The following is a 56076-nucleotide window of genomic DNA, read 5'->3' on the forward strand; positions in this document are numbered from 1 at the left end:
CCAGCGTCCGCGCCAGCATGGTGACTTCTTGCGCCAGGCGTCCGGCACCGGCGTCAAGCGCGCGGGAAAACAGCTCAAGGTGCCAGCGCGTCGGTTCCGGTTCCTGACTCAACATCTCGGAATAGTGGCGCGCGCCAGATTGGATCAGCTGCTCTTTTTGCTCCACCGGCGTCATGTCGATTTCAACCGGCTTCAGCAGAAATTCGACGTCGCCGGCTCGGTACGATCCAGAGAAAGGCAAGTTATTCACCATCTGTTTGTTCTCCGAATATGGCCTGGTTGATGCGTTCGGCAAACTGGCTCTGACGCGGAATGCCGTACCAGCTGCACAGCTTCATAAAGCGGTGATCGCTGAGGCTGTCGCCAAGGCCAATCACCGGGAAAACGCCGCGCTCGTTACGCAGCTTTTCCAGCAGGTAGCTGACGGCTAAGCCTTTTTCCACCACGTTCGGCAGCCAGGCGACGTTGTTGCTGTTGCGATGGATGTAATAGCCGGCGGTGGGGAAGCGTTGCTCGATTTCATCGGCGATGGCGTAAAGCTCTTCGAGGCGCGTGCTGTCGCGGTGCTTCATCACCAGATAGATCGGCGTGACGCCATATTCATAGTTGATGCGCGCCCAGCCGTTGATGTCGCGCTCTGCCATCAGGTCGGTGATCGCCTGCTGCATCGAGAGCAGCGCCGGGCCGTACGGCGTCAGTTTTTCCAGCATCTGCGCGCGCCATTCGGCATCTTCCTCACCATGCGGGTTGAGGATCACCGCGCCGTGCGTGGTCACCGCCCACGATCGGAAAGGGATCTGCACGCGGGCGATCTCTTCGGTGCCGCGCGCGGTGACCGGGATCAAATCGGCCTGCTCGATCATCCAGTCAACCAGCATCGACTGCTCTTCGGTCATAAAGCTGCGCGGTTGCAGGTTGAGATCGAGCGCGCCGGAACGGAACGGCTCAAGATCGAGCTCGTCCACCATTTTGCGGCGCGTTTGAAATAGCGTGTCGTCAAGGTCGGAAAAAATCACCGGTTTATTCATAGCTAATTACTTCCACCTGTGGCGCAACCTGGGCCAGTGCCGTGGTTAACAGCGGATCCACGCTGTCGACCGGCGTTTCGATGCACAGCAAAATGCGGTCAAACTGCTGATGCGCCACGTTGTATACGAAGTTGGCGATGCCGAGACCGTAGTTGTCACCGAAGGCGATAGCTGATTCGATGGCAAATCCGGTAGCGATTGGCGAGCGCGTGGTGGAGCTGTATTTCACCTCTGCGCCTTGTGCCGCCAGACGTTCAGCCAGCAAGAAAGGTTCCCAGACAAATTCGCTGCTGCCGAGCACGAGGATTTTTTCTCCCGGCTGCGCCTGAATCGCGCAACCCAGATCGCCCGCTGGCGCTGCCATGCCGAGTCGGCCCCAGCGCTGTTTGCCGGTGATGGGCACGGTGGCGGCATCGTTAAGCACCATCGCTGGCATCGGCGGCAGTGCGGCGTCGGGATCCTGCTGCCAGTGCCAGTCGCCTTGCACCAGCGACACGCTGCGCACCGGCACCGGACAGCGCGCGGATAACGCATCGCCGCTCCAGTCGGTGAGCGTGACGGCGATAACCTGCTCGATCTGCGTTAAGCCGCCGTCGTTGCGCAGCGCGTCGAGCAGGTTAATAAAGGTGTTGCCGGTGGTGGCTTCGTCATCAATCATTACCAGCGTGCGCGCGTTGAGCACGCGCTGGCGCAGCTGCGCATCATCGGGCAGGTAGATCAGATGATCGGTGGCGTGGCTGTGATTTTCTTTAAACTCGCACAGCAAATCCGCCTGCTGCGGATGGCGCGTTGAGGTGAGATACACCGGCTCCCTGACGCGCTGGCGCACTTCATCAAACACGCCTGCGCCGAGGCCAACGGCGGTTTCCGCCATGCCGATAAACAGCACCGGGCCGTCAGAAAGCGGCGGAAACTGCTCCGCCAGCTGGCGATACACGGCGCGCATTTTCTCCGGCGCCACCGGAATGTGGCGGCCAAGCACTTTACTGACGAACAAAAAAGCGCGCTTGGGATTGCGGCGCTCGGCGATCTCGAACAGATCGTCGATGGCGCTGATGCCGCCGGTTGGCGTAACGCTCAGCGAGCCGCATGACAGCGTCCTGCTCCAAAGTGTGGTCATGGATTGTTCCTTATTGAACCTGGTTGGACAGGACGGGGTTGTACGCCACCACGTCGCTCAGCGCACGGACGGTGGCTGGCGTGAAGTCGCGGCGGGCGTCGTCGATCACCTGCTGCTGACTGATCAAGCCTAGCTGGCGCAGGGCAAACAAGCCGGGAAGATTGACGCCGCTGAAACGGGTGTAACCAATGCCGCCGGAAGGGCGCATATTGATCTCCAGTAATAACGATTTGCCGCTGGCGTCATTGCGCGTCTGCACGTTGATCAATCCATCCGCGCCCATCGCAGCGGCACAGGCTAGCGCCAGCTCAAAGGCTTCGCCGCGGTTTTCCAGATACTGCAGCGCCCCTTCTTTGCGGCGCGCCACGGCGGCCAGCACCTTGCCGTTTTCCGCCAGCATATCAACCGAATATTCCGGGCCCGGCAGATACGGCATCAGGACCAGCGGCTCCATGCTGTCGGCGGCCTCCAGCGCCTGTAAGTAATATTCGGCTTTCACCCGGCGTGCGTCGGGATGGGTAAACGGCGCCATCGGCGAGACACTTTCATCAAACTGCCAGAATCCCATGCCATAAATACCGGTAACCGGCTTTACGCACAGCGGCAGATCGCCAAAGGGTTTACCGGCGATCAGCTCACGCAACTGTACGGGTGAATCCACGCGCAGTGAAGGCACCACCGGCAAATTCAGGCTTTTCATATGGTGGGCAAACGCGACTTTGTCATCGGCCAGATCCAGCATTACAACATCGCGTGCGCCGGTGGTTAAGCGCGCACCGCTGGCTTCGATAGCGACGCGATGGGCTTCAAACCAATGAGCATGTCGACCGGTATGGATCGCCTGAATGGCATATTTTTCTACGGTAGAAAGAATAAATTCGAGGCGCTGATTAACATCACCAGGTTCAATTAATGCATGATCCGCCAGCGAAAGTATTTCATTACGCGATTGGCGATGTGATGCATAAATCGACACGTTGTAGTTATGTTTTTTAGCTGCAGATGTTATGCCATTAATTATATCGCGCTGGGAGGATAAACCTTCCATTAGCCAAATTTTGTGAGACATTTCTAATTATTTCCGCAAGAGGCTGGTGGCTGGATTATGGTTTGCGAGTTTATTTCTCACTTTGAAATGAGTCAATCATAATATGATTTTTTACCCTAACGTAACCTTATGAATTTTAATGTAAAGAATTGTCATGTTTAGTGCGTTGCTGGTTCGGGCTGGATTCTTTTAAGTTGTTCTTCTGCAAGGATTTATTGTGTTTCATAAAATTGCTGTGAAAATTAATACTGAACATGAATATCCTCATGTTATGATTTTGCCCTCATGGAATTTGTTGCAAATATAAAACCCTTTTCAAACCTGTTTGAAGGAATTATGACATGGTTTCATTAAGCAAGAATCAGACGGTTTCACTCAGCAAACAAACCGCTTCGCTGAATAAATTACATTTCGGCTTAGGCTGGGATCCCATTAAAAAGAAAGGCTTCATGGGCAAGCTTTTTGGTGGTGGCAGCGATTCCATCGATCTGGATGCCAGCTGCGTATTATTGGATCAATCCGGTCATGCCATTGATACCATCTGGTTCCGCGCATTAACCTCTAAATGTGGTGCGGTGAAACACAGCGGTGATAATCGTACTGGCGAAGGCGATGGCGACGATGAAGTGATCATCGTTGAGTTGTCACGTCTGCCAGCTAACGTTGAGTATCTGGCGTTCACCGTGAACAGCTTCCAGGGTCAAACCTTCAATGAAGTGGAAAATGCCTTCTGCCGCGTGGTGGATCAAAACGGCAAAGAGCTGGCGCGCTATGAGCTGACTGAGCAAGGCAGCCATACCGGCATTGTGATTGCTTCGCTGCACCGCAACGGCGGGCTGTGGGATTTCACGGCGCATGGCCGCGCGAGTGCCGGCCGTACCATTGACGCGATGCAAAACGACATCGTTGCCGCAGTGGTGCGCTAATGAATATGACGCCGGGGAGCAATGCTCCCGTTCCCGCTAATCTGCTGACGGTGCGCGTACTCGCTGGCGCCGCCGTTGATGCTTCGGCCTTTCGTCTGTTCGCCAGCGGCAAAGTCAATGGCGATGCCGATATGGTGTTCTACGGTCAGCCGGATAACGATGACCGCACCATCAGCCTGAAAAGCGAAGGGCACAACTCCGCCTTCTCTGTCGATCTCACCCGCCTGCGTCCTGACGTGCAGAAAGTGGCCTTTACCGTTACCTGTGACGGCGGCCGCAACGTGTCGGGTTTGCAACGTCTGGCGATTCAGGTGGAGCAGAGCGGTGAAGTGTTACTGAATGGCAGCGTGGAGCTGGTAGGACGTCAGGAAGCAGCGTTGATCCTCGGCGAACTTTACCGCCGCAATAATGAGTGGAAATTCCGCTTTATTGCGCAGGGTTTCAACGGCGGCTTAAAGCCGCTGGCGGAACATTTCGGTGTGGATGTGGCTGAACCCGCGCCTGCCCCAACGCCTGCGCCTGCGCCTGCGCCTGCACCGCAGACGGCACCGGCTCCAGCACCGACACCCGCGCCGGCAAAAATCAATCTGAGCAAAGTGTCTCTTACCAAAGAGAAGCCAGCTATCAGCCTGACCAAGCGCGATAACTTCGGTGAGATCCGCATCAATCTGAACTGGCACCGTGAAACCAGCAGCGGTGGAGGCGGATTGCGCGGATTGTTCGGCGGCAACAAAGGCGTGGATCTCGATCTCGGCGCCTTCGTTGAGCTGCAAGACGGCTCGCGCGGTGTGATCCAGGCGCTGGGCGGCAATTTTGGCGCTATGCATGCCAAACCTTTCGTACACTTGCAGGGCGACGATCGCACCGGCGAAGTGACCGACGGCGAATGGCTGCACATCAACGGTCGCGAATGGAGTCAGATTCGCGAGGTATTAATTTTCGCCTTCATCTATCAAGGTGCGGCGAGCTGGGACAAAACGGATGGCGTAGTCACGCTGCACATTCCAGACCAGCCTCCGATTGAAACGCGTATGACTGAAGGGGAGAACCGCCGCAACATGTGTGCGATTGCTCGCCTGGTCAATGAGAACGGCAGTATCCGCGTCGAGCGTATCAATCAGTTCTTTAACGGGCATTCCGATATGGACAAAGCTTTCGGTTGGGGATTCAACTGGCGAGCTGGCTCCAAATAATAACAGACAGAGGATTCACTATGAGCTTTTTCAACAAGGTCAAAGGGGCATTTAATTCCGGCCGCGATGAATTAACCAAACAGGTTAGCCGCTTTAAGAACAAGAAATTTATGCAAGGAACCGTCGCGGTTTGCGCACGCATTGCGGTGGCAGACGGCGGCGTGAGCGCGGAAGAGAAGCAGAAGATGATCGGTTTTCTGCGCGCCTCCGAAGAGTTGAAAGTCTTTGATACCAATGAAGTGATTGAGTTCTTCAACAAGCTGGTGAGCAGCTTTGATTTCGATCTGGAAATCGGCAAGGGCGAAACCATGAAGTACATCATGGCGTTGAAAGATCAGCCGGAAGCCGCACAGTTGGCGATCCGCGTAGGTATTGCTGTCGGTAAGAGTGATGGTGATTTTGATGCTGACGAGCAGAAAGCGGTGCGCGAAATCGCCGTCGCTTTGGGCTTTGATCCAGCAATATTTGGTCTGTAATTTTTTATCTTTTAAGGGTTCATCATGGTGTCTACGCACATTGGCTTCCCAACTGAAACAGTCGCGGTTTTCATCGCGCTGTCGGTGGGCGCTATTTTTATCGACCTGTTCATGCACCGCGGCGACAAGCCGATTTCGCTGAAAAGCGCGGCGCTGTGGTCAGTGTTCTGGGTGGCGGTGGCGATGGGTTTCGCCGGCTTCCTCTATATCCATCACGGCGCTGAAGTTGCCAGCCTGTTCGTGACCGGTTATGCGCTGGAGAAAGTACTCTCCGTCGATAACCTGTTCGTGATGATGGCGATCTTCTCGTGGTTTGCCGTTCCGGACCGCTATCGTCACCGCGTGCTTTACTGGGGCATCATCGGTGCCATCGTTTTCCGTGGCATCTTCGTGGCGATCGGTACCGGCTTGCTGAGCCTTGGTCCGTATGTCGAAATCGTGTTTGCGCTGATCGTCGCATGGACGGCGGTGATGATGCTGAAAAGCGGCGATGACAGCGACGAGATAGAAGATTACTCGCAGCATCTTGCTTATCGCATGGTGAAGCGCTTCTTCCCAATCTGGCCAAAAATGCGCGGTAACGCCTTCCTGCTGAATCAGAAGGAAGTTGATGAAGAGCTGCAGAAGCCAGAAAACAAAGACGTAGCGATTGGTCGCGGCAAGAAAGCGGCACTGTATGCCACGCCGTTGATGCTGTGTGTGGCGGTGGTTGAACTCTCTGACGTGATGTTCGCCTTTGACTCCGTGCCGGCGATTATCGCAGTAAGCCGTGAACCGCTGATCGTTTATAGCGCCATGATGTTCGCCATCCTCGGCTTGCGTACACTGTACTTCGTACTTGAAGCATTGAAGCAGTATCTGGTTCACCTCGAGAAAGCCGTTATCGTGCTGCTGTTCTTCATCGCGGTGAAACTGGGTCTGAATGCTACCGATCATATCTGGCATCACGGCTACAGCATCTCTGCTAGCGCCAGCCTGTTTGTGGTACTCGGCGTGTTAGCGGTCGGTATCGTACTCAGCGTGATGTTCCCCGGTAAACCCGAGGAAAAAGAAGAGAGCTGATCTTCTGCCAGCAATGAGTCTGAAAAATCATTAACCAAGAGGTAATTACAATGAGCGTTTCTCTTTCTAAAGGCGGTAACGTTTCGCTGAGCAAAGCGGCACCAACCATGAAAAACGTCCTCGTTGGCCTTGGCTGGGATGCACGTTCCACCGATGGTCAGGACTTTGACCTTGATGCGTCAGCGTTCTTGCTGTCCGCCAGCGGCAAAGTCCGCGGCGATGCTGACTTTATTTTCTACAACAATCTGGTCTCTTCCGACGGTTCCGTTTCTCACACCGGTGACAACCGTACTGGTGCAGGCGATGGCGATGATGAATCGCTGAAAATCAAACTGGATTTGATCCCGGCTGACGTCGACAAGATTGTGTTTGTGGTCACCATCCACGATGCGCAGACCCGTCGTCAGAGCTTTGGCCAGGTTTCCGGCGCGTTTATCCGCCTGGTGAACGATGACGATCGCAGTGAAGTGGCGCGTTACGATTTGACCGAAGATGCCTCAACTGAAACCGCGATGCTGTTTGGTGAGCTGTACCGTAACGGCGCCGAGTGGAAATTCCGCGCGGTAGGACAGGGTTATGCCGGCGGCCTCGCTTCGGTATGTGCTCAGTACGGTATCAACGCGTCTTAATTATCACGGGCAGCTTCGCGCTGCCCGCATCATCCAATTAAAAGCAGGAGCTTTAAAATGGCAGTTTCTCTGGTAAAAGGCGGTAACGTTTCCCTGACTAAAGAAGCACCCACCATGAATGTTGCCATGGCGGGTCTGGGTTGGGATGCACGTGTAACAGATGGTCAGGATTTCGACCTCGACGCGTCAGTATTTATGGTCGGTGACGACGGTAAAGTGCTGAGCGATGCCAGCTTCATCTTCTTCAACAACAAGCAGAGCGCTTGTGGTTCCGTTGAGCATCAGGGCGATAACCGCACCGGTGCCGGCGATGGCGATGACGAGCAGGTTAAAATTACCCTGTCTAAAGTACCGGCTGAGGTGAAGAAGCTGGTCTTCGCGGTGACCATTTATGATGCCGAAGCGCGTAAGCAGAACTTCGGCATGGTGAGCAACAGCTTCATGCGTATCTTCAATAATGACAGCGGTGCTGAAATCGCCCGTTTCGACCTGTCTGAAGATGCGTCTACCGAAACCGCGATGGTGTTTGGTGAGTTGTATCGCAATGGTGCCGAGTGGAAATTCAAAGCCGTTGGTCAGGGCTTCGCAGGCGGCCTGTCAGCGCTGGCTTCCCAGCACGGCGTGAGCGTCTGATTCAAAGCAAGGCTAACAAAGCCCCGGCTGGTCCGGGGCTTTTTACTATCCAAAGGACGCATCCTTAACAGGAGGTTAAAACTATGATGTTACAACCGGGCCAGAACCTGCCGCTGAACACCACCGAACTGACGTTGCGCCTGCACTATGCTGCTTCATCCACGTTGCGCGGCGATGTGGATACCAGTGTTTTTCTGCTCGATGCCGCTGGCAAAGTGAGTGGCGATGCAGACTTCATCTTCTTCAATCAGCCCACAACCGCCAATCGCAGTGTGGTCATGCAGAGCACGCCGCAAGGCTGCACCATTAATCTGGATCTGATGAAGATTGCCGCCAGCGTCAGTAAAATCGCCGTCACCTTAGTGATTGACGGCGACGAGGCGATCAATGCGCTCAACAGCCTGAGCTTAACCGCCGAAAATATTGCGCAGTTCAGCCCGGAAACGCACGGGCGCGGCGAGAAGGCGCTGATTCTGGCCGAAGTTTATCGCCATAACGGCGGCTGGAAGCTGCGCGCGCTGGGGCAGGGATTCAACGGCGGGCTCGAACCACTGGCGCGTCATTATGGCGTGGATATCGCCCAGCCCGATCCTCAGCCAGCCGCGCCAACGGTGGTGAGCCTGGAGAAAAAGCTGCAACAGAAAGCGCCACGATTAGTGAGCCTGGCGAAAAACGCCAGCGTTAGCCTGAGCAAATACCAGCTACAAACGGTGAAAGCGAAGGTGGCATTTGTACTGGACGCCTCGGGTTCGATGAAAGGGCAGTTTAGTAAGGGCAACGTGCAGGCCGTATTAGATCGCATTGCGGTGCTGGCGGCGCAGTTTGATGATGACGGTTCAATGGATGTCTGGGGCTTCGGTCAGCAGCACGCGAAATATCCCGATGTAACCCTGGATAATCTTGATGGCTACATCGCCACCATCCAGCGTGGCGGCAAGACATCGGCGTGGGAGATTTTACCCGGACTGGGCGGCACTAATAATGAACCGCCGGTCATGGAAGAGCTGATTGATACCTTTAGGCACAGCGATCTGCCGGTGTACGTGGTTTTCATTACCGACGGCGGCATCAGCAAAACCCGCGCCATTAAAGAGGCGATTCGCCGCTCGGCTAACTATCCCATCTTCTGGAAATTTGTCGGCCTCGGCGGCAGTAATTATGGCATTTTGCAGGATTTGGATAACTTCAACGATCGCCGCATCGACAACACCCATTTCTTCGCCATCGACAACTTTGCCAGCCTGGCGGAAGACCGGTTATACGATCTGCTGCTGGAGGAGTTTAAGCCGTGGCTGGATGCAGCAAAGGCTGACCGGATTTATTGATCAGTCCGAATTGTGCCCCTAAGGATCCAGACGCAGCATGCGCAGTTTTTCCATTGGCACGCGGCGTTTTTTCCACGTTGGATGGAAATGACGCCAGTGTGGATCCTGCGCGGCGGCCAGTAACTCAAAATCACCGCGCGTATCGCCCCAGGCGCGCAGGTGATAGTTATGCAGCGGGCCGTAAACGCTTTCCAGTCGCTTGACCTTTTGCCCGCAGCGGCAGTTATGGCCGGTAATTTTTCCGGTGAGAATGCCGTCTACCACTTCTAATTGGGTACCGATCAGATTGATGCCCAGACGCTCGGCGAACGGTTCTAACACCATCGCCGGCGAGGCGGAACAGATGGTCACTTCGGCGCTGGAGTTCACTTCGGCGGCAACCGCTAACAGCCCGGCTGGGCGCATTAGCTTATTCCAGTTTGCCGCGCAGAAAAGTTGCGCCTGCTGACGAATCCATTGCTCCTCAACGCCGGTTAAAAAGGTGTGAATCAACACTTCTTTTAACTCATCACGCGTTAGCTTTTTCCGCATGCAGCGCAGCGTTGGGAATGCCAGTTTGGCAATTTTGCGAGCGAACGCGCGTTTGCCAAAGCTGAAGCGCAGAAAGGGGATGAAGCTGTCGTGAATGGTCAGCGTGCCGTCAAAATCGAATACTGACAGAACCTGATTTTCACGCGCTAAGGAGGATTCAATGGACATGTTGTTCTCTTTTGTCGCAAGCCGTAATCAATGCCACGATGATAGCAAATGGCTGGCCGATATTCTCATGCGTGAATGCGGCTACCGATAAACGGTAGCCGTTTGAAACGCTTACTCGCGGATTTTGCCCTCTTCCTCGCGGGTTTTACCCTCTTCGATAAACTCTTCGTCAATCTCTTCAGAGTTCTCACGGTTATCGCGACCAGAAAGCAGATTCCAGCAGGCAATAAACAGCGCGGCGATCAGCGGACCAATGACAAAGCCGTTGATGCCGTACACTTCCATGCCGCCCAGCGTGGAGATCAGGATCAGATAGTCCGGCATTTTGGTGTCTTTACCGACCAGCAGCGGACGCAGAATATTGTCCACCAGGCCAACCACCACCACGAAGAAGCCAATCAGGAACAGCGCTTTCCAGATGGCGCTGGTGGCGAAGAAGAAGATGGTTGCCGGTACCCAGACAATGGCGGAACCGACCGCCGGAATCAGTGACAGGAACGCCATCAAGGTGCCCCACAGCAAGCTGCCATCAATGCCGGTGATCCAGAAGGCGATGCCGCCCAGCACACCTTGTACCACCGCAACCACCACCGTGCCTTTGACCGTGGCGCGCGATACCGCTGCGAACTTCATCAGCAGGTGATGTTTCACGTAGGTTGAAAGCGGCAGCGCTTCCAGAATCAAATTCACCAGCCAGGCGCCATCTTTCAACAGGAAGAACAGCAGATAGAGCATCACGCCAAAGCCAACGGTAAAGGTGAACGTCCCTTTACCGATCAGGAACACGCTGCCCGCCATGTATTGGCCGCCTTTCAGCGCAAAGCCAGAGAGCTTCTGCTGAATCTCCTGCGCGTTGTTCAGGTTGTTATCGGCGAGATAGTTGCGTGCCCAGGAAGGCAGATGCTGCAGCAGATCGGCAAACACCGCTGGGAACTGCGCGGAGTTGTTCTGCAGCTTGGTGTAGACGGTGTTAACTTCAACCACCATTGAAGAGGTGATCAGCGCCAGCGGCGTGAACACCATCAGGCAGATAATCAGCAACGTAGCGAACGAAGCCAGGCCGTTGCGATCGCCCATTTTACGGCGCAGCAGCGACTTCAGTGGATGGAAGATCACCGCCAGAATCGCGGCCCAGAAAATGGCAGAAAAATAGGGTGTCAGCACATCAAAAAAGGCGAAGGTGACGATCGCCAAAATAACGATAAAGAAGCCTAAATTAAGTCCTTTAATACGCATTACATAGTCTCGTCAGTAGATAGGGCGAATGAACTATAGAACGCTTAACGGGGAAAGTAATGTTTTTAGGATCGATGGTTCGCTCAAGCTCGTGAAGAGAGCAGACACAAGATGTCCCGATTTGTCCGCCTGATGTCTGTTCACTGGCTGGCGCGGCAGCACTATTACGGTGATGATGGTGGCTGAAACTCACCGGAGGAAATCATGCTGGAACTACGTCCTAACTGCGAATGCTGCGATAGAGATCTGCCGCCGGAGTCGCTTGAGGCGCGCATCTGTTCATTTGAATGCACGTTCTGTGTGGCGTGCGCGGAAGGTATCCTGGCGCAGCGCTGCCCGAATTGCAGCGGTGAGCTGGTGCGTCGACCGATTCGTCCTGCTGCAGCGTTAGCACGTCATCCGGCGTCCTCAACGCGCCATTTATCTTCTTCATGAGATAGTGAGCGTGCAAACCAATATTCTGCTCATGTAAACGTTTACCCTAAATAGTTTATCAGGCTGCCTCGTGATATTTAAACGTTACGCAAGCAGGGTAATTTTGAGCACGATAGTAATCACCGCTGTGTATTAATGTTGGTGATAAACAATCCGGGCCTAATAAGGAGCAGTAATTGTTAAATACTCATCAGGTTGCGCGTGCGGCGTGCTGAGATTATAAAGGTTTAAAAGGCCAATGGTGTTGTTTTTAAAGGGATATTAACCATGCTTGATAGCATGGATTAGCTGCTTGAATGCCTTATTGTTGTGTCTTTACTGAATCTGGTCAGAGCACAGACCTTATTTATCCTGAAACAACGTTCCTAAAATAATATTTCTTTCTATCATTTGGTTTTTGCGTATTTTTCTGAAAAATAGCCCTTTTCAAAAGAAGTTTTCAATTTTAAATGGTATTGTTTGCTGGCAATGCTAGTGATGTGGCGTTGTGTGCTTCAGTTTTACCCTCACTTTTGCAGGGTTTACCCCTTTATGCAATTTATGGAAATTGAATTATCCTCCCGATCCTTGCGATCGGGTTTTTCTTTATATTTCCCGCTCTCGCCGCAATAAACGCTGATGCGTCTCTTCGATCCCGTTAATGTCAGAAAATACACAATCGTTAAGAAAGTGATAAGTTGACGTAATTTACTGTAAGTATGCGGTTTTTAAGAGTTTTGGAAATGCTTTTCTGTCTCCAGTTAATCAATAGTAATGCTTAACGGCACAGCAACCGCCGTTATCATTGGAGGCAACACCATGAAAAAAACAACATTAACTCTTATTGCGTCATTTATTGCATGCAGCACACTGTTTTCTAGCGTCTCGTGGGCAGACGGCCCAGGTGACCAGCGCTGGCAGCCGCACGGCGGCGACCAGCATCAAGACCACGGACGTGGCCCGGATCGTGGCGGCGACCGCGGACCGGATCGCGGCAATCATCATGACCGTGGTCACGATCGCGGACCCGGCCCGGATCGTCATGAGCGTTATGCTGACCATCGTATGCCGGAAGGGCATCATGGTGGCGACCGCTTCGCCTGGGGCGGACATGACTTCCGTCGCGGCTATCCGGCACCGCCGGAGTTTCGTGGTCCGCATTATCGCGTAGATGACTGGCGTGACCGTGGTCTGTATGAACCACCGCGCGGTGAGCATTGGGCTTACATCGACGGTAATTACGTGCTGGTGGCCGCAGCAACCGGCATCATTACCGCAATTCTGCTCAACGGCGCGTTCAACTAATCCCTCCGCGGATGGCTGCGGCCATCCGTGTTTCTCTGCGCTTTATCCGCTCACCAGGTTATTCTCTCTACGACCCGTTTTTCCTTTCGATACGTTAAGGAGTGATGATGACCGTGGTAAAAATGGTGGCGGTGGATAAAGACGGCACCTTTCTCGACGACAAGAAACAGTACAATCGCGCGCGTTTTAACGCCTGCTATCAGGAAATGAAGCAGCGCGGCATCAAGTTTGTGGTAGCCAGCGGCAACCAGTATTACCAACTCAAATCCTTCTTCCCTGAGATCGCCCACGAAATTGCCTTCGTGGCGGAGAACGGCGCGTGGATTATCGATTGTGATGAAGAGTTATTCTGCGGCGAGTTTTCCCGTCCGGATATTGATGCGGTGCTGGATACGTTGCACAACGGTAACTATCCCGAACTGCGTTACATCCTGTGCGGACGCGACAGCGCGTACTACTTCGAAGGCCTTGATGAAAAGTGGCTGGTGAAAATGCGTCATTATTGCCACCGCCTGAAGGCGATTCGCAGCCTCGATGACGTGGCGGGCGATAAGCTATTCAAGTTTGCGCTGAATCTGTCTGATGATTACGTGGAACCGCTGATGGCGGACATTGAGCGTTTGCATCAGGGTGCAGCCGCCGCCACGTCCAGCGGTCACGGATCGGTGGATTTGATCGTGCCGGGCAACCATAAAGGTCACGGCCTCGATCTGTTGGGCAAACGCTGGGGCATCGAACGCAGTGAAATTCTGGTGTTTGGCGACGGCGGTAACGATCTCGAAATGCTGCAGCAGTCGGGCTTCAGCTTTGCCATGGCGAACGCACCGCAGAAGGTCAAAGATGCGGCCCGCTTTGAAGCGCCGGGTAATAACGACGAGGGCGTTTTACAGGTGATTGAGCAGATGCTGGCCGGCAAACCGCCGTTTGTCATCTGATCGTCATTTATAGCTGAATTTATTCTTTGCTTTGCCGATATTCGATTGTGACGGAACGCACAATTCGCCGCTGAGCGGCACTTCTTATCTCAATCGTTAATGCAGTCGGTTAGAAAGGATAAATTATGTTGCCAACCCGTTTGGCTGCCCGCATGACGCTGGGTGGCCTGCTATTACTGTGCGTCACCACCGCAGTCGTATTTTCCGTTCTGTTGTTGCGCGGTCAGCCGCGCGTCATCGAAGCCAGCCATACGCTGATTGAGCAGGCCGGTAGCAATCTGGTCAGCCAATTAAATCAGCAGCTGGTGCGCATTGAAGGCGAGGCCGTCAGCATGGCGCGCCTTGCAGAAGTATTGCCGCACGATGCCACGCTGTGGCAGCAAAGCTTCCCACAAATCATCAACAGCAGCGGCAATAAAACCATTGCCGGCGGCGGCGTGTGGCCGGAACCCGATGCGTTTAGCGCCGGTGTGCAACGTCGTAGCTTCTTCTGGGCGCGACAGGGTGATGGCGCGCTGGCCTATTCCGATGACTACAACCTGCCTGCGGGCAACGGCTATCAACAGGAAAGCTGGTACAGCGCGGTGCGTAACGGACCGCGCGATCGTTGCGGTTGGTCGGAGGTGTATCAGGATCCGGTCTCCGGTGTGAAGATGGTGACCTGCAGCGTGCCGTACGCGGCGGGCGATCGGTTTGCCGGTGTCGCAACGCTGGATGTGCAGCTGGATAATCTTGCGGGCTTTATGCAGCAGAAAGGGCAGGTGACGGGCGGTTACGCCTTTGCCCTCGATAGCGCGGGCAACCTGCTCTATTACCCAGGCCAGGATATGAAATCGCTCACCACCTTGAGCAGCCTGGCGGAAAAATCCAGCTGGCTGGCGCCGCTGGCCGTCCGTATCGCCCAGCTGAAGGGCGATGGCGATGTATTACAACTGTCGGATTTTGCAGACGGCTACTTGCACAACAGCGCGCAGGTGACGCTGTTCCGCATGCCCGGCACCGGTTGGGTGATTGGCCTGGTAACGCCGGAAAGTGCCGTCAGCGGCCTGGCGCGTACCATGATGCGCGACATCTTCACTTTCCTGATTCCGGCGATGATCGTGCTGCTGCTGTTAACCTGGGCGTTTACCCAACGCATTGGCCAACGTCTGAAGGCGACGCACGCGGCGCTGGATGAGATTGCCAATGGCGATGGCGATTTAACCCGCCGTCTGACCAAAAGTGGGCGCGATGAGCTGGCGGATATTGCCGGTGCGTTCAACAGCTTTGTCGATAAGATCGCTGGCGTGATTACCCGCGTGCAGGGCAGCGGCGAAACGGTGGCGGCCAACGCATCGGGATTAGCGCACAGCAACACCGCGCTGTCGGAGAAAATCGCCGAGCAGGCTGCGGCGCTTGAGGAGAGTGCGGCGGCGATGGAGCAGCTTAACGCGACTGTGCAGCAAAATGCCGAAAATACCCGATTGGCCGATGCCGCCGCCGAACAGACCGCGCATATTGCCCGCAGCAGCAGCGAAGTGATGGGCGAAGTGGTGAGCACCATGGGCGCTATTCAATCCTCGTCGCGCCGCGTGGCGGAGATTCTGACGGTGATCGACAGCATCGCGTTTCAAACCAACATCCTTGCCCTGAATGCGGCGGTGGAAGCGGCACGCGCCGGTGAGCAAGGGCGTGGTTTTGCGGTGGTGGCATCGGAAGTGCGGGCCTTAGCCCAGCGCAGTGCCACGGCGGCGCAGGAGATCAAAGCGCTGATTGCCGATTCCGACAGCAACGTGCTGGCCGGCAGTAAACTGGTGGAAGGCGCGGGGCAGCAGCTTTCGCAACTGGTTTCCGACGTGCATAAAGTGAAGCAGGTAGTCAGCGAGATGCGCGTGGCCGGTGATGAGCAGAGCAAAGGTATCGCGGAAGTGACGCTGGCCGTATCGCAAATGGAGCGCGGTATTCAGCAAAACCTGATGCTGGTGACGCAAACCGCCGAAAATACCCAGGCGCTGCGTGATGAAGCGGCGCAGCTGGCGCAAGAGATGGCGATGTTTAAAGTGGCTGAGCAGTAAAAAATCGGGCAGCGTCGGCTGCCCGTTATCATTTAGACGATGCGCCAGGCGGCGGCGATCATCTCGGTTAACGTCGGTGCATCGTAGCTGACCCAACCGTTTTTGCTGTTGGCGCGCGACACAATCCAGTCAACGTCGGTGGCTGACAGCGTTGGGCCTTCTAACCAGAACGGCACGATCGCCTGCTGCTGGATCCAGGCTTTCAACGCCAGCGCGGGCGGCGCGGGATCATCCGGCAGCAACTGTTGGCCGAACTGCGCCATCAAACGTTGCTGTTCAGCATGCTCGGTTTCTGCCAGCACCTCAAGGAACGGGAACAGTAAACGTCCGCACACTTCGCCGTGATGGAACGGCTTGATCGCCCCCAACTCACCGGCAATGCCGTGGATCACGCCCAATCCGGCGCTGCTCAGACACACGCCACCCAACCATGACGCCATCATCATCGCTTCGCGCGCGGCATCTCCACGCTCGTCGTCACGGTTTAAATCTGGCCAGGCCTGGAAGAACAGTCGCAGCCCATTAAGCGCAGTTTGCTGGGTGAACAAATTGCCTTTGCGCGACAGATAGGCTTCGAAAAGATGGGTGAAGGCATCGATGGCGCAGGTTGCCAGCACGCTGTCGGGCGCGCCTTTTAGCAGATCAGGATCGAGAATTGCGACCTGCGGCACAAACACTGGATGGCGCAGCGACGCTTTGACCTGAATATGCTGCTGATCGGTCACCACTGCGTTCTGCGTGGCTTCGCTGCCGGTGCCGGCCGTGGTGGGAATGGCGATCAGCGGCAAGGTCACCGCTTGCACTGGCGTATCACCGACTTTCTCCAGATAGCGCGCGGTATTCAGCGGGTGCTGCATCATCGCGCTAAAGGCTTTAGCCGCATCCAGCACGCTACCGCCGCCAATCGCCACCACGCGATCAACATGGCCGCGCCAGCGTCGCACCCAGCCATCAATCTCATCTGGCGAGGCTTCATGGCTGACAATCTCGTAACCGATGATGTGATCGTTGAGCGCGGCACCTAAGCGCGTCCAGGCCGGACCATTCAGGAATGAGCGGCCGCAAAACAGCAGCGTCGGCTGGGTATTGGCCGCCAGCAGCGGAATCAGTTGGTCAATGCTGCCGCGCCCAAACAGGGTTTGTTGATTACTGTACAACTCGATCAGATTCTCACTCACCTGCACGTCCTTATTGTTTGGCTCAAAGACCTAAGTGTAACCATAAGCCATGACACTCCCGCTGCAAACATTCTGATAACCCGCTGGCAAAAAGTTGATCACCTTCGCAAAACAGAAATTCCGCTGCGGCGCCAGGTGCTTTGTACGCAATGTTACCCTTAACATGATACCCGTAACATTGCTCGGCAGGATGTTTCCTGTGGTGCACGTTGTTGATTCTCATGTCCTCTGGGATAACCAAAATAAACCGCTGCCGGTAGCTTACCGTGCGCAAAAGTGGAGAAAAATTATGCCATTACTCTATGTGGCGATTGGCGTAGCGTTACTGCTGTTGCTGATGATTCGTTTCAAACTGAACGGATTTATTGCGCTGATTCTGGTGGCGCTGGCCGTTGGCATGATGCAGGGCATGCCGGTCAACAAAGTTATCGTTTCGATTAAAACCGGCGTCGGCGGCACGTTGGGCAGCCTCGCGCTGATCATGGGCTTCGGCGCGATGCTGGGTAAACTGCTGGCGGATTGCGGCGGGGCGCAGCGAATCGCCACCACGTTAATCGCTAAATTTGGTGAGAAGCATATTCAGTGGGCGCTGGTGCTGACCGGCTTCACCGTCGGCTTTGCGCTGTTCTACGAAGTGGGCTTTGTGCTGATGCTGCCGTTGGTGTTCAGCATCGCCGCCTCCGCGCGCGTGCCGCTGCTCTACGTGGGTGTGCCGATGGCGGCCGCGCTCTCGGTCACACACGGTTTCCTCCCACCGCATCCGGGCCCAACTGCGATCGCCACGCTGTTCAACGCCGATATGGGGAAAACGCTGCTGTACGGAACGCTGTTGGGGATTCCAACCGTTATTCTCGCCGGTCCGGTTTATGCGCGCTTCCTGAAAGGCATTGATAAGCCGATCCCGGAAGGCTTGTGGAACCCGAAAACCTTTACCGAAGCGGAGATGCCTGGCTTTGGCGTCAGCGTCTGGACGGCGTTGGTGCCGGTGGTGCTGATGGCGTTGCGCGCAGTAGCGGAGATGCTGCTGCCGAAAGGTCACGTGTTGTTGCCGTATGCCGAGTTCTTTGGTGACCCCATTATGGCAACCTTGATTGCCGTGCTGATCGCCATCTTCACCTTTGGTCTGAACCGTGGCCGCAGCATGGATGACGTGATGGGCACCATCACCGATTCGATCAAGATCATCGCGATGATGCTGTTAGTGATTGGTGGTGGCGGGGCGTTCAAACAGGTGCTGGTGGACAGCGGCGTCGATAAATATATCGCCAGCATGATGCATGAAACCAATCTGTCGCCGATCTTCATGGCGTGGTCGATTGCTGCGGTGCTGCGTATTGCCCTGGGTTCCGCAACCGTGGCGGCGATTACGGCAGGCGGGATTGTCGCACCGTTGATCATCACCAGCGGCGCCAGTCCGGAACTGATGGTGATTGCGGTTGGCTCCGGCAGCGTGATTTTCTCTCACGTCAACGATCCGGGCTTCTGGCTGTTTAAGGAGTATTTCAACCTGACCATCGGCGAAACTTTCCGCTCATGGTCGGCGCTGGAAACCATTATTTCGGTGTGCGGTTTGCTGGGTTGCTTACTGCTCGCCAACGTCATCTGAGTATCAAGGCTGAGGCACTGCGCCTCAGCCGCTTGCGGTTTACTGCGTTAAGGCGCGGAACGCCGCGAGTTCCTCTTGCGGCATTCCCGCTTGTAACGCCGCGTCACAGATTTGCTCCCAGCTGTTGCTGTCGAGAGGAATGCCATCGCGTTCACGTGCCACGCGGTTTTGCTCCTCCCACTCGCCGGGCACCTGAATCGGTGCATCGCCACTTTGCGGCGACTGTTTCACCCAATCCAGGAATGATTCCGCTTCTTCCTGCATCGCAGGCGCATCAAACGCATCCGGATTCACGATGATGGTGGTCATGCAGTTGAAAATGGCATCGTGGCTGGTGACCAGCGTCTCATCATGTGTGGTGCGTCCGCCGGACAACGCGCCGCCGAGAATTTCACACATGGTTGCCAGCGCATAGCCTTTGTGCAGACCAAACGGCATCAGTGAACCATACGGCGCCTGATGCATCACGCCCGGTTCGGTGGTCGGCTGGCCGTGATGATCAATCAGATAACCTGGCGCGACCTGCTGCTCTTTATTCCACGCCACTCGCGTTTTACCAAAGGCGATGCCGCTGGTGGCGAAATCGAGCAGCAGCGGTTTGGCATTGCGGCGCGGGAAAATGGCGCAGAAAGGATTGGTGCCAAAACGACGATCGCTACCGTTAAACGGCGCGACCATCGGATCGCCCATCACGTTAACAAAATGGAACGAGACAAAACCGGCGGCCGCACACTGTTCTGCCCAATGGCCGATGCGACCAATGTGGTGCGAATGGTGTAAACCAACCGCCGCAATACCTAACCTGGCTGCGCGCTCAATACCGAGTTGCATCGCCTCAAAGGCCGCGACCTGACCAAAACCGTTGTGCCCGTGCAGCGTCAGCACCGCGCCGGCGTCTTTTGCAACGCTGGCATGTTGGTTGAGTTGCAAAAAGCCCTGTGCCAGCGATTTCATGTAGCTCGGAATCATGCCAACGCCATGTGAATCGTGACCCGCCAGATTCGCGGCCACCAAATGGTCGGCGACCAGGCGCGCTTCTTCGGCGCTGCTGCCAGCATGTAACCAAATGGCTTGAACAAACTGATGAAGGCGAGAAGGGGGAATAAGATGCAGAGTACTCATACGGTCAATCTCCTTATCATGAACAATCATGCATCCTGTGCCGAAACCAGTAATAACCGCAAGTCAATGATAAGAAGTAAAGGGCCACAACGTGTGGCCCAAAAACTCAGTGCGGCTGTGCAAAGCCCGCTTTGACCATCTGATCGCGCAGTGCGCGGGTAATTTCACGGTTTCCGCCAGTGATCGGATAAATGACATTGTTGACGACATCGTCAAGATAGTGTTCTTCAAACTCCTGCAGGGTGAGTTGCGTGCCACCTTCATCATTAATCGCAATACTGCCGCTGATGTGGTTGCCGTAATCCTTTGCCTTAAGGCTATAACGCCCCATGCTGGTATTAATCGTGCTCATAAGAATCTCCTTGTTACGTCGGCATTGATAACAATCGAGGCCTCTTCAGGCGCTATAAGTTTAGACTGCGGACAGGCGCTGAGTGCGGAATCAAGGAGAGGGAAAATCGCAGGCTGCGACCCGTCTCGCAGAATTAAATCGGCATTAAGCGAAACGATAGCTAAGGGTTGTGACCACTCTCGCAGCGCCCAGCGAAAGCAGAATGATCATCTATACTGGTTAGCAGACACGTTATTTTTCATACTTGAAGGAGCGAACAATGAAAATAATTCTGTGGGTCATCGCCATCATCTTCATCGTTGGGTTACTGACACTAACAGGCGTCTTTAAACTGATTTTCTGACAACAACAGGCACCTGCGGGTGCCTGAATTTTTTATTCAGCATAGGATTTTTCGCTGTTATTAAAAGACGCAATCGGCAGGATAAGATCGCCCAGCGTCAACGGTTTCTGACACTGTGCGCAGCAGGCGCCATGATGATTTATTGCATCGACCTGTTTGCAGTCCGTTAAGGTGTAAAAAAATTTAGTGCAACCGCAGCGGCTACAACGAATAGTCATGTCAGTTTTTTCCCCATCTCCGTCCTGGAGTATCGAGATTTATCTTATTCGTCGGGTGAGTTCAATTGATAAATTTTGTTAATTTATTCCATGCGTGAATAGTTGACACTAAGTCACTGAAAGCTATCTTATTGCTTGCCGTCATCCTCACAACATGATTGCACTTTGTGTACATCCCTCAGTAATACCTTTCCGTTTATCCGGCGTTTCAATTTCACGTTCCGCATGAGGTAAAATTCGCCGTCAACCGAGAATTAGCCTGGAGATATTAAGCAGGTTTTTTAATATCCTTTTGGCGATTACTTAGGAATGCGTCGTACAAGAATCTGAAAAATCTGCCTCAGGGTAGTGCATTTTTTCAGCACGAATTAACAGGAAATTACGTTGTGAATCGGCACTTTTCTGCAGTTTTGTTAGGCTGCATTTTGACCTCATCGGTCTCATTTTCGGCATCAGCGGTAACAACTTCACAAGCCATCAAATCAGGCTGGAACACCTTTAGCAACAACGTGTCGCAAACCTGGTCGCAACCGCAGAATTATGATTTTTATCTGCCGGCGATTACCTGGCACAACCGTTGGACTTACGACGATGAACACATCGATAAATACAACGAGCGCCCGTGGGGCGCAGGTGCGGGCGTTTCACGCTGGGATGAGAAAGGTAACTGGCACGGTTTGTACCTGATGGCGTTCAAGGACTCCTTCAACAAATGGGAGCCGATTGGCGGTTACGGTTGGGAAGCGACATGGCGACCGCTTAGCGATCAGAACTTTCATTTGGGCGCCGGATACACGGCGGGTGTAACGGCACGTGATAACTGGCGATACATCCCGGTTCCGCTGATATTGCCTTTAGCATCAATTGGATATGGTCCAGCCACTTTCCAAATGACTTACATTCCCGGCACTTACAATAACGGCAACGTTTACTTTGCATGGCTGAGATTTGAGTTTTAAGCGCTGGCGGCACGCATAAAGTGTGATCGGCATGCAAAAAATCAATATTTATCACTTTTTCATCAAATCGCACTGGACAAATGTCACCGCAATTGCTGTACTAGACATCGACACAGTTTAGTGTCCTTTTTTCATGTAAAGGTAATATAGATGTCTAAGATCAAAGGTAACGTAAAGTGGTTTAATGAGTCGAAAGGCTTCGGTTTCATTACTCCAGAAGATGGCAGCAAAGATGTATTCGTACACTTCTCTGCAATCAACAGCAACGGTTTCAAAACTCTGGCTGAAGGTCAACGCGTTGAGTTCGAAATCACTGACGGCGCTAAAGGCCCATCAGCTGCTAACGTTATCGCACTGTAATTTAACAGTTCGAATTCTGAAAACCCGCCTTCTGGCGGGTTTTTTTTATTTATTTTTAGGCTCGCCACCAAATAATCATCCAGCTCGCTAAGGCAAGCATGCTGATGCTCAGTGCCATTAACTCATCGAAAGTGCGTGGAATAAGGTTTTTCATTTCGCCTGCCTCAGAAAGAGATTTCCCTCAGCATGCCAATGCCAGATTAAGCCAGCCTTAAGTCGTTATGACATTCTCATGACAAGGCAGATTCTGCGGCACATCTCACAGATAACTTCCGTAACATAGCCACAACAATGCTTACTTGCAGATTTTTGTCCGGCAACGCTATATAACTGCTCAGGGAAAATGAGGAGGCAGGATGAACATACGTCAGGCACAGGCAAAAGACAGCTTTGCATTGAGCGCGTTGCTAACCGAATTAGGTTATAGCGCGACGGAAGGATTTATCGATACGCGTTTGGCGCAGCTTATTCATCATCCCGATGAAATGTTGTTGGTCGCGGAACACGGCAATCAGGTGCTGGGCTTTCTCTCGTTGCACTTTATTCCGCAGCTGGCATTGGCCGGCGATTTTGCCCGCATCAGCTACTTCTGTATTGCCGAAGGCGAGCGCAGCAAAGGCAGCGGGCAGCAGTTATTGAACCACGCCGAACAGCTGGCGCGGTCACGCGGTTGCGACCGTATGGAAGTGCACTGCCATTCATCGCGCCTCAAAGCCAACCAGTTCTATGCGCGTGAAGGCTATGTGGAATCACCGCGCTATCACATTAAAGCTCTGGGTTAAGATTGAGCTCGCGTCCGCTGGCTATCACGATGGCATCGGCGATGCTGTCGAGTTGTGCAACAGGCAGCAGCGCGGCGCTGACGCGAATGAACTGCCGGCTGCTAATGCTACAGCGTTCCCCGGGCAGCACGGCGATACCGCGCGCGGCCAGCGTGATCATCGCGTACTGCTCCGATTCCACCGGAATCCATACGCTCAATCCATCGCGCTCTTCCAGCACCAGACCGCGTTTCGCCAGCGCGGCCAGTAACTGCTGGCGACGCTGCGCATAGGTGGCTTTAGCCTGCTGAATACGCTGCTGAGTCTCTTCATCATTGAGCATCCACGCCACGGCATCCTGCAAAATACGGCTGGTCCAGCTCACGCCAAAGTTGCGCCACGCTTGCAGGCGCTTCACCATTTCTGCGGTGCCTGATAACACCGCCAGCCGCAAATCCGGCCCATAAGCTTTAGAAAACGAGTGCACATGCAGCACGCGTTCGGGATAGTGGAAGCCGAGGCTAAACACCGGGCAGCGCGACAGATCGCCAATGCCGTCATCTTCGACAATGACGGTGCTGCTGTTTGCCAGCACGCGCGCCAGCTCTGCACTGCGACGCTGGCTCACGCTGTTTCCGGTGGCGGAATGGGTGCGCGGTTGATAGATAAACATCGCCGGAGATTTCTGCATCAGCGTGGTCAGCGCCGAGGGAATGGGACCTTGCTCATCACAGGGCAGCGGCAGAATTTCTGCACCCATGTTGTCTAAAATATCCAGTAATCGCGTGGCGGTAGGATCTTCGATCACCACACGATCGCCCGGTGACAGCAACGTCTGCACGATCAGGTTCATGGCATCGAAGCCGCCATCGGTTGCCAACCAGGCTTCGGCGGGATAGGGCCAACGTGGCGCTACGGCATCCAGCAATTGCGTTGAAATCGCCTCACGCTGATAACTATTCAGTTGCGGCGATGCAATGCCCGCCAGCATCGCCCGACGCAGATCCGGCAATAACGTTGGATCCGGTGAGGCCATCGCCAGTGACGCCTGAACATTCTCGCCGTAATTGCCGATCTTCTCGAAGCGAATCGGACGCGGCATCACGCTGTTACCGCTCACCCACACGCCGCTGCGACCTTTACCCGCCAGCACTTTCTGCTTCTTCAGTTGCGCCCAGGCAGCCGAAACGGTTGCCGGGCTCACGCCTAATCGCTCAGCCAATTCCCGTACTGCCGGCATCTGCATGCCCACCGCAATCTGCCCATCTCGAATTAGCGTGGATGCCGCATGCGTGATGCCTTTCACCGAAGCATCCGTGATCTGCTGGCTGAGCCACTCCAAATCCACACTTTGCGTCATAAGAAAATCCTTTGTTCAGTAACAAATAATAGATTGTTCAGATTAGTATTCGCGATTTAGACTCAAATTCAAGCACTATTTGCTGCATAAATAATCACAGCCGCAGGGCTGGCAGAACAGACGGGGAAGGCAAAACTATGGTAACCATCAGACTGGCGGTACGTGACTGGGATTACTTCACACCGCTGGCACTTGGCGATATCAGGCCGGAAGGTTTCACGCTGGAGATCGATCGCGTTGGCACGCTGGTGGATAACCTCGCCACCAGCGATAAATACGATGCCGGTGAAGTGTCGTTTAGCCGCTTTGCTCAGGCTCGGGCAAAAGGTGACACTTCACTGTTGGGCCTGCCACACTTTCTGATGCGCGGTTTCCGTCAGCGCTGCATCATTACGCGCAGCGACAGCCCGATGACTTCGCCAGCGCAGCTGAAAGGTAAAAAGATCGGCGTTACCGGCTGGCAGGATTCGGGCAACACCTGGACGCGCACCGTGCTGCGTGAAGCGGGCGTGGAGATTGATGATGCGTACTGGTTTGCCGGGCGTTTGACTGAGGATCACCCGATTGTTGATCGTCTGGCCGGTTTTGGTCGTCCGGGGCGTATTGAATCGGCGCCAGGTGAGCGTCCACTGATCGCGTTGCTGAAAGAGGGCGAGCTGGATGCTGTTTTTACCCCTTTTATGCCGGAAGGTTTTTTCCTCGCCGATTCGGGTTTGCGTCAGCTGCAGGTGGATTTTGCCGCTGCCGAGCGCGACTACTTTAATCGCGTCGGTTATGTGCCTGGCATTCACTTACTGGCTCTGAAGCCTGCCTTAGCCGAGGCGCATCCTTGGCTGCCTCAGGCGCTGAGCGACATCATTGATCGTTCGTACCAGATGTGGATGAAGAAGCGCGAGAAATACGCCGACACCACGCCGTGGCTGCTGGACGATTTGCGGCGCACCGCGCAGGAATTACCGGCCAACTGGAATCAGAACGGATTTTCCGTTAACAAAAAGATGATTGCCGACTTTGCGAATGAGCTGTTCCAGCAAGGCCTAACCCAAACATTGCTGACGCCGGAAGCGATTTTCCCGGCTGCGGCGCAAGGAGAATAACCATGAAAGTAGCAATGGGACAATTTGCCGTCAGCCGCGAATGGCAGGAAAACACCGATATCTGCATCGGATTGATGAACCAGGCATTGGCGAGCGGTGCTGATCTGCTGGTGCTGCCGGAAGGCGTACTGGCGCGTGATATCGCCGATCCTGATCTGGTATTGAAAGCGGCGCAGCCACTTGATGGTCCTTTCGTCACGCAGCTGCTGGCGGTTAGCAAAGGCAACAACCTGACCACCATGATGAGCGTGCACGTGCCGACAGAAGGGCAGAAGGCGCTCAATGTGCTGATCGCCATTCGCAACGGCGAAATCATCGCCGAGTACGTGAAATTGCACCTTTATGATGCCTTCGCCATGCAGGAGTCGCAGCGCGTGAATCCAGGACGTGAGATTCCGCCGCTGGTTGACGTGGCGGGCATGAACGTCGGGTTGATGACCTGCTACGACGTGCGCTTTCCGGAGCTGGCGCGTCGCTTAGTGCTTGACGGCGCGGATGTGCTGGTGCTGCCGGCAGCGTGGGTGAAAGGCCCGCTGAAAGAGATGCACTGGGAATTGCTGACCACCGCGCGTGCGCTGGAAAACACCTGCTACATGGTGGCGGTGGGCGAATGCGGGCCACGCAATATCGGCAACAGCCTGGTAATCGATCCGTTGGGCGTGGCGATTGCCAAAGCGCCGGAATCGGCCGCGCTGGTGTTTGCCGATCTCGATCCGCAGCGCATCGCCTACGCACGCAGCGTACTGCCGGTGCTGGAAAATCGCTGTTTTGCGCGTCCCGAACTTAAACCACTTTGATCGCTGGGGAATCTGACTGATGAAAATTCTTGCTACCGCCATCGCGCTGTCATTGGGCCTCACGGCCTGTTTCGCTCAGGCCGCCGACGTGATTCCTGCGCAAAAAGTGGATCAGGCGCTGCACGATCGTCTGCCAGCAGAGATCAAAAGCAGCGGTAAAATGATCTCGGTGAACAACGGATCTTTTCCTCCGTATGAGATCGTTAACGGTCCGCACTCAATGGACGGCGCTTCCGCCGATCTCACCGAAGCGCTGGCACAATTGCTGGGCGTGAAGATTGAACATGCCACCGTCAGCGGTTTATCGGGCGTGCTCACCGGCATTAATTCCGGCCGCTACCAGATGGCGATTGGCCCGATTGGCGATTATCCGGATCGTCAGCAGAAGGTTGATTTTATCGACTTCGTGCAGGAGTTCGTGGTGTTTGGCGTGCAGAAAGGCAATCCCTCGAAGATTAACGGTCTGGAAGATACCTGCGGTAAACGCATTGCGGTAATGGCGGCCGGTTCAGCAGAGCAGGTGATTCGCAAGCAGTCCGATGCCTGTGTCGCGGCGGGTAAACCGGCGGTGGTGGTGCAATCCTTCACCGACCAGCCATCGTCGATTTTAGCCGTGCGTTCAAAACGTTCCGATGCTTTCTTCTCCTCGCAGGCGCCGCTGACATACTTCATCGAACAGGCCAATGGCCAGCTGGAGCTTTCGGGCAAAGGCAAGAAAAACGGCTTTGGTGACATTTTCCAGGGCACCGTGGTACCCAAGGGTTCTGAACTCGGCAACGTGGTGCTGGATGCGTACAAAGAGCTGTTCAATAACGGCACTTACGCGGCCATCATGAAGAAGTGGAAATTAGACGGCAACGTGTTGCAGCAACCGGGACGTAACCTGGCGCAAGGGGCTGCAAAATGAGTCCGGTCACCAACAATTCGCGAGCCAGGGATAAGGCCGACGTGCAGCAGCGCGATGTGGCTTTTGCCCGCAGTGCGCCCACTTATGGGCGCTGGATCTCATGGATTTTGGTGCTGGTTATTGCCGCGAACTTCCTCTGGCTGGTGGCGACCAACCCCAATTTCGAGTGGAACGTGGTGCTGCAGTGGTTCACCGAAGGTTCGGTGATGAAAGGCCTGCAGGTCACGCTCGGCTTGACGGTGGTGTCGATGATTCTCGGCACGCTGCTCGGGTTGTTGCTGGGCGTGTGGCGTCTCTCGGAAAACAAATTGCTGAGCGGCTTATCGTCGCTCTACATCTGGTTTTTCCGGGGTACGCCGCTGCTGGTACAGCTGATCTTTTGGTACAACCTGTCGACGCTGTTTCCCACCATCGCAATCACTCTTCCGTGGACGGATATCACTTTTGCCAGCTGGAACACCAACGATCTGATCACGCCACTGACCGCAGCCATTGCCGGACTGGCGCTCAATGAAGCGGCTTATATGGCCGAGATCATTCGCGCCGGCCTGCTGTCAGTGGATAACGGTCAGGTCGAAACCACCCAGGCGTTTGGCATGAGTCGCAGTCGTGCGCTGCGCCGCGTGATCATTCCACAGGCGATGCGTTCAATTATTCCGCCTACCGGCAACCAGTTGATCAGCATGATCAAAGCGACCTCGCTGGTAAGTGTGATTGCTATGGGCGATCTGTTGTACTCGGTGCAGGCGGTTTATAACCGCACCTTTGAAATTATCCCGATGCTGATGGTCGCAGTGATCTGGTATCTGCTTATCACCTCAATTCTTAACCTTGGCCAGTCCGCCATCGAGCGTTACTACGCCCGTGGCACCACCCGCACGGTGGTGAATAAACGTCGCGTTGCCGCTAATGAAGCCGCACCAGCCGTCGCGCACTGTCTTAAGGAGGATGTATGAGTGAAGTTCAGCCACTAGTGCGTGCGCGTAATGTGCAGAAGAGTTATGGCGATAATGAAGTGCTGAAAGGCATCGATCTCGATGTGTTTCCCGGTGAAGTGGTGGTGATTCTCGGGCCATCGGGTTCGGGTAAATCCACCTTTTTACGCTGTATTAACCATCTGGAAGACATGAATGCCGGTTCGATTGTGGTCGGTGACGATCAGATCGGTTATGAACTGAAGCGCGGTATTTTGCATCGTCTGTCGGCGCGTAAAATTGCTCATCAGCGCCAGAAAATCGGCATGGTGTTTCAGCAGTTCAACCTCTATCCGCACATGACGGTGCTGCAAAACATCATTGAAGCGCCAATAGGCGTGCACAAGTTTGCACGGCAGGATGCGCTCAAGCATGCCCGTGAGCTGCTGGCGACCGTGGGATTGAGTGACAAAGCCGATGCCTGGCCGCGTCATCTATCCGGTGGCCAGCAGCAGCGCGTGGCGATTGCGCGTGCGCTGGCGATTAAACCGGCGCTGATGCTGTTCGATGAGCCCACTTCGGCGCTCGATCCGGAGTTAGTCGGCGAAGTGCTGGCCACTATGCGCACCTTAGCCGATCAAGGGCTAACCATGATTGTCGTGACCCATGAAATTGGTTTCGCGCGTGAGGCGGCCGATCGCGTGGTGTTTATGGATGGCGGCGTGGTAGTGGAGCAGGGCAGTCCGGAGCAGGTGATTGGTAACCCGCAACATCCGCGCACGCAGGCATTTCTCAGCCGCTTTATCTGAGCAGGCGGTCTCACTCTGTTACAGATTGCAGTTGAGGCCGTTTATAAACTGCGCGTTAATAGTCAGGTCCGTTTTTCACATTGGTTGAAAGGTAAATTATGGAAGGTATCAGTATTGCCAAACTGCTGATCATCGGTGCGCTCATCGTACTGCTTTTTGGCACCAATAAGTTACGTTCACTGGGTGGCGATCTGGGTTCCGCAATCAAAGGCTTCAAAAAAGCCATGAAAGATGATGAATCCGGCGCATCCAAAAGCAGCGCTGAAGAAGTGCCTGCTGAACGTGTCAGCCACAAAGAGTAATCTCTGCGCCGAACGTCAATAAGTGTAAATATTTATTACGTTGATAAAAAACCAGACTGTCGCCAGCCTGGTTTTTGTTTTTTGCGTCTTAGTGCCAATTGGCGTAAATGATTTCCTGCTCATCCACATCAAATATTGTTGAGCCATATAAGCCATCAAAGTCGCTCAACCCATCCTGGGTATGCCAGCCCTGCAACATATCATCAGTTAAAATTAATGGTATCAACGATATTGTTTCTTCTTCCTCGGCTGTAATAACATCAATGAGTGCTATTTCAATTTTGTCTGATTCACTCTCATCAATTGGCATAATGATTTCGCCTATTTTAGGCTTAGTCAAAAACGGATAATCAACTTTGCCACCCATTACGCCTTGCGGATTAATGGGGACTGCACTAAAAACATGCTGAGCGACAGAAATATCGGTGGGCAGTTCAAACTGCCAGCGGCCTTGGCTATCAATTTCAGAGCTGCCGACCCACACATCATCAAGATAAAAGTATAACGTCGTACCAACTGGCGCATCACCGCTGAAAGACCCTTCATCCTCATTCAGATCATCGATGATGACCTCATTTTCAGCGATAACCTTTGACTGTACCTGTACTAAAAGTTGAGGTTTGGCACTCTCGCGTTCAGGTAGCGTGGCAATTTCCACACTCTCGTGGTGCATGCCGATAGCCGGTTGCCACAGTTGTGGCAGAGGAGCATTGAATTTCGCTTCCAGCAAATCAAAATTCCATTCAGGTTCAGGCTCTTCATTAATCACAGGGAGTACATTCTCCTGAGAAGTTTGAAAAGCAATATCTTCAGCATAAGGCATGATGTGTCGCACCACTTCGGGCATCACAGCGACAGTTTCATGACCCTTTAGTGGCAACTCTAAATGAATTTCATCGTATCGATGCTCAATACTGATAGCGGTAGCGATAAATGCATTGGCACATGAGGCGTGAGATGAAGTATAGGGATTGGTGTTATCTATGGGCGTGGTGCGCGCTTTAAGCGCATCCAAACTCTCTCCGGATGCACTGTTAAGCCGCACATCGGGTATTTGACCTGACAAATCGGGTTCCCGGAGAAAATCGAGCCCCTTTAAGTGAGAGGATGTTTGCATTATCTGACCTTCAAAAATAAACACTGAGAAAAGAGAAATAGGCTCTTATGGCCTCAGCGATTAAAGCGACAGATTTGAGACAGGGATTAAGACTTTTAAGGAGATATTTGCGATTGCGCCCTGGTAAGAACGCAATCGCGAAGCATATTACTTAACTTCCAGACCTTTGGCCTGCATATCAGCATGATAAGAAGAGCGCACAAACGGGCCGCAGGCGGCATGGGTGAAGCCCATCGCCATTGCTTCTTCTTTCATTTCGTCAAACTCGGCCGGGCTAACGTAGCGCTGCACCGGCAAGTGGTGACGGCTCGGCTGCAAATACTGTCCCAGCGTCAGCATGGTGACGCCGTGGCGACGCAGATCGCGCATCACTTCAATGATTTCAGCATTGGTTTCGCCCAGACCGACCATCAAACCCGATTTAGTCGGGATATCCGGATGCGCTTCTTTGAAACGCTCCAGCAATTTCAGTGACCAATCGTAGTTGGCGCCAGGACGGACCTGACGGTAAACGCGCGGCACGTTTTCCAGATTGTGGTTAAACACATCCGGTGGCGTCGCGGTGAGGATTTCCAGCGCGCGATCCATACGACCACGGAAGTCCGGTACCAATGTTTCAATTTTGATGGTTGGGCTTTTTTCGCGAATCGCGCTGATGCAGTCAGCAAAGTGCTGGGCACCGCCGTCGCGCAGATCATCACGGTCCACAGAAGTGATGACCACATAACGCAGCGCCATATCGGCGATGGTTTGTGCCAGTTTCAGCGGTTCGTTAGCGTCAGGCATATTCGGACGGCCGTGCGCCACGTCGCAGAATGGGCAGCGACGGGTACAGATCGCGCCGAGGATCATAAAGGTCGCGGTACCGTGGTTGAAACACTCTGCGAGGTTAGGGCAGGAGGCTTCTTCACACACCGAGTGCAGACCGTTTTTACGCATCGCGGCCTTGATGCCCTGAATGCGGCTGGAGTCCGCAGGCAGTTTGATCTTCATCCATTCCGGCTTACGCAGAATTTCTTCACGCTCAACCATCACGGTTTTCACCGGGATCAGCGCCATTTTGTCGGCATCGCGATACTTGACGCCACGTTCCATCTGAATTGGTTTACTCATAAATCTGCAGGTTCCGGTCGGGATTGCGATTTGAAAGCTTCCTCACTCAAACTGAGAACCAGGCTTTCAACTTTTTTTGAAAATATGGCAAAAATTATATCATCTCGTCTGCTCATAAGCAGCCGATTCGCCGGTGCAAAAGTTACAATTTTGTAAATAGGCACGTACAGTCAAGGTCAGACCGCGGCATCACTATGCCATTCCAGTTGGGTAAATCCGGTTAAACGGGCGAAATGCTGCACCAGACGTGGTCGCACATCGGCGGGCGTGACGCCCGGCTGCAGCTGGCTAAGCTGCGTCATTTGCATCCCGGCATATCCGCACGGATTGATGCGCAGGAACGGCGCTAAATCCATCGCCACATTCAGTGCCAGGCCGTGAAACGAGCAGCCTTTACGAATGCGCAGCCCCAGCGAACAAATCTTGTCATCGCCAACGTACACGCCCGGCGCATCCGGTCGCGCCCGCGCGCTGATGTCATAGTCGGCCAGCGTGGCGATCACCGTTTCTTCTAACGCCGTCACTAACTCGCGCACCCCCATCTTGCGACGTTTCACGTCAATCAGCACATACATCACCTGTTGGCCGGGGCCGTGATAGGTTACCTGGCCGCCGCGATCGCTTTGTACCACCGGAATATCGCCCGGCATCAGCAGATGTTCAGCTTTCCCTGCCTGACCCTGGGTAAACACCGGATGATGTTCCACCAGCCAGATTTCATCGGCAGTGCTGCTGTCGCGTTGATCGGTAAAGTGATGCATGGCATCGGAGATGGGTTGCCAATCGCGCTGGCCGAGTTGACGAACAAGAAGCGTATTAGCTGACAAAGCAGAGATCCGGTAAAGAGTAGAAGGCAGAGTATAACGCTGGCAAAGCGGACTTTGCCAGCGCCAGAATTACAGCACCATGCGCACGATTTCGATGTTGCCTAGCTCTTCATACAGGGTTTCAACCTGCTCAATGTGGGTGGCGATGATGGTAATGGAAACAGAGTGATAGTTGCCTTTGCTGCTTGGCTTAACGTCCGGTTTGTAATCGCCTGGCGCGTGGCGCTGCACCACTTCAACCACTTGATCAACCAGCTCCGGTTGCGCCAAACCCATCACTTTGTAAGTGAAAGGCGTAGGGAATTCGAGCAGTTCATTCAATTTGGTTTTCATACATTGACTCCGGTGCTTAAAAAACAGGCTCCCGCCGAGGCGGGAGCAAAGATAGTAACTTAATTGGGGGCAAATTGGCGTTTTTTCAAGCGCGCCTTAGCCGAACCAGTGGTGGAACATCAGTTTGATGTAATCGATGATGCGGCCGAAGAAACCACCTTCTTTCACTTCATTCAGCACCACCAGCGGACGCTGTTCCACAGTTTTGCCGTCGAGCTGGAAGTTGATGCTGCCCACTACCTGATTTTTCTGCAGCGGCGCATGCAGTTCAGTGTTGTTCAGGACATAGCTGGCTTTGAGATCTTTCATGCGGCCACGCGGAATGGTCAGATAGGCATCTTTCTCCACACCCAACTGCACACGATCGCTGTCACCGAACCACACAGGCTCAGAGGCAAACTCTTTGCCCGCTTTCAGCGGTGCGACGGTTTCAAAGAAGCGGAAGCCCCACGTCAGCAACTTCTTGCTCTCGGTTTCACGGCCTTTAAAGGTACGACCGCCCATCACCGCGGAGATCAAACGCATCTGGCCTTCTGTTGCCGAGGCGACCAGGTTGTAACCCGCTGCGTCTGTGTGGCCGGTTTTGATGCCATCGACGTTCAGGCTGGTATCCCACAGCAAACCGTTACGGTTGGTCTGCTTGATGTTATTAAAGGTGAAATCTTTTTCACGATAAACCGCGTACTCATCGGGTACGTCACGGATCAGCGCCTGGCCGATCAACGCCATATCGCGCGGCGAGCTGTATTGGCCTTCGGCATCCAAACCGTGCACGGTCTGGAAGTGGGTGTTTTTCAGACCCAGCGCGCCAACGTAGTTGTTCATCAGGTTGACGAATGCGTCCTGGCTGCCGGCAACGTAATCCGCCATCGCTACACAAGCGTCGTTACCTGATTGCAGCACGATACCGCGCGTCAGTTGAGAAACCGGCACACGATCGCCAGGCTTGAGGAACATCAGTGATGAACCTTTGAATACCGGATTACCGGTTGCCCAGGCATCTTTACCCACGGTCACGATGTCATCGTTATGGATTTTTCCCGCTTTGACCGCCTGACCAATCACATAGCTGGTCATCATCTTGGTCAGGCTTGCCGGATCGCGGCGTGCATCCGCGTTCTTTTCGGCCAGCACTTTGCCGGAGTTATAGTCGATCAGCACATAAGCTTCAGCATCAATGTCCGGTACACCCGGAATCATAGTCTTAAGATTAACATCGTCCGCAAATGCGGCATGGCTGAGAGAAAGGGCGACCAGTGATCCCACTGTCAGGCGTTTCAGAAAACGAGAAGGTTTCAGCGTATTCATGTTCAGGACTACAACATCCGTGGGTTTAGAGTGAAAAAAGTGCCTAACTATAGCAAACGCCCGATCGGGCGACATCTTGCTTTGCAAATCAGTTTCAGCAGGAAATGTCACTGTCCGTTACATCGATGGACGGGCAGTGGTAATAAATGAGCTCATTTGCGCTTCAGTGTTAAGACGTTGCTGCAAGGCAGCGGCTTCGGCACGGCTTTTATAGCCACCTAACTGAATGCGATAGACGTTGCCGTTGGCTTCAACCGCGCCCGGCACGCCAAAGCGTTTACCCAAGCTTTCGGCCAGCTGACGTGCACGCGCCGGATCGTTAATCGCGCCGACCTGAACCACATAACCGCTGCCGGCATGGGCATTCTGGCTGGTAGCTGGTGCGGCGGCAGCGGCTGGCGCGGCAACCGGCTCGTTGCCTTCCAGCACGCCCGTAGCTAACGGCTGTGGTGCGCCGAGAAAACCACTGCTCTGGACGGGCGCACCCATGCTGTCATTGCTTTGCAAGGTGCTGTTATCGACAGCGCGCACATCCTGCGGTGCAGGCGCTGGCGCCGCATTGGCGCTGCCACCCATCATCACCATGCCGCCGCCGAGATCGGGACGCGCGGGCAGGGCGTAACTCTGTTTGGCGACGGTGGTACCGATGGTGCCGGGACCGGAAACGGAACCATCCGGCGCCACTTTAATGTAATCAACACGCACGCGAGTATTGTTAGAGATATTCAGGCGATCGCCTGCCGCACGCGACAAGTCGATAATGCGGCCTGGCGTGTAAGGGCCACGATCGTTGACGCGTACCACAATTTGGCGGCCGTTGGCGAGGTTAGTGACACGCACATAGCTCGGCAGCGGCAGCGTTGGATGCGCGGCGGTCATGCCTTCCGGATCGTAAGATTCACCGATAGCGGTGCGATTCCCCTGCGCTTCGTCACCGTACCAGGTGGCTAAACCCACTTCGCTGTAGTTCGAGGGATCTTTGATCACGCGGTAGTTTTTACCATTGACGCTATAATCCTGGCTGGTGGAAGGATTGATCGGTTCATAACGTGGTTCCACGCCAGGAATTTCCACTACCGGGCCGTTATAGGCCGGTTGCGGTGGCGCAGTATTATTCTGCGGTTCCGGTGTGGAACAAGCAGCCAGTACCAATGATGCCAGTGCAACCCCAAGCCAGTCCTTACGCATGTGCAGCCTCTTAAACGCTTTTAGATAACATTTTTCGATGAGTATGGATCGACATCACGATGCCAAATCCAGCCATTAACACAATCAATGCCGATCCGCCGTAGCTCACCAGCGGCAGCGGTACGCCAACCACCGGTAAGATACCACTTACCATGCCAATGTTAACGAAAACATAAACGAATAAAATCAGCATCAAACCGCCCGCCATCACGCGACCAAAGGTGGTTTGCGCGCGCGCCGCGATAATCAGTCCGCGCATGATCAGCAGCAAATAGAGTACCAGCAGTAACAACACGCCAACCAGACCCAGTTCTTCCGCTAAAACGGCAAAAATAAAGTCGGTATGGCGTTCAGGCAGGAATTCCAGCTGCGATTGGGTACCGTGCAGCCAGCCTTTGCCGCGCAGGCCACCGGAACCGATAGCAATCTTCGACTGAATGATGTGATAACCGGCGCCGAGCGGATCGCTTTCCGGGTCCAGCAGCATCATCACGCGGGCGCGCTGGTAGTCATGCATCAGGAAGAACCACAAAATCGGGATAAAGGCGGCGACCAGCAATACCGCGATACCAATCAGCTTCCAGCTCATGCCGGATAAGAACAGTACAAACAGGCCGGAAGCGGCGATCAGAATCGAGGTGCCGAGATCGGGTTGTGCCGCCACCAGCAGCGTCGGCATGAAAATCAGAATCAACGCGATGCCGGTGTTTTTCAGCGTCGGCGGGCAGACATCACGGTTAATAAAGCGCGCCACCATCAGCGGCACGGCAATCTTGGCAATCTCCGAGGGCTGAAAACGCACAAAACCAAGATCGAGCCAGCGCTGTGCGCCTTTACTAATGTGACCAAATGCGTCCACCGCTATCAGCAATATCACGCAGACAATATAGAGATAGGGCGCCCAGCTTTCATAGACGCGCGGCGGCACCTGCGCCAGCACCAGCATAACGATGATGCCCATGGCAATTTGCCCGAACTTACGCTCGGTCATGCCTGGATCCTGTCCGCTGGCGCTCCAGATGACGATGGCGCTGTAGGTCAGCAAGCTGAGAATGATCAGCATAAACAGGGGGTCGATATGGATGCGCGTCCAGATCGATCTTTTCTGCGGACTATCGTTCATGGACATTGTCATTCACCTTCGTAGCCGGGCGGTGTCGGTGCGGCTTCTGGCAGCACGGTATTGTTGTCGCCTAACATAATGTGGTCGAGAATCTGGCGCATCACGGTGCCGACAGCCGGGCCTGCGCCGCCGTTTTCCAGAATCATGGTGACGGCCACGCGCGGTTTATCGTAAGGCGCATAGGCAGTCATTAATTTATGGTCACGCAGACGTTCGGCAATCTTGTGCGCGTTATAGACTTCATTTTCTTTCAGTCCGTAAACCTGCGCGGTACCGGATTTGGCGGCGATTTTGTAGGGCGCATCGGCAAAACTCTTGTGCGCGGTACCGTTGGCGCGGTTGGCTACGCCATACATGCCGTCTTTGGCAATTTCCCAGTAACCTGAATGAATATCGCCAATCGGCGCATCCGGGACCTGGCGATAGGGCACCATGACCTGGCCTTCACGCGTGGCGCGCAGTAAGTGCGGCACTTTGATCACACCGTCATTGATCAGAATCATCATCGCTTTGTTCATCTGAATGGGCGTCGCGGTCCAGTAACCCTGGCCGATACCCACCGGAATGGTGTCACCTTGATACCACGGCTTCTTAAAGCGCTTCAGCTTCCATTCGCGTGTGGGCATATTACCCGCACTCTCCTGCGGCAGATCAATGCCGGTGCGATGGCCGTAACCAAACTTGGTCATCCACTCTGACAGGCGATCGATGCCCATATCGTAGGCAACCTGATAGAAGAAGGTATCCGCCGACTCTTCCAGCGATTTAGTGACGTTCAGGCGACCGTGGCCCCATTTTTTCCAGTCACGATAGCGCTTTTCCGAGCCGGGCAGTTGCCACCAGCCGGGATCGAACAGGCTGGTATTGCGGTTGATCACGCCTGCGCTCAGCGCCGACACGGCAACGTAAGGTTTCACCGTTGACGCTGGGGGATAGGAGGCCTGCAGCGCACGGTTATACAGCGGACGGTTTTCGTCGCTTAACAGCGCTTTATAATCTTTGCTCGAGATACCGTCGACAAACAGGTTCGGGTCGTAGCTGGGGGTAGAAACCAGTGCAAGAATTTCGCCGGTGCGTGGATCGCTCACCACCACTGCCGCGCGGCTGCCGGTCAGCAAGGTTTCAATGTACTGCTGCAGTTTGAGGTCAACCGTCAGGTAGATATCGCGTCCGGCCTGCGGAGATTGCTCGTGCAGCTGTCGAATGACGCGGCCACGGTTGTTAACTTCAACCTCTTCATAACCGGTTTTACCGTGCAGCACATCTTCGTAATAATTTTCGATGCCGAGCTTGCCGATATCATGTGTAGCCGCATAGTTCGGCCATTTACCTTCCTGATCGAGGCGCGTAACGTCGCGATCGTTGATTTTGGAGACGTAGCCCACCACGTGCGTCAGCGTCTGGCCATACGGATAGTAGCGGCGCTGATAGCCTTTTACTTCCACGCCAGGAAAACGGTATTGATTGACGGCGAAACGCGCCACCTGCACTTCGTTTAAACCGATTTTGACCGGAATCGAGGTAAAGCGGCGCGAGCGTTTGCGCTCTTTGTCAAACGCATCGAGATCGTCGTCGGTCAGATCCAGTACCGGACGCAGATCCTGTAAGGTCTGCTTCAGATTGTCGACCTTTTCCGGCATCAGTTCGGCCTGATAAATCGTGCGGTTTACTGCCAGCGGGACGCCGGTGCGATCGAAAATAATGCCGCGGCTCGGTGCCACCGGCACCAGCTTAATGCGGTTTTCATTTGAACGGGTGCTGTAGTCGTCAAAGCGCAGAATTTGCAGGTGGTACATGTTGACCACCAGAATGCTGGAGAGCAGCAGAATGCCAACAAAAGCCACCAATGCTCGGCGGACAAAAAGTTTCTGTTCGGCAGTGTAATCGCGAAAGGCGTTGCTCTGTAATTTCATCCGCTACATTTATTGTCTGGGGTTGTCAGGCGTTTATTCACGATGATAAGGATGATTCGTGGTGATGCTCCACGCACGATACAGGCTTTCCGCTACCAGCACACGCACCAGCGGATGTGGCAACGTGAGCGCTGACAGTGACCAGCTTTGTTCAGCAGCGGCTTTGCACGCGGGCGCCAGTCCTTCCGGACCGCCGATTAACAGGCTGACATCGCGGCCATCCAGTTTCCAGCGTTCAAGCTGCTGCGCCAGCTGTGGGGTTTCCCACGGCTGTCCGGGAATATCCAGCGTGACAATACGATTGCCTTTACCCACGGCGGCCAGCATCGCTTCACCTTCTTTTTCCAGAATGCGTTTGATGTCAGCGTTCTTGCCGCGTTTGCCGGCAGTTACTTCGATCAGTTCAAACGGCATATCTTTCGGGAAGCGGCGCAGATACTCCATGAAACCGGTCTGAACCCAGTCGGGCATTTTGGTGCCGACGGCCACAAGCTGCAGTTTCACGTCTTAGCTCCAGAGTTTTTCCAGCTCGTACAGCTGGCGGCTCTCTGCTTCCATCACGTGCACAATCACGTCACCCAGGTCAACGACCACCCAATCGGAGGCGGTTTTACTGTCTACACCCAGCGGCTTAAGGCCCGCAGTGCGCGATTCCTGCACCACATGATCGGCGATAGAAGCGACGTGACGTGTTGAAGTGCCGGTGCAAATGATCATGCAATCGGTGATGCTGGATTTGCCCTGAACATCAATAGCAATGATGTCCTGGCCTTTGAGATCATCAATCTTATCAATAACGAACTCTTGGAGTGCTTTACCTTGCAAAAGGTTCCCCTCAAAAACAGGTGATTACGGACGGGCTAACGATGCGAGAAAGGTAGCCGAAAATGAAGCGGCGCAGTATAGCATGCTGCCTTTAGCTGCGATATAAGCCAACGCTATCGATGTAGCCGATCACTGCATCTGGCAGTAAATCCGCGCAGGAGATGCCTGCGTGGCGGCGCTGACGGATTTCGGTGGCGGAAATGTCGAACAGCGGCGTATCCGCCAGCCAGAAGTGTCCCGCCGGTGCGTGATGGAGTTGCTGCACATTATCGGCCAGATGCTCATCAAGCCACTGCTGCATCTCTGGCGTCTCCATTTGCGCGGCGTAACCTGGACGCTTACACACCAGCAAATGGCACAGCGACAATAGATCCTGCCAGCGATGCCATTTGGCTAACGTTAGCAGAGAATCCTGACCAATGATAAACCCGAGGGGCTGTTCTGGGCCGCGTTCCGCACGCAGTGCTTCCAGCGTGGCAACTGTCCAGGACGGCGTTGCACGCGCCAGTTCACGCGTATCGATATCAAATAGCGGGCGATCGGCAATAGCACAGCGCAGCATCTCAACGCGCTGTTGTGCACTGGCTTCCGGCTGCGGGCGATGCGGCGGCACGTTGTTCGGCAGCAGCGTGACCTTTTTTAATCCCACTTGCTGTGCCAGCGCTTCTACCGGGCGCAAATGGCCGTAGTGAATCGGATCGAAGGTGCCGCCAAACAGAGCGTAGAGTTTAGACATCAGTAAAGCTCAATGGGAAATCGCGGTGACACAGTAGCAGCGACAGTGTTTCCAGCTGCGGCCACAGGTTTTGTCCGTAATCCTGCTTCATGCTGAGTTCCAGCTCTGCCAGCAAATGCACCGCGCGCTGTAAACGCTGTGCATCAAGGCGCTGCAAGGCTTCAGTAAACAGCGCGCGACGGTTTTGCCAGATACGTTGCTGATCCATCAGCGTGCGCAGCGCTTGTTTCGCCTGATTCCGCTGCAGGTGCAGCAGCGTGAGTAAATCGCGTTGCAGCGTGCGCAGTAGAATCACCGCTTCGCTGTCCTCTTTTTCCAGCTGATGCAGGATGTGCAGGGCGCGTTTACTTTTCCCTGCCAGCAATGCATCCACCCAATGGAACGGGGTAAAGTGCGCAGCATCGTTGACGGCGGCTTCCACGCGCGGCAGCGTTAATTTGCCATCCGGCCACAGCAGCGATAAGCGTTCCAGCGCCTGCGACAGCGCCAGCAGATTCCCTTCGTAGCAGTAGCAAAGCAGCTGGATCGCCGCATCATCTACGCTGAGTTTCATCGCTTTGGCGCGACTCGCCACCCAGCGCGGCAGCTGTGCCTGTTCAGGCGTCTGGCACGGAACCATTACCGCCTGCGTACTCAGCGCTTTGAACCAGGCGCTGTTCTCCTGCGCTTTGGTCAGTTTCGCCAGGCGCAGCACCAGCAAAATATCGCTGTGCAGCAGCGTGGAGAGTTTCACTAACTGCTCGGCGATAGCGGCATTGGGGCCGTTTTCGGGCAGTTGCAGCGTCAGGGTTTGGCGTTGGGTAAACAGGCTGAGCGATTGACAGCTAACGAAGATCGCATCCCAATCGGTTTGCGCATCAATGGTGACGCTGAAGTGCTCTTCAAATCCCTGTGCGCTAGCGGTAGCACGGATTGCATCCGCGCTTTCCTGAATCAGCAGAGGTTCATTACCGGTGAGAAAATAACAGGCGCGCAGCCCCTCTCGAAGCTGCGCGCTCAGTTGTTCAGGATAAATCCTGATCATTGCAGACTGGTAGCTGACGAAGAGGACACTTCCGGTGAGTTCTGTCCCGGTGCAATCGTCTCAGGCTGCGGCAAAGTATCTTTGTTGCTTTCCTGCGCGGCATGCACGGTCAGCAGTTTACGTACTAACTGCTCGGACGCGCGCTGACGCATCTCCTGCACGATCATATCCTGCTCGGCATCCTTCGCCAGTGCGGCGTTCGGGTTGTCGAAGAAAGAACGATACACGGTGGTGCTGATCGGGTAGATACCTTTACCCGGCAGCAGAACCTGTGCGGTGACCGTCATCACCAGCGAGTATTCCGCGGTGGTACCGCTGATAAACACCGATGCGGTATCACGTCCCTGGCCTTCAGCACCCAGACGCAGCGTTGGGTATTTGGCGCTGGCCGCTTTGCTGTCTTCAATGATGGTGACATTGTTGATGCGCAGCTGCTGGCGCACGGCACGTGCCAGTGGGCCATAGGGATCGCCGCTCTGGACGATAAGGGTTTTCATCTCACTCGGCACCGAGGTGGTGCCGCGCGGGTGGAAACCACAGCCTGCGGTAATCACTACCGCAAGCAGGACAAACAGCCTGATAATCAGTTGTCGCACAGTTCCTCCTGAACTTAACCTACGACCAGGTTAAGCAGTTTGCCAGGGACATAAATCACTTTACGAATGGTGACGCCATCCAGATATTTCGCCACCAAATGCTCCTGCGCAGCACGCGCCTGCACCTGCTCCTGCGTGGCATCCGGCGCAACGGTAATCTTGCCGCGCACTTTGCCATTCACCTGCACCACCACCAGCAGCGAATCTTCCACCATGGCCGCTTCATCGGCTACCGGCCAGCTGGCTTCGTCGATGCTGCCTTCGCCGCCCAGCGCTTGCCACAATACATAGCTGGCGTGCGGGGTGAATGGATAGAGCAGACGCGTCACCGCGACCAGCGCTTCCTGCAGCAGCGCGCGATCTTGCTCGCTCTCCTGCGGGGCACGGATCAGTTTGTTCATCAGCTCCATAATGGCAGCGATAGCGGTGTTGAACGTCTGACGACGACCCACATCATCGGCCACTTTGGCGATGGTTTTGTGCAGATCGCGACGCAGCGCTTTCTGGTCGTCATTCAGGTTATTGACGTCCAGCGCCACGGTCGCGCCTTTCGCAATGTGCTCGTAAGCCAGTTTCCATACGCGCTTCAGGAAACGGTTAGCACCTTCAACACCCGATTCCTGCCACTCCAGCGTCATCTCTGCTGGCGAAGCAAACATCATGAACAGACGAACGGTATCTGCACCGTAACGCTCAACCATCAGCTGGGGATCGATGCCGTTGTTTTTCGACTTCGACATTTTGCTCATGCCGGCGTAAACCACTTCACGACCTTCGTTGTCGGTGGCTTTGATAATGCGGCCTTTCTCGTCGCGTTCTACGGTCACGTCAACCGGAGAAACCCAGTTACGCTCGCCGTTCACGCCGAGGTAGTAGAACGCATCAGCCAGCACCATGCCCTGACACAGCAGGCGTTTGGCCGGCTCATCAGAGTTCACCAGGCCAGCATCACGCAGCAGCTTGTGATAGAAGCGGAAATACATCAGGTGCATGATGGCGTGTTCGATACCGCCAACATACTGATCGACCGGCAACCAGTAGTTTGCCGCCGCCGGATCCAACATGCCTTCATGGTAGTTGGCGCAGGTATAACGCGCGTAGTACCAGGATGACTCCATAAAGGTGTCAAAGGTGTCGGTTTCACGAAGCGCAGGCTGGCCATTAACGGTGGTTTTGGCCCACTCAGGATCGGCTTTGATTGGGCTGGTGATACCATCCATCACCACGTCTTCTGGCAGGATGACCGGCAACTGATCTTCTGGTGTTGGCATCACGGTGCCATTTTCCAACGTCACCATTGGAATTGGCGCGCCCCAGTAACGTTGACGGGAAACGCCCCAGTCGCGCAGACGGTAATTGACTTTACGCACGCCCACGCCTTTGGCAGCCAGCGCATCGGCGATGGCGTTAAAGCCCGCCTGATGATCCAGACCGTTGTATTCACCCGAGTTGAACAGCGCGCCTTTTTCGGTCATCGCGGCAGCACTCAGGTCCGGTTCAGAACCGTCGAGATTCAGGATCACCGGCTTGATGTTCAGGTTGTACTTGGTGGCGAACTCCCAGTCACGCTGATCGTGGCCTGGAACAGCCATTACCGCGCCGGTGCCGTATTCCATCAGCACGAAGTTAGCGACCCACACCGGAATTTCTTCACCGGTCAGCGGATGGATAGCGAACAGGCCGGTGGCCACGCCTTTCTTCTCCATCGTTGCCATGTCGGCTTCGGCGACTTTGGTGGTACGGCATTCGTCGATAAATTCAGCCAGCGCAGGATTAGTGGCAGCTGCTTGCTGCGCCAGTGGGTGACCTGCGGCAACCGCCACATAGGTTGCACCCATAAAGGTATCTGGACGGGTGGTGTAAACGGTCAGCTTCTCAGCGCTGTTGGCAACGTCAAAGGTGATTTCTACGCCTTCAGAGCGGCCAATCCAGTTGCGCTGCATGGTTTTGACCTGCTCCGGCCAATCTTCCAGCTTATCGAGATCGTTGAGCAGCTCTTCCGCATAAGCGGTGATTTTGACGAACCACTGTGGGATCTCTTTGCGCTCAACTTTGGTATCACAGCGCCAGCAGCAGCCGTCGATAACCTGTTCGTTGGCCAGCACGGTCTGATCGTTCGGGCACCAGTTCACCGCCGAGGTCTTTTTATAGACCATGTTTTTTTCATACAGCTTAGTGAAGAACCACTGTTCCCAGCGATAGTATTCTGGCTGGCAGGTCGCCAGTTCGCGGCTCCAGTCATAGCCAAAACCCAGTAATTTCAGCTGGTTCTTCATGTAAGCGATATTGTCGTACGTCCACGGCGCCGGCGCCGTGTTGTTTTTCACCGCAGCGCCTTCGGCTGGCAGACCAAACGCATCCCAGCCAATTGGCTGCAGAACGTTTTTGCCGAGCATACGCTGGTAACGTGCAATCACATCGCCAATGGTGTAATTACGCACGTGCCCCATGTGCAGGCGGCCAGAAGGATAGGGCAGCATCGAAAGGCAATAATATTTCTCTTTGCCTTCCTGCTCGGTCACTTTAAAGGTTTCGTTTTCGTCCCAGTGTTGTTGGACGCGGGATTCTATCTCTTCCGGGCGGTATTGCTCTTGCATGGCTGCCTGTGGTCCTTTGTGAAAATCGCTAAGCATACTTTTAGATCCGCATAGCATACCCATAAGGCTGCGCCTCAACAACTTTTCACGCCCTCGCCGGCCGGATTTCTGCCGAATGCGCCGCCGCTTTCACCCTTTTGTGATTTCTCCGCTTGCTGTCGATGCAATTGTGACAAAACCGCTAAACTTAATAGCAGTATCCGCAGCGGAAAGGAGAATAAAATGAATAACGTGGCGCAGGAATACCGTGCAACGATTGAAGCATTATCCCAACGATTGGATCATGGCGAGCGCGATGTTGATGCGTTGGTGGCCGAGGCGCGGCAAAGTTTGCTGGCGAAAAAAACGCTGTCACCCGCCGAGGTCAATGAAGTGATGCGCGCCGTGCGGCGCGATTTACACGAGTTTGCGCTGAGCTATCAGGAGTCTTCTGATGTGGTCGGCGATTCAGTGTTTTTGCGCGTGATTCGTGAAAGCCTGTGGAAAGAGCTGGCGGATATCACCGATAAAAGTCAGCTCGAGTGGCGTGAAGTGTTTCAGGATTTGCGCCATCACGGCGTCTACCAGAGCGGTGAAGTGGTGGGGCTGGGGAATTTAGTCTGTGAGAAGTGCGGCTTCACACGGGCGATTTATACGCCAGAGAGCTTAACGCGCTGCCCGGAGTGCGGGCACGATCAGTTCCAGCGCCAGCCGTTTGAACCCTGATTTTATGAATGTATAACCCCCGCGCGATGAATCGCGCCGCTACGGGTACGAGCACTTATCGTAGCGGCGCGATTTATTGCGCTAATCAGTGCAAGATCTTCGCCAGGAAGTCTTTCGCACGATCGGATTGCGGATTGTTAAAGAAGTCATCCTTATTGGTGTCTTCGATAATTTTCCCTTCATCCATAAAGATCACGCGGTTAGCGACTTTGCGCGCAAAGCCCATTTCATGCGTTACCACCATCATGGTCATGCCTTCATTCGCCAGCTCAACCATCACGTCCAACACTTCGTTGATCATTTCAGGATCAAGCGCTGACGTCGGCTCATCAAACAGCATCGCCACCGGATCCATGCACAACGCACGCGCGATTGCTACGCGCTGCTGCTGGCCGCCGGAAAGCTGGCCGGGAAACTTATCCGCGTGCGCAGAGAGCCCAACGCGTTTTAGCAAGCCCTGCGCTTTCTCACGTGAGGCCGCTTTATCACGCTTCAGCACTTTGACCTGCGCCAGCGTCAGGTTCTCGATGATGCTGAGATGAGGGAACAGCTCGAAATGCTGGAACACCATGCCCACTTTGCTACGCAATTGAGCGAGGTTGGTTTTTTTGTTGTTCACTTCGGTGCCGGTCACCTGAATGCTGCCCTTTTGAATCGGCTCCAGGCCGTTCACGGTTTTAATCAGCGTTGATTTACCTGAGCCAGACGGGCCGCAGACCACTACCACTTCACCTTTTTTCACTTCGGTGGAGCAGTCGGTCAGCACCTGAAAGTGCCCATACCACTTTGAAACATTTTTCAGGCTAATCATTTAAACCGTCCTCTTTCTTTTCAGATAGGTAACCAACAGCGAAGCGCTCAGGCTGATCACAAAGTAGACCAGACCAGCAAACAAAATCATTTCAACCTGGGTTCCGTCACGCTCACCTATGGTTGAAGCGGTGCGGAAGAAATCGGCCAGGCTCAGTACATACACCAGCGACGTATCCTGGAACAGCACGATGCCCTGCGTCAGCAGCAGCGGCACCATGGCGCGGAACGCCTGCGGCAATACGATCAGTTTCATCGATTGCCAGTGCGTCATGCCGAGCGCCAGCGCGGCATTGGACTGCCCGCGTGAGATGCTCTGAATACCGGCGCGGATGATTTCCGAGTAGTACGCGGCCTCAAATAGCGCAAATGCCACCATGGCAGAAATCAGGCGGATATCTGATTTAGGCGATAAGCCCAGCACCTGTTGCAGGAAGGCGGGCACCACCAAATAGAACCACAGCAGCACCATCACCAAGGGTACGGAGCGGAACAGGTTAACGTACAGCTTGGCAAACCAGCGTATCGGCGCAATTGGCGACAAGCGCATCACCGCCAAAATCGTGCCCCAGATAATGCCAAACACCACGGCAATCGCGGTGATCTTGAAGGTAATGATCAACCCATTCCACAAGTAAGGGAGGCTGGGAACAATTGAACTCCAGTCAAACTCGTACATTATTTGCCTCCCATATTGCCAGGCAGGCGAATTTTGCGTTCTACCACACTCATAATCAGCATGATGACCAGGTTAATGCCGACGTACGCCAGAGTGATGGCGGTAAAGGATTCATAGGCATGCGCGGAGTAATCCAGCAGCTTGCCGGCCTGCGCCGCCATATCCACCAGTCCGATGGTTGAGGCGATTGCCGAGTTCTTCACCAGATTAAGCATTTCCGACGTCATCGGCGGCACAATCACGCGATAGGCATTCGGCAGCAGCACGTAGCGATAGGTTTGCGGCAGCGTCAGGCCCATCGCCAGGCCGGCGTTTTTCTGACCGCGTGGCAGCGACTGAATCGCCGCGCGTACCTGTTCACAGACGCGCGCTGCGGTGAACAAACCAAGGCAAATCGTCGAGGAGACGAAGAACTGAATGTTGGGATCCAATTCTGACTTAAACCACATGCCCAGCTTTTCGCCCACCAGTTCTGGCGCAACCAGATACCAGAAGAAGAACTGCACAATCAGCGGGATATTACGGAATAGCTCCACGTAGCAGGTGCCAATTGCCGCCAACAGGCGGTTGGGCACGGTACGCAGAATGCCAAATAAGGAACCTACCAGGAAGGCGATAATCCAGGCGCAGCAGGACACCGCAATGGTGACCTGAAAACCGGACCACAGCCAGCCGAGGTAAGTCGTATTGCCGAACGGGGCCTGTTCAAGAAAAATGCCCCAGTTCCAATCGATACCCATAACGAGCTCCGGTAAAAAAAGGGTAGCGAGGCTACCCATAAGATTGTTGAGCGGTGTCTTGCATCCTGCTTCAGGGGAACGGCCTGTTACAGTCTGTCTGTCCGCACCGCATGTTCAGCAATCGAGAGGGCAGCGGGGCTGCCCTTGTTGTCGTTGTTAATTCAGAGTGCTTTGTCGTTCGGTGCTTTGAACAGGGCCTGCATATCGCTTGAGAGTTCGAAGTTCAGGTTCAGATTCTTCGGTGGAATCGGTTTTTTGAACCAGGTTTCAAACCATTTTGAGGCTTCGCCAGAGGTTTGCGCTTTAGCAATGGTTTCATCCATCAGCTGTTTGAACTGTGGATCCTGATTACGCAGCATGCAGCCGTAAGCTTCTTTCGACTGCGGTGTACCCACGATGTCCCAGTTGTCTGGCTTCTTGGCTTTGGCACGTTCACCTGCCAGCAGCGCGTCATCCATCATGAAGGCCACAGCACGACCGGTTTCCAGCGTACGGAAAGAATCGCCATGGTCTTTCGCGCTGATGATGCGCATATCCATTTTTTGCTCGTCGTTCAGTTTGTGCAGCAGAACTTCTGAAGTGGTACCGGAGGTCACGACAACGGTTTTACCCTTCAGATCAGGGAAATCTTTGATGTCGCCGCCTTTTTTCACCAGCAGACGCGTACCGATGATGAACACGGTGTCAGAGAATGCCGCTTGCTTCTGACGCTCCAGGTTGTTGGTGGTAGAACCGCACTCAAAATCGTAAGTTCCGTTCTGCAACAGAGGAATACGGTTCTGCGAAGTAATCGGCAGCATTTTGATCTGCAAATCAGGCTTATTAAGTTTGGCTTTAATCGCCGCGATGATGGCGTTTGAATAATCCTGTGAATAGCCAACCACTTTTTGCTGGTTGTCATAGTAAGAAAAGGGAACTGATGATTCACGATGCCCAACGACGATCACGCCGCTATCATTGATTTTTTTCAGGGTACCGGTGAGATCTTCCGCCTGGGCCGCTCCCGCTGCTGCTCCCAACAGCAAAAGAGATAATGCCACTTTGCGTATCTGCATGTTCCAACTCCTTCGTATGGATGTCGCGCAGAACATAAACTGCGCAGATTGTGATGTTGTGTGTATTTCGTGCTGCTTTTTTTGTTATCCCATAGCGCAACCGCACGCAGGATAGTGATTAACATAGCGAATTGTTAACGCAATGAAACAAAAAAGTTTCTTTTTTGCGAGCCGCTCCGCACCAATAAAAGGCAAAAATTCCCCGATGCGCTAATAGAGTGCGCATCATTGCCATAAATTAGTGCGTAAAGGTTGCACTACGCTGACAAAAGCCGATGTTTACGAAAATCACTGAAATAAATAGCAATGATCGTGCCAGCACGATGAAGAAGTGTAAAAAGCCAGCAGAGAATCGGGGAAAGCACCACGGAAGGAAGAGAAAACAGCGCATAAAAAAGGCGAAGTATTCACTTCGCCTGTTTGCATAGCTGCCTGAACTAATGGCGACGGCGCAGAATGGCCACCACGATGCTAATCAACGTCACTAGCCACACTGGCCAGATGCCCGCTTTCGCATACGGCGTTTCACCCGTGGTTGGCGTGACTTTGGCTTCCAGCACATCGCGTGTGAACTGCGGCAGCTCCTTCTCCACTTCACCGTTGGCATTCACTACCGCTGTGACACCGTTATTGGTGGAGCGCAGTAACGGACGTCCCAGCTCCAGCGCACGCATGCGCGCCATCTGGAAATGCTGCCACGGCCCGATGGAGTGACCGAACCAGGCATCGTTGGAGACGGTCAGCAGGAAGTTGGTATCGGGACGGAAGTTGGCGCGCACTTGTTCGCCCAGCACGATCTCATAGCAGATAGCGCTGGTCAGGTGATAACCCGCTACTTTCAGCTGCGGCTGGACATAGGCGCCACGGCTGAAGGAGGACATCGGCAAATCGAAGAACGGCGCCAGCGGACGCAGCAACGCTTCCAGCGGCACAAACTCACCAAATGGCACCAGATGATTCTTCTGATAGCGGTTCTGGCTTTGATAGCTGTAAGGCTGCTCGCCACCCAGCACAATTACCGAGTTATAGTCGTGATAGCGATTATCGCCTTCCACGCGAGAATCCACGATACCGGTAATCAGTGAGCTGCCGCGCGCGCGCAGGTCAGCATCCAGCGCCCGCAGGAACGGCTGCTGGTTGCTTTCCAGATCGGTAATCGCTGATTCGGGCCAGATAATGATCGGTGCTTTGCCGATAAACGGCTGGCTATAGGAGGTGTAAACGCGCAGCGTGTTCAGCAGTTGCTGCGGATCCCACTTCATCGACTGCGGAATATTGCCTTGCACCATCGCAACATCAACGCTGCGTTCCGGCAGCGGCTGATACCACTGCATCATGCGCAGCGGCCACGGCAGTAACAGCAGGAGCGCGGCGGCTATCAAGCTTTTCACGGTACGATGATGCAGCGCGTGCACCAGCAAGCCGGCGATCACCATCAACAGGAAGGTAATGGTTTCAACGCCTGCGAGCGGCGCGAGGCCTTTGAGCGGACCGTCAATCTGGCTGTAGCCAAACTGCAGCCACGGAAAGCCGGTGAGCACCCAACCGCGCAGGAATTCGCTAATCTGCCACAGCGCGGGTGCCGCTAAAGCCAATCGCCAGATTGTGGCGCGCGGCCAGAAACGGTTGAGCAGGATGGCAAACAGCATCGGATAAAGCGATAGATAAGCCGCCAGCAGAATCACCAGCAAGATGTTTACCGGGCCGGGCATGCCGCCAAAGGTGGCGATGCTGACGTAAACCCAATTGATGCCGCTGCCAAACAGTCCAAAGCCCCAAACGAAGCCGATTGCCGCAGCCTGCGCAGTGCGACGTTCCAGCAGCAACAGTTGCAGACCAAACAGCGAAATTATCGCCGCAGGCCAGAAATCGTAGGGGGAAAAGGAAAGGGTGCCAATGGCACCCGTAACTAACGCCAGCAGCAGGCGAACCCGCTGCTGCGAGTAAAGAGAGGCTAAAGCCATAACGTTATTCGTCTTCCAGTTGCGGTTGTGGTGAGTCTTCCGGAATTTTTACATGCACCTGGATGATACGGCGGCTGTCAGCCATGGCGACTTTGAACTGATAGCCATCAATGACAATACTTTCGCCGCGAGCGGGAAGGTGGCCGAATCCCTGCATGACCAATCCGCCAATGGTATCGACTTCGTCATCGCTGAAATCGGTGCCAAAGACCTCATTAAAATCTTCAATTTGCGTTAAGGCGCGCATGGTGTAGGTGTAACGATTGAGCTGGCGGATATCACGATCTTCTTCATCGTCATACTCATCTTCAATTTCGCCAACAATCAGCTCAAGAATATCTTCAATGGTCACCAGACCAGAGACGCCACCAAATTCATCAATGACAATCGCCATGTGATAACGCTGCGAGCGGAACTCCTTCAGCATGCGATCGACGCGCTTGCTTTCAGGAACCACCACGGCGGTGCGCAGCACTTTTTCCATGCTGAACGGCTCAGACGCGCTGGCCATAAACGGCAGCAGGTCTTTGGCCATCAAAATGCCTTCAACATGGTCTTTGTCTTCGCTGATCACCGGGAAGCGTGAGTGGGCGGATATAATAATCACCGCAAGGCACTCTTCCAGCGTTTGGTTGCGTTTCAGGGTGATCATTTGCGAGCGAGGGATCATGATGTCGCGCACGCGCTGTTCGGCAATGTCCAGCACCCCTTCGAGCATGTCGCGGGTGTCCTGATCAATCAGCTCTTTTTGCTCAGAATCGCGGATTAACCCCAGCAGTTCATCACGGTTTTTGGGTTCACCGTGAAACAGTTGGTTGATTAACAGGGAGAAAAATCCCTTTTTACTACTGGGTGCGTCGCTGTTTTGAGAATGGTCGTCGCTCATGGCGTTTTTATTTCGTTCTCTCTAATGAGGGATTGGGGCTGCTGGCATCCGCGCCAGCAGCGCAATAACCTGAACCAGCGGCTCAGGCGTCTTCTTTCTCCGAAATGTACGGATCAGGATAACCAAGAGCAAGCATTATCTCGGTCTCCAGCGCCTCCATCTCTTCGGCTTCTTCATCTTCGATATGGTCGTAACCCAGCAGATGCAGCGTACCGTGCACCACCATATGCGCCCAGTGGGCTTCGACGGTTTTGCCTTGTTCAGCAGCCTCTTGCTCGACAACCTGACGGCAAATAATCAGATCGCCGAGCAGTGGCAGTTCAATTCCCGGCGGTGCTTCAAACGGGAATGACAGCACGTTGGTCGGCTTATCTTTGCCGCGATAAGTCAGATTAAGCTCATTACTCTCGGCTTCATCCACCAGACGAATCGTGACTTCGCTTTCTGGTTGAAACGGCGTTACCGCCGCTTCCAGCCAGCGTTGAAAATCACTCTCAGCTGGCAGATGGTTTTCATCGGCGCAGGCCAGTTGTAAATCAAGAATCACCGCGCTCATGAACGCTCCTGCGGGCTGGTTTGGCTGGCAAGCTGAGCCGCGATAGCTTCGCGTTTGCGCTCTTCTGCCTGTTGATCACGGCGTTTCTGATCGGCGGTTTCCCAGGCTTCATAAGCATTCACGATGCGTGCGACAACCGGATGACGCACCACGTCTTCGCTGTGGAAAAAGTTAAAGCTAATCTCATCGACTTCTGCCAGCACTTCAATGGCGTGGCGCAGGCCGGATTTGGTGCTGCGCGGCAAGTCAATCTGCGTGATATCGCCGGTAATGACCGCTTTCGAATTAAAGCCGATACGCGTCAGGAACATCTTCATCTGTTCGATAGTGGTGTTCTGGCTCTCATCGAGAATCACAAAGGCGTCGTTCAGCGTGCGTCCGCGCATGTAGGCCAGCGGAGCCACTTCAATCACGTTGCGCTCAATCAGTTTCTCTACGCGCTCAAAGCCGAGCATTTCGAACAGCGCGTCGTACAGCGGGCGCAGATAGGGATCGACCTTCTGGCTGAGATCGCCGGGCAGGAAGCCGAGTTTCTCACCCGCTTCAACCGCCGGACGCGTCAGCAGAATACGGCGAATCTCCTGACGCTCCAGCGCATCCACTGCGGCAGCGACCGCCAGATAGGTTTTACCGGTACCGGCCGGGCCGATACCAAAGGTAATGTCGTGCGAGAAGATATTGGCGATGTATTGCGCCTGGTTAGGCGTACGCGGTTTGATTACGCCACGCTTGGTTTTGATGTTCACCGCTTTGCCGAATTCCGGCACGCTCTCAGCGCTCTGTTCCAGAACGCCGCTCTCTTTGATTGCCAGGTGAATCTGGTCCGGTTCGATATCTTTGATCTGACCGCGCATTGGGGCGGTATCAACATACAGCGTGCGCAGGATATTGACGGCAGCGTCCACACACAGCGAGCGGCCGGTAAGCGTGAATTGGTTGTCACGGCGTTTGATTTCAAGGCCCAAACGGCGCTCCAGCTGTTTCACATTGTCATCCATCGGACCGCACAAGCTCATCAGTCGTTGGTTATCTGCCGGTTCAAGGGCGATTTCACGCGTTTCGATATTCAAATGAATCCTTAAGGTCACTCAGGGCCAGTTGAAAAGGTGTGCCGGATGTCGAAGAGCAATCTCTCCACATCTTTATGAAATTATTTATGGCGCTGCGCACTGGCGCAAGCTTCAGAGTCGATATTTGGGCAGCACTTGTGGAAAGCAAGGGCCTGGGGATGAAACAGGCGACAGCGCTTTGTGCGCTATCGCTCAACGTTCGAGGTTTCAAGGCTGGAACAGTCCGACGCCGATGTCGTTCTCTTTGCGGGTACGCGCAATCACTGACGCCGGGCTTTCGGCCACACGGAGCGCCATTTGATCTTCAATGCGCACCAGCACGCCGCGCAGGGAGCTGGCATAGACATCAACAATTTCGACATCAACAAACTTACCGATCATTTCAACCGGTGCTTCGAAGTTCACCACGCGGTTATTATCGGTGCGGCCGGTCAGTTCCATCACATTCTTACGCGAAATGCCTTCCACCAGCACGCGCTGCGTGGTGCCCAGCATGCGGCGGCTCCACGCCATCACCTGCTGATTGATGCGGTCCTGCAGGATGAAAAGACGCTGCTTTTTCTCCTCTTCCGTCACATCGTCGGGCAGATCGGCCGCCGGCGTGCCTGGGCGCATGGAGTAGATAAAGCTGAAGCTGACATCGAAATTCACTTCACCGACCAGCTTCATGGTCTGCTCAAAATCCTGCTGCGTTTCGCCGGGGAAACCGATGATGAAATCAGAGCTCAGCTGGATATCCGGACGTGCGGCTTTCAGCTTGCGGATAATCGCTTTGTACTCCAGTGCGGTGTGCGCGCGCTTCATCAGCGTCAGGATGCGATCTGATCCGCTCTGAACCGGCAGATGCAGGAAGCTCGCCAGCTCGGGTGTATCGCGGTAAACCTCGATGATGTCATCGGTAAATTCAATAGGATGGCTGGTGGTGAAGCGAATACGGTCAATGCCGTCGATCGCCGCCACTAAGCGCAGCAACTCAGCAAAGGTACAGATATCGCCATCAAAGGTGGCGCCGCGATAGGCGTTGACGTTCTGGCCCAACAGGTTAACTTCACGTACGCCCTGAGCGGCAAGCTGGGCGATTTCCAGCAGAATATCATCGCTCGGACGGCTGACTTCCTCGCCGCGCGTGTAAGGCACCACGCAGAAAGTACAATATTTGTTGCAGCCTTCCATGATCGACACAAAGGCGGTTGGGCCATCGGCGCGAGGTTCTGGCAGGCGATCAAACTTCTCAATTTCAGGGAAGCTGATGTCAACAACCGGGCTTTTACTGCCGCGCACGGTGTTAATCATCTCCGGCAGACGATGCAAGGTCTGCGGGCCAAAGACGATATCGACGTAACTGGCGCGCTGGCGCAGACGTTCACCTTCTTGTGAGGCCACGCAGCCACCCACGCCGATGATCAGATCGGGATTGCTAGCTTTCAGCTTTTTCCAACGGCCTAACAGAGCAAAAACCTTCTCCTGCGCCTTTTCACGGATGGAGCAGGTGTTGAGCAGCAGAACGTCCGCCTCTTCAGCTTCCTCGGTAAGGGTGTAGCCGTGCGTGCTGTTCAGCAGATCGGCCATCTTCGATGAATCGTATTCATTCATCTGACAGCCCCAGGTTTTGATGTGCAGTTTTTTGGTCATCGAACTAGCCATTGATTCAAGCGAAGTGCAGGGCGCGTATTGTAATGCTTCGACGCTGTTGTTACCAGGCTTCACGCATCTGCATCGCATCGCGCTGCTAATTTCCGGTACACTTTAGCTATCAACGTGATGCTGGAAGGTTTCACGGCAAAAAGAAGGATTAGAGTCGATGCAGGATTCACATTTTGATGTGGTGATCGTGGGCGGTGGCATGGTTGGTGCGGCGCTGGCGTGTGGCCTGGCGCAGCAGCAGTTTCGCGTAGCGGTCATTGAACGGGCGGAACCGGCAAGCTTTGATGCCGGCAGCGAGCCAGATGTGCGTATCTCCGCCATCGGTGCGTCGTCGGTTGCGCTGCTGCAGCAACTGGATGTCTGGCAACGTGTGCAGGCGATGCGCTGTGCGCCCTATCGCCAGCTGGAAACCTGGGAGTGGCAAAACGCGCATGTGAAGTTTGATGCGGCGTCGCTTGGGTTGCCCGAGCTGGGCTTTATGGTGGAAAACAGCGTGCTGCAGCGTGCGCTGTGGGAAAAAATGCAGCAACAGGGCATCACACTGATCTGCCCGGCGAGCTTGCAGGGTTTGCAGCCGCACAGCGCTGGCTGGCAGGTGCAACTCGATAACGGCCAAACGCTGGATGCGCGTTTAGTGGTCGGCGCAGATGGTGCTAACTCGCGTGTGCGTCAGTTAGCGGGTATTGGCGTGCGCGGCTGGAACTATGCGCAATCCTGCATGCTGATAAGCGTGGAGTGCGAGCAGGAGGCGGGCGATGCCACCTGGCAGCAGTTTACGCCGCAAGGGCCGCGCGCTTTCCTGCCGCTGTTTGATCGTCGTGCTTCGCTGGTGTGGTACGACGCGCCAGCACGAATTCGTCAGCTGCAAAGTTTGCCGCTCCCGCAACTGGAGAAAGAGATTGATGCTCACTTCCCGGCACGCGTTGGCCGTATTCAGGTCAAAACTGCGGCCTCTTTCCCGCTGGTGCGACGTCATGCAACACGTTATGTGATGCCGGGATTGGCGCTGGTGGGGGATGCGGCGCACACCATCAATCCGCTGGCCGGGCAGGGCGTTAATTTGGGCTATAGGGATGTGGATGCGTTGATCACGACGCTGGTCGAGGCGCGCAACCAGGCGGAGCTCTGGTCATCGGATGCTGTGCTGCAGCGTTATCATCGTCAGCGTTACAAAGATAATTTACTGATGCAGGGCGGTATGGATCTGTTCTACTTCGCGTTTAGCAATAAACTGCCGCCGCTGCGTTTTGCGCGAAACCTGGCGCTGATTGCGGCGGAGAATGCCGGAGCCTTGAAACGCAAGGTGCTGCGTTACGCATTAGGTTTGTGATTGTAGGGAGCGCATTGATGCGCTCCTGATCGAAAGTTTGCTCGCCATTCTTTGCCAAACGCAGAAAACAATAAAGCCCGCATAAGCGGGCTTTATTGTGCAATTTGGCTGGGGTGCAGGGATTCGAACCCCGGAATGCTGGTATCAGAAACCAGTGCCTTACCGCTTGGCGACACCCCAATAGGTGTTTGATCAAATTGTCTTTTTATGGCTGGGGTGCAGGGATTCGAACCCCGGAATGCTGGTATCAGAAACCAGAGCCTTACCGCTTGGCGACACCCCAATAATTTGGTGGCTACGACGGGATTTGAACCTGTGACCCCATCATTATGAGTGATGTGCTCTAACCAGCTGAGCTACGTAGCCTTTGTACTGCTTACTGCGTCCGACGATGGCTGGGATACCTGGATTCGAACCAGGGAATGCCGGTATCAAAAACCGGTGCCTTACCGCTTGGCGATATCCCATTCGTCGACTTTGTATCCACAACATAATCCGGATTGGCTGGGGTACCAGGATTCGAACCTGGGAATGCTGGTATCAAAAACCAGTGCCTTACCGCTTGGCGATACCCCATCCGGCTGCCGAAGACTGAAATGGTGCGGGAGGCGAGACTTGAACTCGCACACCTTGCGGCGCTAGAACCTAAATCTAGTGCGTCTACCAATTTCGCCACTCCCGCAAAAAGATGGTGGCTACGACGGGATTTGAACCTGTGACCCCATCATTATGAGTGATGTGCTCTAACCAGCTGAGCTACGTAGCCATC

General features: G+C 54.4%; 56 protein-coding genes and 7 tRNA genes (1 of these 63 cut by a window edge). 23 read left to right on the plus strand and 40 right to left on the minus strand.

The window, feature by feature from the left end; genetic code table 11:
* The 4 genes in view from DEU53_RS00260 to DEU53_RS00275 are tightly spaced (at most 10 nt apart) and all read right to left on the minus strand, a layout consistent with a single transcriptional unit that may run on beyond the window.
* Positions 1 to 253, minus strand: the 5' end (the start) of a protein-coding gene (locus DEU53_RS00260) for a cysteine protease StiP family protein (RefSeq protein ID WP_110865695.1). The gene continues 827 nt to the left of window position 1, outside the view; only the first 253 of its 1080 coding nucleotides appear in the window; its start codon is at positions 251 to 253; its stop codon lies off the left edge, out of view.
* The gene (locus DEU53_RS00265) at positions 243 to 1028 is read right to left on the minus strand and encodes a hypothetical protein (protein WP_110865696.1); all 786 of its coding nucleotides are present in this window, start codon (positions 1026 to 1028) and stop codon (positions 243 to 245) included. The genes DEU53_RS00260 and DEU53_RS00265 overlap by 11 nt, the downstream gene beginning before the upstream one ends.
* The gene (locus tag DEU53_RS00270) at positions 1021 to 2148 is read right to left on the minus strand and encodes a phosphoribosyltransferase domain-containing protein (protein WP_110865697.1); all 1128 of its coding nucleotides are present in this window, start codon (positions 2146 to 2148) and stop codon (positions 1021 to 1023) included. The genes DEU53_RS00265 and DEU53_RS00270 overlap by 8 nt, the downstream gene beginning before the upstream one ends.
* 10 nt (positions 2149 to 2158) lie before the next feature.
* Complete coding sequence (locus DEU53_RS00275) at positions 2159 to 3217, minus strand: ATP-grasp domain-containing protein (protein ID WP_110865698.1); 1059 nt, start codon at positions 3215 to 3217, stop codon at positions 2159 to 2161.
* A 320-nt stretch (positions 3218 to 3537) separates the two neighbouring features.
* Between DEU53_RS00275 and DEU53_RS00280 the strand changes: the two genes are divergently transcribed.
* The 7 genes from DEU53_RS00280 to DEU53_RS00310 all read left to right on the plus strand — a co-directional run bounded on the left by DEU53_RS00280 (position 3538) and on the right by DEU53_RS00310 (position 9440).
* Complete coding sequence (locus tag DEU53_RS00280; protein WP_101763278.1) at positions 3538 to 4122, plus strand: TerD family protein; 585 nt, start codon at positions 3538 to 3540, stop codon at positions 4120 to 4122.
* Entirely contained in the window at positions 4122 to 5315 is a 1194-nt protein-coding gene (locus DEU53_RS00285; protein WP_110865699.1) for a TerD family protein, read from the plus strand. The genes DEU53_RS00280 and DEU53_RS00285 overlap by 1 nt, the downstream gene beginning before the upstream one ends.
* Before the next feature lie 20 nt (positions 5316 to 5335).
* Positions 5336 to 5791 carry a tellurite resistance TerB family protein gene (locus DEU53_RS00290; protein ID WP_101763276.1) on the plus strand — a complete coding sequence of 152 codons (456 nt, stop codon included), beginning with the start codon at positions 5336 to 5338 and terminating at the stop codon, positions 5789 to 5791.
* Between the two features lie 24 nt (positions 5792 to 5815).
* The gene (locus DEU53_RS00295; RefSeq protein ID WP_008103746.1) at positions 5816 to 6853 is read left to right on the plus strand and encodes a TerC/Alx family metal homeostasis membrane protein; all 1038 of its coding nucleotides are present in this window, start codon (positions 5816 to 5818) and stop codon (positions 6851 to 6853) included.
* A 50-nt stretch (positions 6854 to 6903) separates the two neighbouring features.
* Positions 6904 to 7482: a TerD family protein gene (locus DEU53_RS00300; protein WP_008103744.1), complete on the plus strand. Its 579-nt coding sequence runs from the start codon at positions 6904 to 6906 to the stop codon at positions 7480 to 7482.
* Positions 7483 to 7539: 57 nt separating this feature from the next.
* Entirely contained in the window at positions 7540 to 8115 is a 576-nt protein-coding gene (locus tag DEU53_RS00305) for a TerD family protein (RefSeq protein ID WP_101763275.1), read from the plus strand.
* 83 nt (positions 8116 to 8198) lie between these two features.
* The gene (locus DEU53_RS00310; RefSeq protein WP_110865700.1) at positions 8199 to 9440 is read left to right on the plus strand and encodes a VWA domain-containing protein; all 1242 of its coding nucleotides are present in this window, start codon (positions 8199 to 8201) and stop codon (positions 9438 to 9440) included.
* An 18-nt stretch (positions 9441 to 9458) separates the two neighbouring features.
* Here DEU53_RS00310 and DEU53_RS00315 read toward each other — a convergent pair whose 3' ends face one another.
* Both DEU53_RS00315 and DEU53_RS00320 read right to left on the minus strand, forming a co-directional pair.
* A complete protein-coding gene (locus DEU53_RS00315; RefSeq protein ID WP_110865701.1) occupies positions 9459 to 10139 on the minus strand; it encodes an HAD family hydrolase in 681 nt (226 codons plus the stop codon).
* A 111-nt stretch (positions 10140 to 10250) separates the two neighbouring features.
* A complete protein-coding gene (locus DEU53_RS00320) occupies positions 10251 to 11375 on the minus strand; it encodes an AI-2E family transporter (protein WP_101763272.1) in 1125 nt (374 codons plus the stop codon).
* A gap of 204 nt (positions 11376 to 11579) precedes the next feature.
* Here DEU53_RS00320 and DEU53_RS00325 point away from each other — a divergent pair, with 204 nt between their 5' ends.
* The 4 genes from DEU53_RS00325 (at position 11580) to DEU53_RS00340 (ending at position 16083) form a co-directional block, all read left to right on the plus strand.
* Positions 11580 to 11810, plus strand: a complete 231-nt coding sequence (locus DEU53_RS00325; protein WP_101763271.1) for a DUF1272 domain-containing protein — start codon at positions 11580 to 11582, stop codon at positions 11808 to 11810.
* 798 nt (positions 11811 to 12608) lie between these two features.
* Positions 12609 to 13094, plus strand: coding sequence for an RcnB family protein (locus DEU53_RS00330; RefSeq protein ID WP_110866424.1), 486 nt, complete (start codon positions 12609 to 12611; stop codon positions 13092 to 13094).
* A 107-nt stretch (positions 13095 to 13201) separates the two neighbouring features.
* Positions 13202 to 14029 (plus strand): Cof-type HAD-IIB family hydrolase, encoded by an 828-nt coding sequence (locus tag DEU53_RS00335; protein WP_110865702.1) that lies wholly within the window; start codon positions 13202 to 13204, stop codon positions 14027 to 14029.
* 125 nt (positions 14030 to 14154) lie between these two features.
* Entirely contained in the window at positions 14155 to 16083 is a 1929-nt protein-coding gene (locus DEU53_RS00340) for a methyl-accepting chemotaxis protein (RefSeq protein ID WP_110865703.1), read from the plus strand.
* Between the two features lie 32 nt (positions 16084 to 16115).
* Here the strand turns inward: DEU53_RS00340 and DEU53_RS00345 are convergent, their stop codons facing one another.
* The gene (locus tag DEU53_RS00345) at positions 16116 to 17267 is read right to left on the minus strand and encodes an iron-containing alcohol dehydrogenase (RefSeq protein WP_233501651.1); all 1152 of its coding nucleotides are present in this window, start codon (positions 17265 to 17267) and stop codon (positions 16116 to 16118) included.
* Between the two features lie 283 nt (positions 17268 to 17550).
* Between DEU53_RS00345 and gntT the strand changes: the two genes are divergently transcribed.
* Entirely contained in the window at positions 17551 to 18867 is a 1317-nt protein-coding gene (gene gntT / locus DEU53_RS00350) for a gluconate transporter (protein WP_101763267.1), read from the plus strand.
* Between the two features lie 39 nt (positions 18868 to 18906).
* Here gntT and DEU53_RS00355 read toward each other — a convergent pair whose 3' ends face one another.
* The gene (locus tag DEU53_RS00355) at positions 18907 to 19989 is read right to left on the minus strand and encodes a malate/lactate/ureidoglycolate dehydrogenase (RefSeq protein ID WP_110866425.1); all 1083 of its coding nucleotides are present in this window, start codon (positions 19987 to 19989) and stop codon (positions 18907 to 18909) included.
* Positions 19990 to 20095: 106 nt separating this feature from the next.
* On the minus strand, positions 20096 to 20341 hold the full coding sequence (locus DEU53_RS00360) for a hypothetical protein (RefSeq protein ID WP_110865704.1): 246 nt from the start codon (positions 20339 to 20341) through the stop codon (positions 20096 to 20098).
* Between the two features lie 947 nt (positions 20342 to 21288).
* Here DEU53_RS00360 and pagP point away from each other — a divergent pair.
* From pagP to DEU53_RS00380, 3 genes are all read left to right on the plus strand, one after another.
* Positions 21289 to 21861: a lipid IV(A) palmitoyltransferase PagP gene (gene pagP, locus DEU53_RS00370; protein WP_110865706.1), complete on the plus strand. Its 573-nt coding sequence runs from the start codon at positions 21289 to 21291 to the stop codon at positions 21859 to 21861.
* Between the two features lie 150 nt (positions 21862 to 22011).
* Positions 22012 to 22221, plus strand: coding sequence for a transcription antiterminator/RNA stability regulator CspE (gene cspE, locus DEU53_RS00375; RefSeq protein ID WP_007890714.1), 210 nt, complete (start codon positions 22012 to 22014; stop codon positions 22219 to 22221).
* Between the two features lie 356 nt (positions 22222 to 22577).
* Positions 22578 to 23003: a GNAT family N-acetyltransferase gene (locus DEU53_RS00380; RefSeq protein ID WP_101763263.1), complete on the plus strand. Its 426-nt coding sequence runs from the start codon at positions 22578 to 22580 to the stop codon at positions 23001 to 23003.
* On the opposite strand, the gene DEU53_RS00385 is transcribed toward DEU53_RS00380, so the two are convergent.
* Positions 22987 to 24342, minus strand: a complete 1356-nt coding sequence (locus DEU53_RS00385) for a PLP-dependent aminotransferase family protein (RefSeq protein ID WP_110865707.1) — start codon at positions 24340 to 24342, stop codon at positions 22987 to 22989. The genes DEU53_RS00380 and DEU53_RS00385 overlap by 17 nt on opposite strands.
* Before the next feature lie 137 nt (positions 24343 to 24479).
* Between DEU53_RS00385 and DEU53_RS00390 the strand changes: the two genes are divergently transcribed.
* The 6 genes from DEU53_RS00390 to tatE all read left to right on the plus strand — a co-directional run bounded on the left by DEU53_RS00390 (position 24480) and on the right by tatE (position 29168).
* The gene (locus tag DEU53_RS00390) at positions 24480 to 25439 is read left to right on the plus strand and encodes an ABC transporter substrate-binding protein (RefSeq protein ID WP_110865708.1); all 960 of its coding nucleotides are present in this window, start codon (positions 24480 to 24482) and stop codon (positions 25437 to 25439) included.
* 2 nt (positions 25440 to 25441) lie between these two features.
* Positions 25442 to 26236, plus strand: a complete 795-nt coding sequence (locus DEU53_RS00395; RefSeq protein WP_110865709.1) for a deaminated glutathione amidase — start codon at positions 25442 to 25444, stop codon at positions 26234 to 26236.
* Positions 26237 to 26255: 19 nt separating this feature from the next.
* Complete coding sequence (locus DEU53_RS00400) at positions 26256 to 27143, plus strand: ABC transporter substrate-binding protein (protein ID WP_110865710.1); 888 nt, start codon at positions 26256 to 26258, stop codon at positions 27141 to 27143.
* Entirely contained in the window at positions 27140 to 28099 is a 960-nt protein-coding gene (locus DEU53_RS00405; protein WP_110865711.1) for an amino acid ABC transporter permease, read from the plus strand. Before DEU53_RS00400 ends, DEU53_RS00405 begins: the two co-directional genes overlap by 4 nt.
* A complete protein-coding gene (locus DEU53_RS00410) occupies positions 28096 to 28866 on the plus strand; it encodes an amino acid ABC transporter ATP-binding protein (RefSeq protein ID WP_110865712.1) in 771 nt (256 codons plus the stop codon). The genes DEU53_RS00405 and DEU53_RS00410 overlap by 4 nt, the downstream gene beginning before the upstream one ends.
* 98 nt (positions 28867 to 28964) lie before the next feature.
* Complete coding sequence (gene tatE, locus DEU53_RS00415) at positions 28965 to 29168, plus strand: twin-arginine translocase subunit TatE (protein ID WP_064740541.1); 204 nt, start codon at positions 28965 to 28967, stop codon at positions 29166 to 29168.
* A gap of 88 nt (positions 29169 to 29256) precedes the next feature.
* Here the strand turns inward: tatE and DEU53_RS00420 are convergent, their stop codons facing one another.
* The 14 genes from DEU53_RS00420 to leuS all read right to left on the minus strand — a co-directional run bounded on the left by DEU53_RS00420 (position 29257) and on the right by leuS (position 43868).
* Positions 29257 to 30285 (minus strand): hypothetical protein, encoded by a 1029-nt coding sequence (locus DEU53_RS00420; RefSeq protein ID WP_146222842.1) that lies wholly within the window; start codon positions 30283 to 30285, stop codon positions 29257 to 29259.
* 147 nt (positions 30286 to 30432) lie between these two features.
* On the minus strand, positions 30433 to 31398 hold the full coding sequence (gene lipA, locus DEU53_RS00425; protein ID WP_101763255.1) for a lipoyl synthase: 966 nt from the start codon (positions 31396 to 31398) through the stop codon (positions 30433 to 30435).
* 176 nt (positions 31399 to 31574) lie between these two features.
* On the minus strand, positions 31575 to 32225 hold the full coding sequence (gene lipB / locus DEU53_RS00430; protein WP_110865714.1) for a lipoyl(octanoyl) transferase LipB: 651 nt from the start codon (positions 32223 to 32225) through the stop codon (positions 31575 to 31577).
* A gap of 69 nt (positions 32226 to 32294) precedes the next feature.
* Positions 32295 to 32558: a DUF493 family protein YbeD gene (ybeD, locus tag DEU53_RS00435; RefSeq protein WP_008103691.1), complete on the minus strand. Its 264-nt coding sequence runs from the start codon at positions 32556 to 32558 to the stop codon at positions 32295 to 32297.
* A 96-nt stretch (positions 32559 to 32654) separates the two neighbouring features.
* Complete coding sequence (gene dacA / locus DEU53_RS00440; RefSeq protein ID WP_101763253.1) at positions 32655 to 33866, minus strand: D-alanyl-D-alanine carboxypeptidase DacA; 1212 nt, start codon at positions 33864 to 33866, stop codon at positions 32655 to 32657.
* 117 nt (positions 33867 to 33983) lie between these two features.
* Entirely contained in the window at positions 33984 to 35054 is a 1071-nt protein-coding gene (gene rlpA / locus DEU53_RS00445) for an endolytic peptidoglycan transglycosylase RlpA (protein WP_110865715.1), read from the minus strand.
* Between the two features lie 10 nt (positions 35055 to 35064).
* Positions 35065 to 36177, minus strand: a complete 1113-nt coding sequence (gene mrdB / locus DEU53_RS00450; RefSeq protein ID WP_101763316.1) for a peptidoglycan glycosyltransferase MrdB — start codon at positions 36175 to 36177, stop codon at positions 35065 to 35067.
* A gap of 8 nt (positions 36178 to 36185) precedes the next feature.
* The gene (mrdA, locus tag DEU53_RS00455) at positions 36186 to 38090 is read right to left on the minus strand and encodes a peptidoglycan DD-transpeptidase MrdA (protein WP_101763251.1); all 1905 of its coding nucleotides are present in this window, start codon (positions 38088 to 38090) and stop codon (positions 36186 to 36188) included.
* A 33-nt stretch (positions 38091 to 38123) separates the two neighbouring features.
* Positions 38124 to 38594 carry a 23S rRNA (pseudouridine(1915)-N(3))-methyltransferase RlmH gene (gene rlmH, locus DEU53_RS00460; RefSeq protein ID WP_008103678.1) on the minus strand — a complete coding sequence of 157 codons (471 nt, stop codon included), beginning with the start codon at positions 38592 to 38594 and terminating at the stop codon, positions 38124 to 38126.
* Positions 38595 to 38597: 3 nt separating this feature from the next.
* Complete coding sequence (gene rsfS, locus DEU53_RS00465) at positions 38598 to 38915, minus strand: ribosome silencing factor (RefSeq protein ID WP_008103673.1); 318 nt, start codon at positions 38913 to 38915, stop codon at positions 38598 to 38600.
* 91 nt (positions 38916 to 39006) lie between these two features.
* Positions 39007 to 39651, minus strand: a complete 645-nt coding sequence (gene nadD / locus DEU53_RS00470) for a nicotinate-nucleotide adenylyltransferase (protein WP_110865716.1) — start codon at positions 39649 to 39651, stop codon at positions 39007 to 39009.
* Positions 39644 to 40675, minus strand: a complete 1032-nt coding sequence (holA, locus tag DEU53_RS00475; protein WP_110865717.1) for a DNA polymerase III subunit delta — start codon at positions 40673 to 40675, stop codon at positions 39644 to 39646. The genes nadD and holA overlap by 8 nt, the downstream gene beginning before the upstream one ends.
* Positions 40672 to 41271: an LPS assembly lipoprotein LptE gene (lptE, locus tag DEU53_RS00480; RefSeq protein ID WP_110865718.1), complete on the minus strand. Its 600-nt coding sequence runs from the start codon at positions 41269 to 41271 to the stop codon at positions 40672 to 40674. Before lptE ends, holA begins: the two co-directional genes overlap by 4 nt.
* A gap of 14 nt (positions 41272 to 41285) precedes the next feature.
* On the minus strand, positions 41286 to 43868 hold the full coding sequence (leuS, locus tag DEU53_RS00485) for a leucine--tRNA ligase (protein WP_110866426.1): 2583 nt from the start codon (positions 43866 to 43868) through the stop codon (positions 41286 to 41288).
* A gap of 222 nt (positions 43869 to 44090) precedes the next feature.
* Between leuS and DEU53_RS00490 the strand changes: the two genes are divergently transcribed.
* A complete protein-coding gene (locus DEU53_RS00490; RefSeq protein ID WP_007890691.1) occupies positions 44091 to 44573 on the plus strand; it encodes a zinc ribbon-containing protein in 483 nt (160 codons plus the stop codon).
* Positions 44574 to 44658: 85 nt separating this feature from the next.
* On the opposite strand, the gene DEU53_RS00495 is transcribed toward DEU53_RS00490, so the two are convergent.
* The 9 genes from DEU53_RS00495 to miaB form a co-directional block, all read right to left on the minus strand.
* Positions 44659 to 45384 (minus strand): amino acid ABC transporter ATP-binding protein, encoded by a 726-nt coding sequence (locus DEU53_RS00495; protein WP_008103661.1) that lies wholly within the window; start codon positions 45382 to 45384, stop codon positions 44659 to 44661.
* Positions 45385 to 46062: a glutamate/aspartate ABC transporter permease GltK gene (gene gltK / locus DEU53_RS00500; RefSeq protein ID WP_101763247.1), complete on the minus strand. Its 678-nt coding sequence runs from the start codon at positions 46060 to 46062 to the stop codon at positions 45385 to 45387.
* On the minus strand, positions 46062 to 46802 hold the full coding sequence (locus tag DEU53_RS00505) for an amino acid ABC transporter permease (protein ID WP_061717388.1): 741 nt from the start codon (positions 46800 to 46802) through the stop codon (positions 46062 to 46064). The genes gltK and DEU53_RS00505 overlap by 1 nt, the downstream gene beginning before the upstream one ends.
* A gap of 161 nt (positions 46803 to 46963) precedes the next feature.
* Complete coding sequence (locus DEU53_RS00510) at positions 46964 to 47857, minus strand: glutamate/aspartate ABC transporter substrate-binding protein (protein WP_101763246.1); 894 nt, start codon at positions 47855 to 47857, stop codon at positions 46964 to 46966.
* 437 nt (positions 47858 to 48294) lie between these two features.
* Positions 48295 to 49821: an apolipoprotein N-acyltransferase gene (gene lnt / locus DEU53_RS00515; RefSeq protein ID WP_110865719.1), complete on the minus strand. Its 1527-nt coding sequence runs from the start codon at positions 49819 to 49821 to the stop codon at positions 48295 to 48297.
* 4 nt (positions 49822 to 49825) lie between these two features.
* A complete protein-coding gene (corC, locus tag DEU53_RS00520; RefSeq protein ID WP_110865720.1) occupies positions 49826 to 50707 on the minus strand; it encodes a CNNM family magnesium/cobalt transport protein CorC in 882 nt (293 codons plus the stop codon).
* 82 nt (positions 50708 to 50789) lie between these two features.
* Positions 50790 to 51263 carry an rRNA maturation RNase YbeY gene (gene ybeY, locus DEU53_RS00525; RefSeq protein WP_008103651.1) on the minus strand — a complete coding sequence of 158 codons (474 nt, stop codon included), beginning with the start codon at positions 51261 to 51263 and terminating at the stop codon, positions 50790 to 50792.
* Complete coding sequence (locus DEU53_RS00530; protein ID WP_101763243.1) at positions 51260 to 52333, minus strand: PhoH family protein; 1074 nt, start codon at positions 52331 to 52333, stop codon at positions 51260 to 51262. The genes ybeY and DEU53_RS00530 overlap by 4 nt, the downstream gene beginning before the upstream one ends.
* Before the next feature lie 207 nt (positions 52334 to 52540).
* Entirely contained in the window at positions 52541 to 53965 is a 1425-nt protein-coding gene (gene miaB, locus DEU53_RS00535) for a tRNA (N6-isopentenyl adenosine(37)-C2)-methylthiotransferase MiaB (RefSeq protein WP_110865721.1), read from the minus strand.
* Between the two features lie 169 nt (positions 53966 to 54134).
* Between miaB and ubiF the strand changes: the two genes are divergently transcribed.
* Positions 54135 to 55307 (plus strand): 3-demethoxyubiquinol 3-hydroxylase, encoded by a 1173-nt coding sequence (gene ubiF / locus DEU53_RS00540; protein ID WP_110865722.1) that lies wholly within the window; start codon positions 54135 to 54137, stop codon positions 55305 to 55307.
* Between the two features lie 105 nt (positions 55308 to 55412).
* On the opposite strand, the gene DEU53_RS00545 is transcribed toward ubiF, so the two are convergent.
* The 7 genes from DEU53_RS00545 to DEU53_RS00575 form a co-directional block, all read right to left on the minus strand.
* A tRNA-Gln gene (locus tag DEU53_RS00545) sits at positions 55413 to 55487 on the minus strand.
* A 28-nt stretch (positions 55488 to 55515) separates the two neighbouring features.
* Positions 55516 to 55590, minus strand: a tRNA-Gln gene (locus tag DEU53_RS00550).
* A gap of 6 nt (positions 55591 to 55596) precedes the next feature.
* Positions 55597 to 55673: transfer RNA gene (locus tag DEU53_RS00555), tRNA-Met, on the minus strand.
* A 26-nt stretch (positions 55674 to 55699) separates the two neighbouring features.
* Positions 55700 to 55774, minus strand: a tRNA-Gln gene (locus tag DEU53_RS00560).
* Between the two features lie 34 nt (positions 55775 to 55808).
* A tRNA-Gln gene (locus DEU53_RS00565) sits at positions 55809 to 55883 on the minus strand.
* A gap of 21 nt (positions 55884 to 55904) precedes the next feature.
* A tRNA-Leu gene (locus DEU53_RS00570) sits at positions 55905 to 55989 on the minus strand.
* 7 nt (positions 55990 to 55996) lie between these two features.
* Positions 55997 to 56073: transfer RNA gene (locus DEU53_RS00575), tRNA-Met, on the minus strand.
* Positions 56074 to 56076: the final 3 nt, after the last annotated feature.

Source organism: Pantoea sp. AG1095 (genome assembly GCF_003208415.1).
Taxonomy (GTDB): Bacteria; Pseudomonadota; Gammaproteobacteria; order Enterobacterales; family Enterobacteriaceae; genus Pantoea; species Pantoea leporis.

What these genes read in the sequence shown, in the direction of transcription:
- rlpA (WP_110865715.1), bottom strand. Translation starts at nt 35,054, where the DNA reads ATGCGTAAGGACTGGCTTGGGGTTGCACTGGCATCATTGGTACTGGCT.
- DEU53_RS00295 (WP_008103746.1), top strand. Translation starts at nt 5,816, where the DNA reads ATGGTGTCTACGCACATTGGCTTCCCAACTGAAACAGTCGCGGTTTTC.
- tatE (WP_064740541.1), top strand. Translation starts at nt 28,965, where the DNA reads ATGGAAGGTATCAGTATTGCCAAACTGCTGATCATCGGTGCGCTCATC.
- DEU53_RS00325 (WP_101763271.1), top strand. Translation starts at nt 11,580, where the DNA reads ATGCTGGAACTACGTCCTAACTGCGAATGCTGCGATAGAGATCTGCCG.
- DEU53_RS00420 (WP_146222842.1), bottom strand. Translation starts at nt 30,285, where the DNA reads ATGCAAACATCCTCTCACTTAAAGGGGCTCGATTTTCTCCGGGAACCC.
- DEU53_RS00315 (WP_110865701.1), bottom strand. Translation starts at nt 10,139, where the DNA reads ATGTCCATTGAATCCTCCTTAGCGCGTGAAAATCAGGTTCTGTCAGTA.
- ybeD (WP_008103691.1), bottom strand. Translation starts at nt 32,558, where the DNA reads ATGAAAACCAAATTGAATGAACTGCTCGAATTCCCTACGCCTTTCACT.
- corC (WP_110865720.1), bottom strand. Translation starts at nt 50,707, where the DNA reads ATGAGCGACGACCATTCTCAAAACAGCGACGCACCCAGTAGTAAAAAG.
- ybeY (WP_008103651.1), bottom strand. Translation starts at nt 51,263, where the DNA reads ATGAGCGCGGTGATTCTTGATTTACAACTGGCCTGCGCCGATGAAAAC.
- DEU53_RS00270 (WP_110865697.1), bottom strand. Translation starts at nt 2,148, where the DNA reads ATGACCACACTTTGGAGCAGGACGCTGTCATGCGGCTCGCTGAGCGTT.
- DEU53_RS00335 (WP_110865702.1), top strand. Translation starts at nt 13,202, where the DNA reads ATGACCGTGGTAAAAATGGTGGCGGTGGATAAAGACGGCACCTTTCTC.
- DEU53_RS00285 (WP_110865699.1), top strand. Translation starts at nt 4,122, where the DNA reads ATGAATATGACGCCGGGGAGCAATGCTCCCGTTCCCGCTAATCTGCTG.
- DEU53_RS00395 (WP_110865709.1), top strand. Translation starts at nt 25,442, where the DNA reads ATGAAAGTAGCAATGGGACAATTTGCCGTCAGCCGCGAATGGCAGGAA.
- mrdA (WP_101763251.1), bottom strand. Translation starts at nt 38,090, where the DNA reads ATGAAATTACAGAGCAACGCCTTTCGCGATTACACTGCCGAACAGAAA.
- lnt (WP_110865719.1), bottom strand. Translation starts at nt 49,821, where the DNA reads ATGGCTTTAGCCTCTCTTTACTCGCAGCAGCGGGTTCGCCTGCTGCTG.
- nadD (WP_110865716.1), bottom strand. Translation starts at nt 39,651, where the DNA reads ATGTCTAAACTCTACGCTCTGTTTGGCGGCACCTTCGATCCGATTCAC.
- DEU53_RS00305 (WP_101763275.1), top strand. Translation starts at nt 7,540, where the DNA reads ATGGCAGTTTCTCTGGTAAAAGGCGGTAACGTTTCCCTGACTAAAGAA.
- holA (WP_110865717.1), bottom strand. Translation starts at nt 40,675, where the DNA reads ATGATCAGGATTTATCCTGAACAACTGAGCGCGCAGCTTCGAGAGGGG.
- DEU53_RS00495 (WP_008103661.1), bottom strand. Translation starts at nt 45,384, where the DNA reads ATGATTAGCCTGAAAAATGTTTCAAAGTGGTATGGGCACTTTCAGGTG.
- mrdB (WP_101763316.1), bottom strand. Translation starts at nt 36,177, where the DNA reads ATGAACGATAGTCCGCAGAAAAGATCGATCTGGACGCGCATCCATATC.
- DEU53_RS00390 (WP_110865708.1), top strand. Translation starts at nt 24,480, where the DNA reads ATGGTAACCATCAGACTGGCGGTACGTGACTGGGATTACTTCACACCG.
- DEU53_RS00505 (WP_061717388.1), bottom strand. Translation starts at nt 46,802, where the DNA reads ATGGGTATCGATTGGAACTGGGGCATTTTTCTTGAACAGGCCCCGTTC.
- DEU53_RS00490 (WP_007890691.1), top strand. Translation starts at nt 44,091, where the DNA reads ATGAATAACGTGGCGCAGGAATACCGTGCAACGATTGAAGCATTATCC.
- cspE (WP_007890714.1), top strand. Translation starts at nt 22,012, where the DNA reads ATGTCTAAGATCAAAGGTAACGTAAAGTGGTTTAATGAGTCGAAAGGC.
- dacA (WP_101763253.1), bottom strand. Translation starts at nt 33,866, where the DNA reads ATGAATACGCTGAAACCTTCTCGTTTTCTGAAACGCCTGACAGTGGGA.
- lipA (WP_101763255.1), bottom strand. Translation starts at nt 31,398, where the DNA reads ATGAGTAAACCAATTCAGATGGAACGTGGCGTCAAGTATCGCGATGCC.
- DEU53_RS00290 (WP_101763276.1), top strand. Translation starts at nt 5,336, where the DNA reads ATGAGCTTTTTCAACAAGGTCAAAGGGGCATTTAATTCCGGCCGCGAT.
- DEU53_RS00300 (WP_008103744.1), top strand. Translation starts at nt 6,904, where the DNA reads ATGAGCGTTTCTCTTTCTAAAGGCGGTAACGTTTCGCTGAGCAAAGCG.
- DEU53_RS00275 (WP_110865698.1), bottom strand. Translation starts at nt 3,217, where the DNA reads ATGTCTCACAAAATTTGGCTAATGGAAGGTTTATCCTCCCAGCGCGAT.
- DEU53_RS00360 (WP_110865704.1), bottom strand. Translation starts at nt 20,341, where the DNA reads ATGAGCACGATTAATACCAGCATGGGGCGTTATAGCCTTAAGGCAAAG.
- DEU53_RS00400 (WP_110865710.1), top strand. Translation starts at nt 26,256, where the DNA reads ATGAAAATTCTTGCTACCGCCATCGCGCTGTCATTGGGCCTCACGGCC.
- leuS (WP_110866426.1), bottom strand. Translation starts at nt 43,868, where the DNA reads ATGCAAGAGCAATACCGCCCGGAAGAGATAGAATCCCGCGTCCAACAA.
- DEU53_RS00280 (WP_101763278.1), top strand. Translation starts at nt 3,538, where the DNA reads ATGGTTTCATTAAGCAAGAATCAGACGGTTTCACTCAGCAAACAAACC.
- ubiF (WP_110865722.1), top strand. Translation starts at nt 54,135, where the DNA reads ATGCAGGATTCACATTTTGATGTGGTGATCGTGGGCGGTGGCATGGTT.
- DEU53_RS00510 (WP_101763246.1), bottom strand. Translation starts at nt 47,857, where the DNA reads ATGCAGATACGCAAAGTGGCATTATCTCTTTTGCTGTTGGGAGCAGCA.
- gntT (WP_101763267.1), top strand. Translation starts at nt 17,551, where the DNA reads ATGCCATTACTCTATGTGGCGATTGGCGTAGCGTTACTGCTGTTGCTG.
- DEU53_RS00355 (WP_110866425.1), bottom strand. Translation starts at nt 19,989, where the DNA reads ATGAGTACTCTGCATCTTATTCCCCCTTCTCGCCTTCATCAGTTTGTT.
- DEU53_RS00340 (WP_110865703.1), top strand. Translation starts at nt 14,155, where the DNA reads ATGTTGCCAACCCGTTTGGCTGCCCGCATGACGCTGGGTGGCCTGCTA.
- DEU53_RS00265 (WP_110865696.1), bottom strand. Translation starts at nt 1,028, where the DNA reads ATGAATAAACCGGTGATTTTTTCCGACCTTGACGACACGCTATTTCAA.
- gltK (WP_101763247.1), bottom strand. Translation starts at nt 46,062, where the DNA reads ATGTACGAGTTTGACTGGAGTTCAATTGTTCCCAGCCTCCCTTACTTG.
- DEU53_RS00405 (WP_110865711.1), top strand. Translation starts at nt 27,140, where the DNA reads ATGAGTCCGGTCACCAACAATTCGCGAGCCAGGGATAAGGCCGACGTG.
- DEU53_RS00330 (WP_110866424.1), top strand. Translation starts at nt 12,609, where the DNA reads ATGAAAAAAACAACATTAACTCTTATTGCGTCATTTATTGCATGCAGC.
- miaB (WP_110865721.1), bottom strand. Translation starts at nt 53,965, where the DNA reads ATGACCAAAAAACTGCACATCAAAACCTGGGGCTGTCAGATGAATGAA.
- DEU53_RS00410 (WP_110865712.1), top strand. Translation starts at nt 28,096, where the DNA reads ATGAGTGAAGTTCAGCCACTAGTGCGTGCGCGTAATGTGCAGAAGAGT.
- DEU53_RS00385 (WP_110865707.1), bottom strand. Translation starts at nt 24,342, where the DNA reads ATGACGCAAAGTGTGGATTTGGAGTGGCTCAGCCAGCAGATCACGGAT.
- DEU53_RS00380 (WP_101763263.1), top strand. Translation starts at nt 22,578, where the DNA reads ATGAACATACGTCAGGCACAGGCAAAAGACAGCTTTGCATTGAGCGCG.
- DEU53_RS00320 (WP_101763272.1), bottom strand. Translation starts at nt 11,375, where the DNA reads ATGCGTATTAAAGGACTTAATTTAGGCTTCTTTATCGTTATTTTGGCG.
- DEU53_RS00310 (WP_110865700.1), top strand. Translation starts at nt 8,199, where the DNA reads ATGATGTTACAACCGGGCCAGAACCTGCCGCTGAACACCACCGAACTG.